This window comes from Mesorhizobium sp. WSM1293 (genome assembly GCF_000513875.1).
In the GTDB taxonomy this organism is placed as follows: domain Bacteria; phylum Pseudomonadota; class Alphaproteobacteria; order Rhizobiales; family Rhizobiaceae; genus Mesorhizobium; species Mesorhizobium ciceri.
Window position 1 is genome coordinate 278,367 of the sequence record NZ_AZUV01000004.1, and the last position, 57,671, is coordinate 336,037.

The window sequence follows — 57,671 nt, forward strand, 5'->3', positions numbered from 1 at the left end:
CATTGCCTGGCTGGCCGACAGGCTCGCCCGCTACGGCATGTCGATCGCTGCCGGCGAGGTCGTTCTCTCCGGGTCGTTCGTGCGTCCGGTCGAGGCGCGACCCGGCGACACGATCGTCGCCGATTTCGGCAGTTCGGGCACGGTCAGCATCCATTTCGCGAAGGGCTGACGGTTCCGCCAGTTCTTATCAATCGGCCCTATTCGCCATGCAGATAGGCAATCACCACATCGGCTGCGATGGCCGACATGCGCAGGCCGACCTCCCTGGTGATGTCGCCTTCGACGCGGCTCTGCACCCAGCCGAGGAAGGCGAAGGCCCGCAAGGCAGAAAACAGCGGCAGCGCGGCGATGTCGCGCGCCGTCAGTTCGCGCTCCTGCCGATAGCCCTTGAGCAAAGCGGCCTCGATCAGCGGATAGATCGCCTCATCCCGGTTCTGGTAAAGCGCGACGGCAAGGTCGTACATGTGCCAGCCATGGCCGCAATCGTCGAAGTCGATGATGCGGATCGCACCATCATGGACGAGCACATTCTCGCGCACCAGGTCGGCGTGGATGATGCCGAAATTGCGGGCACTGCGTTCATACGTCAATAGCGCGCGCACGGCCTTTTCGCGCGCCCGCAAAACCAGTTCGCGGCGAGGACCGTCGAGGAAGGGCGAGGTCTCGAAACGCCCCCAATTCGGGTTCGCGCCGAAGAAGCCGTCGAAATCCCAGGCATGGCGGGCAAAGCCGGACGGAGGCGTCCAGGCTGCTGTGACATTGTGCATGTGGGCGATGGTTCGCCCGATCTCGGTAAAGATCTGTCTTGCCTGCTCGGGCGTAAAATCCAGCGGCACGCCTCGCGCGCCGACGGCGCGGCCTTCCAGCCAGCTCAGGCAATCGACTTGCCGGGGTTGCATTGAGGCGTTCGCGCTGACAAGCACGAACAGATCGCCAGCCGGCGTGGCGACCGCAGATGGCGTGGCGATGCCGGCCGATTGCAGAAAACCCATCCATTGCAGTTCCGAGCGCAGGGCGGCGTCCGTGTGATAGCCAAGCCGGTGAATGCGCATGGCGGCCGGCTGGCCATCGGGCAGACGGATCCGGAAGACCGCGTTCTCGCGGAATTTCAGCAGCTCCGGCTCACCCTCATCAATGCCCCAATGGGCGAGCGCGCGCCTGGCCAGCGCCGTGACATCGGCTGCCGTCTCGGGTTCGGATTGCGCGGAGACTGCGCTCACGCCTTCACTCCGCGGACTTCGCCAAGCACTTCGTCGAGGACGCCGATCAGGAAGTCGACATTGTCGCGGGAGAACGGCATTGGCGGGCGGATCTTCAACACATTGCCGTGGATGCCGGTCTTGCCCATCAGCACGCCGCGCTGGCGCATCCGGTTGGCGACCTGCTCGGCAATGTCGGGCGCCGGTTCGCGCGTCTTGCGGTCGTGAACCAGTTCGGCGCCGAAGAACAGGCCAGCGCCCCTGACCTCGCCGATACATTCATGGCGATCGGCGAGCGGGCGCAGCAGGTTGAGTGCATAGGCGCCGACGTCACGCGCGTTGGCAACGAGATCTTCCTGCTCGATGACGTCGAGAACGGCATTGGCCACCGCGCAGGAAACCGGATTGCCGCCGAAGGTGTTGAAATAACGGAAGGCGTTGCGGAAGGTCGCCAATATCTCCCTTGATGTGACCACGGCGGCGATTGGATGGCCGTTGCCCATCGGCTTGCCCATGGTGACGATGTCGGGAACGAAACCGGCGCGCTGGTGGCCCCAGAAATGGCTGCCGGTGCGGCCGAAACCGGGCTGCACCTCATCGGCGATGACCAGTCCGCCGGCGTCACGCACCGCGCGCATCGCGTCGTCGAAAAAGTCGGATGGGAGCGTCGGGAAGCCTTCATTGGCGAGCAGCGGACAAAGGATGATGCCGGACAGGCCGATACCGTCCTTTGCCAGCGCGGCGATGGCTTCGCGCACCGCGTCGCCAAAGGCTTTGCCGTTGGCCATCGCATCCGGATGGCGATAGCTGTCAGGCGCCGGCACCAGCCTGACGTGGCGGGCGCGGCCGCCGACCGGCGGCATGCGGGTGCTGAGCTGCGAAACCGCCGCGGTGTTGCCATGATAGGTGGCGTCGGTGGCGATGATACCCATGCGGCCGGTGGCGGCCTGCGCCATGCGCAGCGCGATGTCGTTGGCCTCGCTGCCGGTGCAGGTCAGGATGGCGGTCGACAGGCTGGCATCGAAGGTCGCGGTCAGCCGCTCGACATAGTCGAGGATGGCGGTGTGAAGATAGCGCGTGTGGGTGTTGAGCAGGCTTGCCTGCCGGCACAGGGCCTCGACCACATAGGGGTGGCAGTGGCCGACATGGGCGACATTGTTGTACGCGTCGAGATATTTGCGGCCGTCGGCATCGTAGAGCCAGACGCCTTCGCCGCGCACCAGGTGCACGGGCTCGTCATAGAACAATTGCGATTTCGCACCGAGCAGGCGCGAGCGCCGGCTAACCAGCGCTTCTTGCGGTTGAGTCATTGCGTCTCGAAACTCCGTTCTCTCCAATAAACCGTCAGACCTTCGACAGGCCTGCATCCAATGCTTCGCCGATCCTCGCGACATCCGCGGCGCTGACGATAAGCGGCGGCGACAGGATGATGGCGTTACCGGAGACGCGCAGCATGACGCCGGCCTCGTAGGCCGCCTCCGAAACCAATGCCATGGTCTTCTTGTCGGCGGGCTTTTTCGTCGCGCGGTCCGAGACCAGCTCCAGCGCCGCCATCAGGCCCTTGTACCGGACATCGCCGACGATCGCATGCTTCGCCTTCAGCCCCTCCAGCACGGCTGCGAGTTCGACACCACGCGCGGCCGCGTTCTCGTTCAGGCGCAGCCGTTTGGTCTCGGCAAGCGCCGCCAGACCCGCGGCGCAGCCGACAGGATGGCCGGAATAGGTATAGCCATGGCCGATGGCGCCGAAGCTGGTCTTGTCGGCCTCGAAGACATCGGCGACCTTGGCGCCGATCAAAGTGGCGCCGAGCGGGAAATAACCCGAAGTGATCGCCTTGGCGATGGTCATGAAATCGGGCTTCACGCCGGACAGACGCGAACCCGACCATGCGCCGGTGCGGCCGAAGCCGGTGACAACCTCATCGGCGATCAAAAGGATCTCGTGGCGGTCGCAGATCTCGCGCACCTGCGGCATGAAGCTCTCATGCGGAACAATAACGCCGCCGGCGCCGAGAACCGGCTCCATGATGAACGCGGCGATGGTATCGCCGCCCTGGAAGGCGATTTCGTCCTCCAGCGCCCTGGCGCAGAGTTTTGCCAGCCGCACTGGGTCGGTCTCGTCGAACGGGTTGCGGAAGGTCCAGGGCGCGGGAATGTGGAAGACGCCCGGCAGCAGCGGCTCGTAGTTGCGGCGGAAATTGGCATTGCCGTTGACCGACGCGCCGCCGAAATGCGTGCCGTGATAGCCTTTCTTCAAGGCGATGAATTTGGTGCGGTCGGCCTGGCCACGGATCTTCCAGTACTGCCGCGCCAGCCGAAGTGCCGTTTCGACCGAATCCGAGCCGCCCGAAGTGAAAAACGTCCGCACCATGCCTTCTGGCTCGAACCATTCGCAGAGTTCGTAGGCGAGCTCGATCGACGGGCCGGTCGAGGTGCCGCGAAAGCCGGAATAATAGGGCAGCGCGCCAAGCTGGTCGGCGATCGCTTTCTTGATCGGGTCGCAGCTGTAGCCGAGATTGACGTTCCACAGGCCGCCGACGGCGTCGAGCACGGTGTTGCCGGCGATGTCGGTGACCATCACACCCTCGCCTTTCATGATCACCTTTGGCGGGTTGGCCCGCATCTCGGCCGGATGCGCCATCGGATGCCAGATCGGCTTGGCGTTGGTTTCGGTGAGAAAATTGATGTCGCGCATAATGGACTCCGCAAAAATCTCAGGCAACTGGGACGAGGTCGAAATGGCCGAGGGCCTCGGCATAGGAATGAGCCGGGCGGGCGACGTCGAAATGCACCGTGCGCATGCCGGCAGCACAGCCGCCATCGACATTGCGCCGCTGGTCGTCGACGAAGACGCAAGCGCCGGCCGGCAGGCCAAGCGCCTCGGTGACGAAGGCATAGGCACGCGGGTCGGGCTTGAGGATGCCGGTGTAAGTGGCGTCGATGATCACATCGAAGAGGCCGAGCAACGGCAGCCGCTGGCCGAAGTCGGCGCCGTAGAACAGGTCGAGTTCATTGGACAGGATGGCCAGTCGAAAACCGGCGGCATGCACCGTGCGAATGGTGCTGTCAGCCTCCGGCCGCACCACCTTTTCCGGCTCGGCCCCTCGCGCGCGCCGGACGAAGGTCTCCATCGCCTGCCAGTCCTCGCCCACCAGACGGCCGACCTCGCTTGTGCGTGTGCGCCAATAGTCACGCTCGCTGATCTCGTCGGCCTGCATGGCGCGCCACAGCGGATCGCTGCCCGGATCGAACGGCCCGCGCCATTGCAGCGTCCCCGGCGCGAGGCCGAGCGCCTGTTCGGTCAAGGCGTGGGTCTCGAACAGCGTGCGGGTGACGACGCCGCCGAAATCGAGGACAAGCGCCTGGGCGGGAACAGCACTCACGCCGCCACTCCCTCGGCCGGCTTGCCGCGCGGGACGATGCCTTCCTCGACCCAGCGGTCGAAGATCTCGAGCGCCTTGCCGACGAAGTCGTCGCTGTTGATGTGAGCGTCGATCTCGTGGAACTCGACGCCGGCGGGAATGACCTTGCGAATTTCGTCAGTGAAGGCGGCCAGGGCTTCCGGCTCATAGAGCGGCTCGCCCTCCACGTCCCATTCCTGGATGCCCTGGGACGGCAGGATGAAGGCGGAGCGGCCTCTGGCGGCACCGAGCTTGGCGGCGATGGTCCTGGCGACCTGGCGGCGATCGTCGGCATCGACGGTGATCGAAGCGATCAGCCTGTTGTGGGCATGAAACGGTCGCGTCGAGAATTTAGCCGGCAAATCCTGCCAGGTCGGCAGGTCGACCATGTCGACCGCGCCGGGTGCTGCGATCTGCGGAACGCCGCGGGCACCGGCATTCTCCAGCCGGTCGGTGCCGGAACTGACGACGGAGCCCGCGAGATGGTTGGTGATTTCCTGCAGGCTGAAGTCGAACACCGCGCAAAAATGGTCTTGGCCGGCAATCGATTCGAAGGCGCGGCCGCCCATTCCGGTGGTGTGGAAGACGGCAACGTCATAGCCGCGCTGTTCCAGCGCCGGCTTCAGCGTCTTCATGTAGCGCAGGCAGCTGCTGCCGAGCGAGGTCATGCCGATGGTCGGGCCTGTTGCCCGCGCCGACACGCGCGACGCCAGCACGATTTTCGCCGCGCCGACGACCGCACCACAGGCCTGTGACAGGACCAGCCTGCAGATCGAGTTGAGGCCGTACAGCCCGCCCGCCCAGAGGATCATCATCAGGTCGGGCGCGACGCGCTCGGGTGGGATGAGGTGCGAATAGGCGATGGTCGAGACGACGAATTTCGGCACGCCGAGCGGCAGGCAAAGCGCCACGTCGAGCGCCAGATCGGTTCCCATCGAACCGCCGATGGCGATGAAGGCGTCGATCTCGCCGTTTTGATGGAGCTTGCGCACCAGTTGCACGGCGCCGCCGGCCATCAGCGTCATGGCGGTGTTCTCGTCACCACTCGAAACGATCTCGGCGATCGTCACATCCACCGCCCGCGCCACGGCGTGCTTATCGTGGTCCGGGCTGTAGGGCGGGTCTCCGAGCACGCTGACATCCATCATCACGGCGCTGCCGCCCGACTGCTCGATGCACTGTTTCATGAACAACAGCTCTTCGGCCTTTGTGTCGCCCGTGCCGATGACCAGGATGCGGGGCGCTGTCTCCGAGGGCATCAGGCCTGCCTCCTCAGGGTTTGCAGGTTTTCACCGTTGAGGCGCATGGAAATCTCCCGTGCCGCCGCCCTCACGGCAAGTCCCCGCTCCGTGATCGCGGCCGCCGTCGTTCTGGCCTTTGGCGCCGCCACCGCGATGGTGCCGAGCGCAAAGCCATCCGCCCCGCGGATTGCCGCCGCGACGCTGATCACACCTTCCTCATAGCCCTGGTCGCAGATCGAATAGCCGCGCTCGCGCGCCTCGCCCATGGATCTTGAGATGGCGGCCGGCTCGATCAGCGTATGAGCCGTGAACGCATCGAGCGAACCCGTCAGGCACGCCTTGACGGTCTCGTCGCGGGCGAAGGCCAGATAGGCGATGCCCGACGCGGTCGAATGCAGGGGCAGCAACTGGCCGATGTCGATGTTGACCCGGTTTGCCCATGCTGGATGCTCGACATGGACGGTGACCAGCCTGTCGACGCCGAATTCCGACAAATGCACGGTCTCGGCCGTCGATGCGGCCAGGTCCCGCACCAGCGGAACGGCCGTCTGCAGGAAGGGAAAGCGCGCCTCGCGGATGCGCGCCAGCCGCGACAGGCCGGCGCCGAGGCGATAGTGCCGCGTACCCGCATCCTGCTCGACGAAACCACGACCGGCCAGCGCTACCAGCAGCCGCCTTGTCGTCGCCTTGTCGAAGCCCGAGCGGCGCGCCAGATCGGACAGGCCGAGCTCGGGCTCGTCGACGTTGAACAGCTCCAGAAGCGAGATCGCTTTTCCGACCGTACTCAAATTTGCCTCCCGGTTTGGGACAATCATTTAACGTGTGAATTAACTTGACAGGCATCAGCATTGTTTGCAAGTCTATATTCAAAATAACGGTTCAAATAATGAACCAACCACCAGAGTGCATGGGACAGGCCATTCGGCCGGCGAACTCAAGGGTTTCCAAACAGGAGGGATCAATGACAGCAGTCTCGGAACAGGCGCCGGCCAACAGGCTGCGCAAGAACAGTCTTGGCGTCGGCGCCATCACCTTCATGGTGATTTCTGCGGCCGCCCCACTCACGGCAGTCGCCGGCGGCACGCCGCTTGGCATGCTGATGGGCAATGGCGCCGGCTTTGCCGGCACCTATCTCATCGTGACCGTGCTGCTGCTTTTGTTCGCGGTCGGCTATGTCGCCATGTCACGCCATGTCGGCAATGCCGGCGCCTTCTATGCCTATGCCGCACGCGGCCTCGGCAGCATGGCCGGCGGCGCCACGGCGCTGATCGCCATCCTGTCCTACAACGCCATGCAGATCGGCGTCATGGGCCTGCTGGGCGCCGCAACCGCCGGCCTGTTCGCCGGCTGGGGCATCAACCTGCCCTGGTGGGTGTGGAGCTTCATCGCCATCGCGCTGGTCGCCGTGCTCGGCTATCGGCAGGTCGACCTCTCCGCCAAGATCCTGACGGTGCTGGTACTGTGCGAATATCTTGTGGTGCTGATCCTCGATATCGCCATCCTCAAGACCGGCGGCGATAGCGGCCTGTCGGCGGCGCCATTCAGCTGGAGCCAGATCGTCAGCGGCTCGCCGGCCATCGCCATCCTGTTCTGCTTCGCCGCCTTCATCGGTTTCGAGGCGACGACGATCTATGCCGAGGAAGCCCGCGACCCAAAGGTCACCATTCCGCGCGCCACCTATTTCTCGGTCGTGCTGATCGGCGTCTTCTACATGCTCACGGCATGGCTGATGGCGGTCGGCGCCGGTGTCGACAAATTGCTGCCGACGCTGCAGGGATTGCAGGATCCGACGACCTTCCTGTTCGGCCTGTCCGACCGCTACGCCGGCACGATGCTTTCGCAGGCGATGAGCATCCTGTTCGTGTCGAGCCTGTTTGCCGGCGTGCTGGCGTTCCACAATGCGGTTGCGCGCTACATCTACGTCTCGGGCCGCGAGAAGCTGTTGCCGCAGACGATCGGCGTGACGCATCCGGTGCACCAGAGCCCACATGTCGCTTCCGTCATCCAGAGCGTGCTCGCCGCGGTCGTTGTCGGCCTGTTCGCCGTGCTCGGCCTCGATCCGGTGCTGGCGCTGTTTTCGTGGCTGACCAATGTCGCGACGCTCGGTGTCATCGCGATGATGGCGGTGGCATCGCTTGCCGTGGTGATGTTCTTCCGCGCCAACCCGGCGGCCCACGAGAATGCGCTGAAGACCACCATCCTGCCCGGGCTGACCTTCATCGCCTTCGTCATCATCATCTATTTGATCGTCATCAATTTCGGCAGCCTGTCGGGAGCCGGCGGTTTCCTTGGCGTGTTCCTGCCGGGGCTGGTGCTGATCGCCGCGATCGTCGGCCTGCTGCTGGCCAGCGCGCTGAAGAGCCGCGATCCGGTCGCGTTCAAAAACCTCGGCCAGCCGCTGAAAGATTGAGAAAAGCAAAGGGGCGGCATGCCACGCCGCCCCTTACACCACAAGGGGAGTGGCGGATTTGAGCTTTGCCGAAAATATCACCGTCGAGGCATTGGAAGCCGATCCCTACCCGATCTATGCAGAGCTCAGGCGCAGTGCGCCGGTCGCTTTCGTGCCGGCGGTCAATCTTTGGTTCGTCACCCGCTGGAAGGATGTCGAGAGCGTCGCCAAGTCGCCCGAGATCTTCTCCGCCGTCGTCGGCTCGTCACCAGTTGAGCGTTCCTTCGGCAAGCCGACCATCCTGACCACCGATGGCGAGACGCACAAGCAACTGCGCCAAGGCGTCGACCCGAAATACCGGCCGCGCACCGTCGCCGCCTATGCCGGCGACCTCGTGCGGTCGATTGCCGAACCTTTTCTGGACCGGATCGTCAACCAGGGCTCCGCCGAGCTGATGGCCGATTATTTCGAGCCGGTGTCGACGCTCAGCCTGGCGCGCTCGCTCGGCCTTGCCGGCATCGATATGCCGACGCTGCGCCGCTGGTTCTACGGCCTTGCCCAGGGCGCCATCAATTTCGAGAACGATCCGAAACGGCAGGAGATCGCCGACGCAATCAGTGCCGAGGTCGGCGACGCCATCCTGCCGACGCTGGAAAGACTTGCGCGCCAGCCAGATGACTCGGCGCTGTCGCATATGCTGCATGACGGCATGCCGGAGGGCACGACGCGGCCGATCGACTTTCTGATGCCCAGCATCAAGGTCATCCTGCTTGGCGGCATGCAGGAGCCCGGACATGGCGCCGGCTCGATCCTCGCCGGCCTGCTGGCTCATCCCGAGCAATTGCGGCAGGTGCTCGCCGATCCCGAGACTTTCGTGCCGAGGGCGGTCGACGAGGGCCTGCGCTGGGTGGCGCCGATCGGCACGCAGACGCGGCAGACGACGCGGGCAGTCGAGCTTGGCGGTGTGACGATCCCGGCCGGCGCTGCCGTCGCCGCCCTCGTCTCTTCGGCAAGCCGCGACGAGAGCCGCTTTGCCGATCCCGACCGCTTCGACATCAACCGCAACGAAGGCAACCATGCCGCCTTCGGCTTCGGCCATCATTTCTGTTCGGGCCGGTTCTTCGCACGCGAGCAGATGTGCCTTGCGGTGAGGCTGTTGCTCCAACGCTTCCCCGATCTCAGCCTTGTGCCGGGCAAGGAACCGGTGTTTCGCGGCTGGGAATTCCGCGCGCCAACCACATTGCATGTTTCCCTTGGAGTCCGTCACCAATGATCAGTCAGAATGCCATCGAAACGCTGCGCAAGACGGAGATCGGCGCGCAGGGCCTGTTCATCGATGGCGTGCAGGTCGAGGCAACAAGCGGCGCAAGCCTGCCGGTGACGTCGCCGATCGACGGCCGACCTTTCGCCAGCATCGCCGACGGCAACGCCGCCGATATCAACCGCGCCGTGAAGTCGGCGCGCAAGGCGTTCGAGAAGGGCTCGTGGTCGCGCGCCACACCCGCCTTTCGCAAGAAGGTGCTGACGAAATTCGCCGAGCTGGTCGAGAAACACGCCGATGAGCTCGCCGTGCTCGGTGTGCGCGACAACGGCACCGAGATCGGTATGGCCTACAAGGCAGAACCGCTGTCGGCGGCAGGCACCATCCGCTACTATGCCGAGGCCATCGACAAGGTCTATGGCGAGATCGCGCCGACGGCCGAGAATGTGCTCGGACTGATCCACAAGGAGCCGCTCGGCGTCGTCGGCGTCATCGTGCCGTGGAATTTCCCGCTGATGATCGGTGCCTGGAAGATCGCGCCTGCACTTGCCGCCGGCAATTGCGTGGTGGTCAAGCCGCCGGAGATCGCCTCGCTGACGCTGCTGCGGCTGGCCGAACTGGCAAGCGAGGCCGGCTTGCCCGCCGGTGTGCTCAACGTCGTCACCGGGCGTGGCGCGGTCACCGGCGAGGCGCTCGGCCTGCATATGGATGTCGACGCCATCGCCTTCACCGGTTCCGGCCCGGTCGGCAGGCGGCTGCTCGAATATTCCGCTCGCTCCAATCTGAAGCGCGTCTTCCTCGAACTCGGCGGCAAGTCGCCGAACATCGTCTTTGCCGATGCCCCCGACCTGAAACAGGCGGCGGTCGTCTCGGCCAACGGCATTTTTCGCAATTCCGGCCAGGTCTGCGTCGCCGGATCGCGGCTTCTCGTCCAGTCAGCGGTCTATGACCGCTTCATGGATGAGCTTCTCCAGGCAACGATGCGGCTGAAAGTCGGCGATCCGCTCGATCTCGCCAACGATGTCGGTGCGGTGTCGAGCGCCGAACAGCTGGACAAGAACCTCGGTTTCGTCGCCAGGGCCACGGAAGAAGGTGCCCGTCTCGTCACCGGCGGCCAGCGGATGCTGACCGAGACCGGTGGCAGCTACATGGCGCCAACGATCTTCGAGAATGTCACGCAGGATATGCAGTTGGCGCGTGAGGAGGTGTTCGGGCCGGTGCTCGGCGTCATGCGCTTCGAGACCGAGGAGGAGGCGGTTCGGCTTGCCAATTCGACCGTCTACGGGCTTGCCTCCGCGGTGTGGACCGCCAATCTCTCCACCGCGCATCGCATGGTGCGCGCCATCAATGCCGGCGTCGTCCACGTCAACACCTATGGCGGCGCCGACATCACCGTGCCGCTCGGCGGCGTCAAGCAGTCCGGCTTCGGCCGCGACAAGTCGCTGCACGCGCTGGAGAAATATTTGGAACTGAAGACTGCCTGGATCGCGCTTTGACGGCACGCTGAGCTCTCTGAGAATCTGACGACCTCCAGACGCGCGCAAGATCGCGCCGCGATCCGCTGCGGCCGGTCAAGCGGCGGCTTTTGCTCACGCTCTTGAAAATTTTGAGAGAATATTCCCGGCTTTGGCGAGAATGGCGAAACGCGTTCTTTGATAAACTTGATAGAATTTCTGAGGATGCGACCAAGGCTAGGCAATCCGCCTCGCTGCCATGACTTCACAACCGCAGAGATCAATCATGACTGACTTCAAGAACACTTTGCCATCTTCCCCCGGGTCAACCGTCAACCGGCGCAGTGGCCTTGCTCTGCTGTTCGCCTCAGTCGTCGCGATCGGCAGCCTGATTGCACCGCATGCGTCGTTTGCCGAGGACAAGAAGGCGATCAAGGTCGGCATCATCAGCGGCGAGGACGAGGACGTCTGGCGCGTCGTCGTCGCGCAAGCCGCCGAAAAGGGCCTTGCCATCGAGACGGTGGTATTCAACGACTACACCCAGCCCAACGAAGCGCTGGAGCGCGGCGAGATCGACGCCAACGCCTTCCAGCACCAGCCCTATCTCGACAACCAGATCAAGACGCAAGGCTACCACATCGTCCGTGTCGGCTATACCGGCGTCTGGCCGATCGGCCTCTACTCTAAGAAGTTCAGCAAGGTTGCCGACCTGCCCGAGGGCGCGGTCATTGGCGTGCCCAACGACCCATCCAATGAAGGCCGGGCGCTGCGCGTGCTGCAGAACGAGGGCGTGATCAAGCTCAGGGATGGCACCGGCATTCTGGCCACCACCGCCGACATCGCCGAGAACGCGAAGAAGGTGGTGATCAAGGAACTTGACGCCGGTATCGTCGGCCGCTCGGTCGAGGATCTCGATGCGGCCGTAGTCAACACCGACTGGGCGCTGAAAAGCGGCCTGACGCCGGAAAACCGCATCGCGCAGGAGCCCATCGCCGACAATCCCTACCGCAACTTCATCGCGGTGAAGACCGGCAACGAGAACGAGGCCTGGGTGAAGACGCTGGTCGCCTCCTATCAGAACGAGGCGGTGAAAGCCGAGTTCGACAAGGTCTACAAGGGCACCGGCCTCAGCGCCTATTGATCCGATCGTCGACCGGAAGCCCGGTTCGAGAGCAACAGCGGTCCGCGCTCAGGCGCGGGCCGCGATTGCGTTTTCGGGAACAGGAATATTCATGAACCAGCATATCACGGCATCCGGGAAGACCGCCGATCCGACCCAGACCCGGCCCGACGCATCTCAGGATGTCGTGCGCCTTGTCGACCTGAAGCGCCATTTCGGTGTGACGGCGGCGCTCGACGGCATTTCGCTGACCGTGCGCAAGGGCGAGATCCTCGGTATCATCGGCCGCAGCGGCGCCGGCAAATCGACGCTGATCCGCTGCCTGAACGGGCTGGAACGGCCTGACTCCGGCGAGGTGTTCATCGAGGGCCGCGAGATCAGCCGGCTCGGCGAGCGCGACCTGCAGCCGCTGCGGCGGCGCATCGGCATGATCTTCCAGCATTTCAACCTGCTGTCGGCCAAGACCGTCGAGGACAATGTGGCGCTGCCGCTGAAGATCGAGGGCCGCCCCAAAGCCGAGCGACTGAAGCGCGCCGCCGAACTGCTCGATCTCGTCGGCCTGTCGGAGAAAGCCAAGGCCTATCCGGCGTCGCTGTCGGGCGGCCAGAAGCAACGGGTCGGCATCGCCAGGGCGCTTGCCGCGCGCCCGGCGCTGCTCCTGTCGGACGAAGCCACCTCGGCGCTCGATCCGGAGACGACGCGCTCCATCCTCGCACTGCTCAAGGACATCAACCGGCAGCTTGGCCTGACCATCCTTTTGATCACCCATGAGATGGAGGTGATCCGTTCCATCGCCGACCGCGTGGCGGTGATCGACGCCGGACGCATCGTCGAGCAAGGGCCGGTCTGGTCGGTGTTTGCCGACCCACAATCAGACATCACCAAAAGCCTGCTCGGCGCCATCCGGCCGCAGCTGCCAGCCGAACTGGCGGCCCGGCTGCTGCCGGCGGCCGGCGCGGAGACGATTCTGCGCGTGGATGTGGCCGGCGAAGCGGCAAGCAGGCCATTGCTGTCCGACCTTGCCACGGCTGTTCCAGGCGCCTTCCGCCTCGTCCATGGCGGCATCGACCATATCCAGCAGCAGCCGGTCGGCACGCTGTTCCTTTCGGTTCCCGGCAGCGATGCAAATCATCTTGCTGACATCATCACATTCCTGAAGGCCCGCCAGGCGCGGGTGGAGGTCCTTGGCCATGTCGCCAATCCTGTTTGAACTTCTGCTGCGTTCGATCTGGGAGACGGTGCTGATGACGGCCGCCTCCGGCCTCATCTCGCTGGTCTTCGGCCTGCCGCTCGGCCTGGCGCTGATTGCTACCGAACGCGGCGGCATTGCCGAAAGCCTTTGGGTGAACCGGGCGCTCGGCGCCATCATCAACGGCTTCCGCTCGGTGCCCTTCATCATCCTTCTGGTGGCGCTGATCCCGGTGACGCGGCTGATCGTCGGCACCTCGATCGGCACATGGGCAGCCATCGTGCCGCTGTCGATCGCCGCCACGCCCTACTATGCGCGCATCGCCGAAGTGTCGCTGCGCGAAGTCGATCGCGGGCTGATCGAGGCGGCGCGCGCCATGGGCGGCAACCGCTGGACGATCATCCGCGAGGTGCTGGTGCCAGAAGCCCTGCCCGGCATCGTCGCCGGCTTCACGGTGACGCTGGTGACGCTGATCGGTGCGTCAGCCATGGCCGGCGCGATCGGCGCCGGCGGCCTCGGCGACCTCGCCATCCGCTACGGCTACCAGCGTTTTGAGACGTCGGTGATGATCGCAGTGGTCATCGTGCTGATCATCCTGGTCTGCGGCATCCAATGGGTGGGGGATCGGTTGGTGGCGAGGCTGGATAGACGGGGGTGATTGTTAGGCCGACGAACTAGGCGATGATGTCTTCTATCAGTGCTTGCAATGACGCTTCTGAACCGCTGAAACTGTCGATCATGGCTTGAATGACGCGATCCCGTTCAAGGATGTCGTCATTGAATGTCAGGCCCGCGTGCTCGGCGAGCATCGCAAGGAAGGTGAGCTGGGTTCGGCCGTTGCCTTCGCGAAACGGATGCACGGCGTTGATCTCCGCGACGATGTGCGCCAGATGCTTCGCAAAGCTGGTGCCGTCGAGATGAGCTAAGCGGTCGGGATTGCCGAGTTCGCGAAAGACCCGCGCCATCTCGGTGGCGATGTGTTCGGGATAGCAGAACCAATTGCCGGCCTTGCCGATGCGGATGGTGCGCGGCTGACCGGCCCAGCCACACATCCTGGAACAGGTGCCGGTGCAGGCCGAGATAGTGACGGTAGTCGAGTTCGCCTGCCGGCAATGGCTCGTCAGCGCGAGTCAGGAACAGCGCGAGATCGACTTCATCAAGCTCAGCCTGGTCGCGGATGTCCAACAGGTTAATGAGCACCGTCGTGCCGGGGTAGCACAGCGGATCGAACTCAGCGGCGTAGACCAACGTCTATTTCTTCTTGCGGATTTCTTCCTTGATGAACGAACGCCGCTCATCACCGGACAGTCCGTGTCGTACGCCTAGGGCGAGTAATTTCGCCATGCGAGGCGATAACGTCATGCCTTCCACGGCGCTGATTTTCTCGCCGCGCTCGCTGGTCAGCACGAACTGGCCGGTCTTGGCTGAACGACTGGCTCGTGAGCTAGGAGACTTCATTTCGAGACAATATCATAACCATTGAGGAGAGACCAAAATGATTTCCAGGGTAAGCCCAGTTAGCCGCGCAACCTCCCCCCCTCGGGATCGAAGAACGGTATCGGCGCCACGACCGCACGGGTCGGCCTGCCATCGATGTCGATGCTGAGTTCGGTGCCAATCGCGGTGAAAGGCAGCCGCAGGTGCGCCGTGGCCAGCACCTTGCCCAGGGAATAGCCGTGATCGCTGTAGGTGACGGTGCCGGCGTCCTCGCCATCGGCCAGGACCCTGGCATCGGTGGCGGCCGGTTTGTCGCCGTCGAGGATCAGGCCGACCCATTGCTCGTCGAGGCCCTTGTCGCGGACCTTGAGCAACGCTTGCCGGCCGACGAAATCGCCCTTGTCGAACTTGATCCAGCGGTCGAGCCCGACATGGAACGGGGTGCGGCTCTCGTCCATGTCGATGCCGTGCGCCGGATAGGCCTTTTCCAGGCCCAGCGTGAACATTGCCAGCACGCCATAGGGTTTCAGGCCAAAGTCCCGGCCGGTCCGCATCAGCGCGTCCCAGACCGAAGCGGCCTCGTCGGCCGGCACGAACAGCTCGAAGCCGAGCTCGCCGGTGACCCCGGTGCGCGAGATCAGCACCCGCGTGCCGTTGATGTGGCCTGACGTGAACGACCAGCGTTTCAGCCCGTCCAGATCGGCATCCGAGATCATCGCCTTCAACAGTTCGCGCGAGCGCGGGCCCTGGATGGTCGGGAAGGCGATGGCTGCGGTTATGTCGGTGACATAGGCTTTGCGACCCTGCGCGTGATGCAACAGCCAGGGCAGCATCTTCAGGCGGTTGACCGAGCCGGTTACCAGCATGAAGTGCTCCGGACCCAACCGAAACACGGTGAGGTCGTCCATGATGCCGCCATCCTCGCGGCAGACCGTGGAATAGCGGACCTGGCCCGGTTTCATGGCAGCGGCATTATTGACGATGACATGGTTGACCAGCGCCTCGGCGTCCGGCCCCTTGATGTCCATCTTGCCCATGGTGCTGAGATCCTGCACGCCGACATTTTTGCGGGTGTTCAGGTGCTCGTCGGCAATGCCGGAATAGGTTTTGGCCGAGATGAAATCGCCCCCGACACGACCCATGGTCGCGCCCAGCCCGACGATGCTGCTGTAGAAAGGGGAACGCCGCTCAGCCAAGGAAGTCTCCATCATGAATTGCGATCCAGAGACCGTTTCGAAATTCGCTCTGGCGAGTCATATGATGGTGGTTTCGAGAACCGGAGCGCAGCGGACATTCAGGTCCGTGAGCACCGGAAGCGCAGAAAACGCCTTCAGATGGCCGCCAGAGTAGAGTTTCCAAACGGTCTCAGCTGCCGTAGACGTCGAACGAGAAGTACTTGTCGTTGATTTCCTTGTACTTGCCATTGGCGCGCAGCGCGTCGATGGCCGCATTGAGCTTGTCGGCCAGTTCCTTGTTGCCCTTTTGCAGGGCGATGCCGACGCCGGGGCCGTGTATGGCCGGATCGGCGGTCAGCGTGCCGAGCAGCTTGCAGCAGGCGCCGTCTGGCTTCTTCAACCACTCGGTCAAGATGATCGACCCGTCCATCATCGCGTCGAGGCGGCCATTGGCCATGTCGGTGCGGGCATCGTCGCCCGTCGGATAGGCTTTGACCGTCGAGCCTGCATATTTCTGGTCGGCGAATTTCTGGTGGATGGTCGCGGTCTGCACGCCGAGCGCCTTGCCTTTCAGATCATCGGGCGACGTGCCCGCGATGGTCGAATCCTTGGGCACGGCGATAGCCGGCGGCGTCTGGTAGTATTTGTGGGTGAACTCGACCTTCTCGGCCCGCTCGGGTGTGATGGTGATGTTGATGATCGCGTCGAACTTGCCGGCCTGCAGCGCCGGGATCGAGCCATCGAAATCCTGCACGCTGAACTCACACTCGGCCTTCATCTCAGCACACAGCGCCTTCCCCAGCTCGATGTCGAAGCCACCCAGCGTGCCGTCGGCACTGGCGTAGTTGAAGGGCGGATAAGCGCCTTCGGTGCCGATCCTGAGTTTTTTATCCTGGGCGGAGGCGGCACCCGTGGCAAGGGTGAGGGTGACGGAAGCGGCAAGCACGAAACGACCGAAAAGACGCATGTTCGAGATCCCCGTTGAAAGCGGGAAGTCTACGGTCTTCCAGGCGCGCGGCGGAGACGGAAACGACATGCGCTGCGGCGATCACGGCGCGGCGAGCAGACCAGGCGATCGATCGATGATGTGTTAGCCGACGCGCTGCTTGTCGGTGGCCGTCCGGTCGATGGCCAACTCCCCGGCCGAGAGGACAACGCCAAACTTCTCGGTGGCTTCCTCTGATGTGTAGTACCCCAGCGCCACGTCGCGCAGCACAAGATCGGCATCGCGCTGCAGCGGATCGCCATAGCCGCCGCCGCCCGGCGTGCCGACGCGCACGCGGTCGCCGGCCTTGAGCGCAATGTCCTGTTCCTTGGACAAATGCGGCGGCACGTGTTCCTCGCCGTTGCGGAAGACGGTCACCGTGTTGACGGCGCCGTCCTTGCCGCCAAGCGCGCCCTGCGGGCCGAACCGGCCATGGTCCATGACGAAGGAAGCGCGGGCGTCGCCGCGCAGGATTTCCACCTCATAGGCGAGGCCGAAACCGCCGCGATGCTTGCCGGCGCCGCCGGAGCCTTCACGCAAGGCGTAGTGGCGGTAGAGCACCGGGAATGCCTGTTCCATGATCTCGACCGGCGGCGACTTGGAGATGCCGATGGTCGAGCAGCCATTGGTCAGGCCGTCATGGCCTGAATTGCCGCCATAGCCGCCGCCGGAGATCTGGTACATGACGTAGTCGCGGCCGCGTGCCGGGTCGTTGCCGCCGAGCGCGAAATTGCCGCTGGAGCCGGCGGGCGCCGCCGTCACCTTCTCCGGCAATGCCTGCACCATCGCCGCGAACACCGCCTCGGCGATGCGCTGCGACACCTCGGCGGCGCAGCCCGAGACGGGCCGCGGATATTTGGCGTCGAGGAACGTGCCTTCCGGCCGCTTGACGATCAGGGGTTCGAAGGCGCCGGCGCTGATCGGTACATCCGGGAAAATGTGGCGCATGGCGAGATAGACCGAGGATAGGGTCGTCGCCAGCACGCTGTTCATCGGCCCGGCGCAGGGCTTTGACGAACCGGTGAAATCGAAGGTCAGCGTGTCGCCCTGTTTTTCGACGGCGAGCGCGATGATCAGCGGCTCGTTGACCACCCCATCGGAATCGACAAAGGCCTTCGAATGGTAGGTCCCGTCGGGAATGGCTGAGATGTTGGCGCGCATCTGCTCGGCCGCGCGGCGGCGCAGTTCGGCGATCGCCTCTACAACCGTTTCATCCCCGTAACGATCCAGGATTCCATTCAGCCGATCCTGACCGATCAGCAGTGCGGCGGCCTGGGCCCTGATATCGCCGATGCGCTGGTCGGCGACGCGGATGTTGGAGCAGATGATGGCGTAGATTTCCGGGTCGAGCACGCCCTTCTTGAACAGTTTGACCGGCGGCAGCCGCAGGCCTTCCTGCTCCACGGCAGTCGCCGAGGCTGAAAATCCGCCCGGCACCGAGCCGCCAATGTCGGGCCAATGGCCGGTGTTGGATAGCCAGCAGAAAATCTTGACGTCCCGGTAGACCGGCATCGCGAAGCGCACATCCATCAGATGGGTGCCGCCGAGATAGGGATCGTTGACGATGTAGATGTCGCCCGGTTCCGGCGCCAGGCAACGGCCGTCGGCGATCATCTCGATCACCGTCCTGGTCGAATATTGCATGACGCCGACGAACACCGGAAGGCCCTGGCTGCCTTGCGCGATCAGCGAACCGTCGACAGCCGAATAGATGCCGTCGGAACGGTCATTGGCCTCGGCGATGACAGGCGAGAAGGCGGCGCGAGAGAACGTAAGGTCCATCTCGTCGCAGACCTGCTGCAGGGCCGCCTGGAGGACCGAAAGGGTGATGGCGTCGAGCTTTGCCATATCAGGCCTCGCCAATGTCGATGATGATGTTGCCGTCAGCGTCGCTGCGTGCGCGGTCGCCGGGTTCGAGCACGGTGGTGGCGTCCATCTGTTCGAGGATCGCCGGGCCTTCGATGATTGCATCGAGCGGCAGCTTTTCGCGCGCATATACGGGCGTGTCGTGCCAACGGCCGGCATACCAGACCGGCCGGATTTCGCGCCGCGCCTCGTCCAGCGTTGCTGCGCGCCCCGCCGGATCGATCAGGCGCGACAGATCGATCGCCAGACGCACGCCGGTGACCGATGTATTGAGATTGACGAGATTGGCTCGGATTTCCGGCAGCTCGACCTTGAAGCGGGCGAAATAGGCCTTTTCGAAAAGCTGCTGCAGCGTTGCCCGGGTCACCGAGGAGGACGGCAGCGCCACGTTGAGGATGTGGGTCTGGCCGACGAACTGCATGTCGGCGGAGTGGGTGACGCGGATCGTCTCCGGCTTTACCGCTTCCTTGCCGATCAGTTCCTCGCCTTCGTTTCGGTGCCGTTCCAATACCGCGTGAAGATGCGTTTCGTCGAGCACCGATACCGGCTGGTTGATGGTGTTGACGAAGTCGTGGCGCAGGTCGGCAACGACGCAGCCGAGCGCGTTGGTGATGCCTGGACGCGCGGGCACCAGCACCTTGGGCAGGCCGAGTTCGCGCGCCAGGGCAGTCGCATGCAGCGGCCCGGCGCCGCCGAAGGCGAACAGCGCGAAATCGCGGGGGTCATGACCGCGTGACACCGACACCATGCGGATGGCGCCGGCCATCTTCATGTTGCCGAGCCGCAGCACCGCGCCCGCCGCCTCGACGCCGGACAGGCCGGTCGGCTTGCCGATTTTCTCCTCGAAGATGCCGGTGACGCGCTCTGATGTGACCGGGTTTTCGACCGCCAGCAGCTTCTTCGGCGCCAGCCGGCCGAGCACCAGATTGGCGTCGGTGATGGTCGGATCGAGGCCGCCGCGCCCGTAGCAGATCGGGCCGGGATTGGCGCCGGCGCTTTCCGGGCCGATCTGGATCAGGCCGGCCGCGTCGACGCGGGCGATCGAGCCGCCGCCGGCGCCGACCGTGTGCACCGCCACCATCGGCACATGGATCGGCATGGCATATTCGATCTCGATCTCGTTCGAGACAGCCGGCTCGGCATTGCGGATCAGCGCCACGTCGGTCGAAGTGCCGCCCATGTCGTAGGTGACGAGGTTTTCGAAGCCGGCACGTTTTCCGGTGTAGGCGGCGGCGATGACGCCCGAGGCCGGACCGGACATGACAGTCTTGGCCGATTCACGTGTGACGAAGCGGGCCGAGATCATGCCGCCATTGCCGTTCATGATCAGGAAGTCGCGGGCATAGCCTTTTGCAGCCAGTTCCTTGCGCAGCCGCTCGACATAGCGCTCGAGGATCGGCTGCACCGAGGCGTTGACCGAAGCGGTGACGCCGCGCTCGAACTCGCGCGCCTCCGACAGCAGCGCATGGCCTGCCGTGATGTAGCCGTTCGGCCAGAGCTCGGCGGCAATTTCGGTGGCGCGCCGCTCGTGCGCCGGATTGGCGTAGGAATGCAGGAAATGGATGACGAGGGATTCGCAACCGGCCGCGATCAGCGTCTGCACCGCCTCGCGCATTTCGGCCTCGTCGAGCGGTGTGCGTATCGCACCCGACGCCTCGACGCGCTCCGACACTTCGAGCCTGAGATTGCGCGGGATGATCGGCACGAAGCTGCCGGTCATGCCATAGGCCTGCGGCCGCGTGCGCCGGCCAAGCTCGATCACGTCGCGAAAACCGCGCGTGGTGATCATGCCGGTTTTCGCCAGCCGGCGTTCGAGCACCGCATTGGTGGTGGTGGTCGTGCCATGCACGATGAGGTCGATGCCGTCGATCGGAAATCCGGTGGCGCCGAGCGCCGAAACGACACCGAAGGCCTGGTTGTCGACCGTGGTCGGCGTCTTGGCCAGATACACCCTGCCGCCATCGCTTCCGTCGATCAGGAGCAGGTCGGTGAAGGTGCCGCCGACATCGATACCGGCAACGACATTTCCCCGGGAATCGTGCGCTTGCGCCGAAATATTCTCTTCCATCGTCGAAACCCGAAATGCGCGGACTACGGATATGCGTCAGTTTGGAAAGCTGTTTTAAGGGAGCATCTTGACGCAAATATCGTTTGTATACTAATAAATTCCGGACACAAGAGCTTGCCGCTTTGGAGTGTGCGAACAGCACGCCGGGACCTGAATGGTCCGGGCGCGCAAGTGAAGGTTTGGCGCCCGCGTCCGTGAGCTGGGCCAGAAGGTTGGATTTGATGAACACCACATCCGCTCTCAACACCGTCGGCGCCCGACCGCTGCAGTTCCCGATTCCGGCCAATGTCTATGCCGAAACCGTGGTCTCGGTGAAGCACTACACCGACCGGCTGTTCTCGTTCCGCATCACCCGTCCGCAGTCGCTGCGCTTCCGCTCCGGCGAGTTCGTCATGATCGGCCTGCCCAATGCGGAGAAGCCGGTGTACCGCGCCTATTCGGTGGCGAGCCCGGCCTGGGACGAAGAGCTGGAATTCTTCTCGATCAAGGTGCCGGACGGCCCGCTGACTTCGGAGCTGCAGAAGATCCAGGTCGGCGACACCGTCATCATGCGCCAGAAGTCGACCGGCACGCTGGTGGTCGACGCGCTGACGCCGGCCAAGCGGCTGTTCATGATCTCGACCGGCACCGGCATCGCGCCCTTCGCCAGCCTGCTGCGCGACCCCGACACCTACGAAAAATTCGATCAACTGATCCTGACCCATACCTGCCGCGACAATGCCGAGCTGACCTATGGCCAGGAGCTGGTCGCAGCACTTGAAAGCGACCCGCTGATCGGTGAACTGACCACTGGGCGCGTCACGCTCTACAATTCGACGACCCGCGAGGAATCGGCACGCATGGGCCGCATCACCGCGCTGATCGGCTCCGGCAAGTTCTACAGCGATCTCGGCATCGACAAGCTCAACCCGGAAACCGATCGGATCATGATCTGCGGCTCGATGCATATGCTGAAGGACGTCAAGGAACTGGCCGAAAGCCTCGGCTTCGAGGAAGGCTCGCTGAGCCATCCGGCGACTTTTGTCGTCGAGCGCGCCTTCGTCGGCTGAGCCGCACCAACATCTCGAAGTCTACGTTTTTGACCGCACGGTCAAAAACTGCTGCTTTCGCCGCCTTTTTCGGTTATGACCGCCCGCAGGACTCGTGAAGTACGGCTTCACGGGCTATCTTCGGCATACGTCGCTGAATGAAAGGGCAGGAGATGAGCAGCACAATCCGCGAAGCCGATGTCGGCCCGTCCAAGGTGACGCCGCTGCCGGCGCGTGCCGCCGCCAATACAGCCGTCCCGCACGATCATCGCATTGCGCGCAACCCCGGCATGAAGCTCGACCTTGGCTTCATGGAATCGGTGCGCAGCGTCAATCGCTCGGCGCTGGAACGGCGCGTCGCCAGCCTGACCAAGCGGCGCTCGATCAAGGCCGACAACCAGGCCGCCTGGCTGCTGCGCGCCGTCGCCTGCATGGATTTGACGACGCTGAATTCCAACGACACCGAGGAGCGCGTGCGCCGGCTCTGCGCCAAGGCGATCAACCCGTTCCGCCGCGACATTGTCGAGGGCCTCGGCATATCAGGTGAAACCATCCGCCCGGCCGCCGTCTGCGTCTACCACCCCTTCGTTGCCACCGCCGTCGATGCGGTGCGCGGCACTGGCATCCATGTCGCCGCCGTCTCCACCGCCTTTCCGCATGGCCTGGCGCCGCTGTCGACCCGTTTGCAGGAGATCGAGGCCTCGGTCCGTGACGGCGCCGACGAGATCGACGTCGTCATCCCGCGCGGCCTGGTGTTCGGCGCCAAGTGGCGGGAGCTTTACAATGAGATCGTCTCGATGCGCGTCGCCTGCGGTGATGCGCATCTGAAGGTCATCCTCGGCACCGGCGACCTCGCCACGCTGCGCAATGTCATGCTGGCCTCGATGGTGGCGATGATGGCGGGCGCCGATTTCATCAAGACCTCGACCGGCAAGGAAAGCGTCAACGCGACGCTGCCCGTCGGCCTCGCCATGGTGCGTGCCATCAGGGCCTATTTCGAGGAAACCGGCTATCTCATCGGCTTCAAGCCGGCCGGCGGCATTTCCACGGCCAAGGCCTCGCTCGACTGGCTGGTGCTGATGAAGGAAGAGCTCGGCCGGCCATGGCTGGAGCCGGACCTGTTCCGCTTCGGCGCGTCGAGCCTCTTGACCGACATCGAGCGCCAGCTCGAGCACCATCTGACCGGACATTATTCGGCCAATCATCGCCACGCGATGGCGTGAGCCTTTACCCCCACCCCGATCGGCTTTTGCCGATCGACCCTCCCAGGCGGGAGGGTGAAGGAGGCACCTGATGAACATTCTCGACCGCTACCACGCCATGGAGTACGGCCCGGCACCGGAGGCCCGCAACGAGGCCGACGCCTGGCTTGCCGCGCGCGATTTCGGCAAGGCGCTGTTCATCGGCGGCGACTGGAAAGCCGCTGCCGGCGGCAAGACCTTCGAGACCAGCGAGCCGTCTTCCGGCAAGCTGCTGGCCGAGGTCTCGGATGCCAATGCCGCCGATATCGACGCGGCGGTTGCGGCCGCCGCCAAGGCGCTGCCGAAGTGGTCGGCAGCCTCAGGCTATCAGCGTGCCAAAGTACTCTATGCCATCGGCCGCGCCATGCAGCGGCATCAGCGCCTGTTCGCGGTGCTTGAGACCATCGACAACGGCAAGCCGATCCGCGAAAGCCGCGATATCGACGTGCCGCTGGCGATCCGCCATTTCATCCACCATGCCGGCTGGGCGCAGGCGCTGGACAGGGATTTCCCCGGCCATAGAGGTGTCGGCGTCGTCGGCCAGATCATCCCGTGGAACTTTCCGTTGCTGATGCTGGCCTGGAAGATCGCGCCGGCGCTCGCCGCCGGCTGCACCGTGGTGCTGAAGCCGGCCGAGTTCACGCCGCTGACCGCCATCCTGTTCGCCGAGATTTGCGAGCGTGCCGGCGTGCCGAAGGGCGTCGTCAACATCGTCCAGGGCGGCCCTGAGGCCGGCGTCGCCATCGTCAACCATCCCGGCGTCCAGAAGATCGCCTTTACCGGCTCTTCCGAGGTCGGCAAGATCATCCGCAAGGCCACCGCCGGCTCGGGCAAGAAACTGTCGCTGGAGCTCGGCGGCAAATCGGCTTTCATCGTCTTCGAGGATGCCGATCTCGACAGCGCCGTCGAAGGCCTGGTCGACGGCATCTGGTTCAACCAGGGCCAGGTCTGCTGCGCCGGTTCGCGGCTCCTGGTGCAGGAAGGCATAGCCGACGCCCTGATCGCCAAGGTCAAGACGCGGATGAGCCGGCTGCGCGTCGGCAGCCCGCTGGACAAGAACACCGATATCGGTCCGCTCGTCGATCTGACCCAGCTCGAGCGCGTCAAGGGCCTGGTTGCCGAAGGCGCCAGACAGGGCGCCGTCTGCTGGCAGCCGGATGCCGCGCTGCCGTCCTCCGGCTACTACCATCTGCCGACGCTCGCCACAGGTGTTTCGCCGGCTAACATATTGGCGCAAGAAGAGGTGTTCGGCCCTGTTCTGGCGACCATGACCTTCCGCAACACCGAGGAAGCGATCGAGCTCGCCAACAACACGCGCTATGGCCTCGCCGCCTCGGTGTGGAGCGAGAATGTCAACCTTGCCCTGCACGTCGCGCCGCAATTGAAGGCCGGCGTGGTCTGGGTCAACGGCACCAACATGTTCGACGCCGCCTGTGGCTTCGGCGGCTACCGCGAGAGTGGTTTCGGTCGTGAGGGCGGGCGCGAGGGCATGTTCGAATATCTCACGGCAAAATTGCCGCTCGGCCCGGTCATCAAGCCGGCGACGATGTCGGCGCAACCGGTCGAGCAGGCCGATGGCGCGGCAATCGACCGTACGGCAAAGCTGTTCATCGGCGGCAAGCAGGTACGGCCGGACGGCAATTATTCGCTCGCCATCGCCACCGCCAAGGGCAAGCTTGCCGGCGAAGTTGGGCTCGGTAGCCGCAAGGATATCCGCGATGCCGTCTCCGCCGCCCGCGGTGCCAAGGCCTGGCCGGAGGCGACCGCCTATAACAGGTCCCAGGTGCTCTATTATCTGGCCGAGAACCTTTCCGGCCGCGCCGGCGAGTTCGCCGCCCGTCTCACCGAATTGACCGGCGCTACGCCCAAGGCCGCGCGGGAAGAGGTAGAACAATCCATCGAGCGGCTGTTCCTCTATGCCGGTCTGGCTGACAAATTCGAGGGCCGCGTGCACCAACCGCCCGCGCGTGCCGTGACATTGGCGCTGCACGAGCCGGTCGGCGTCGTCGGCATCGTCGCGCCGGATGCCTCGCCGCTGCTCGGCCTGATCTCGCTGATTGCACCCGCACTCGCGATGGGCAACACCGTGGTCGCAGTGCCGTCGGAGCGCTACCCGCTGCTGGCGACCGATCTCTACCAGGTCATCGAATATTCCGACATTCCCTCAGGCGCCATCAACATCGTCACCGGTCGCAGCGCCGAACTCGCCGGCGTGCTGGCCAAGCATGACGATGTCGACGGGCTTTGGGTATTCGCCGATGCCGAGACCTGCGCCAAGGCGGAGGCCGCGTCCATCGGCAACCTCAAGCGCGTCTGGAGCGGCAATGGCCGCGGCATCGATTGGGCATCCGACCAAGCCGCCGGCGACGCCTTCCTGCGCCGCGCCGTCGAGGTCAAGAATGTCTGGGTGCCTTACGGCGATTGATGGCCTGCCGGTACTGTTCAGATCGTGTTCGGGCTTGACGCCCGGACAGATGTTCTTTAACGAGAAAAAACATCTTTATCAGTGAACGGTCAACGGCGCAGGCTGCACGATCACGCGTGACTGGCACATGACGCCTTGGCCAGCCGCAGGTAGACCCGGACTATCCCAGCGGACGAGGAGAACAGCATGGCGGATCTGGCAGGCAAGGTCGTTGTCGTCACGGCAGCGGCGCAAGGGATCGGCAAGGCGAGCGCACTGGCCTTCGCAAAAGCCGGCGCCATCGTCTACGCCACCGACATCAACGAGACGCTGCTGGCGGAACTCGCCAAGACGCCAGGGATCAAGACCCGCAAGCTGGACGTGCTCAACGACGAAGCCGTCAACGCCGCCTTTGCCGAGATCGGTGTCGTCGACGTGCTGTTCAATTGCGCCGGTTTCGTCCATTCGGGCTCGATCCTGGAGATGAAGGACGGCGACCTCGATTTCGCGCTGAACCTCAATGTCCGCGCCATGATCCGCACCAGCCGGGCCGTGCTGCCCGGCATGCTGGAACGCGGCGACGGATCGATCATCAACATGGCCTCGCTGGCCAGTTCCACCAAGGGCGTGCCCAACCGCTTCGTCTATGGCCTGACCAAGGCCGCGGTCATCGGCCTGACCAAGGCGATAGCCGCCGACTATGTCGGCAAGGGCATACGCTGCAACGCCATCTGCCCCGGCACGGTCGAGAGCCCGTCGCTGCAGGACCGCATGCACGCGCAAGGCGACTATGATGCCGCCCGCGCCGCCTTCATCGCCCGCCAGCCGATGGGCCGGCTCGGCACGCCGGAGGAAATCGCCGATCTGGCCGTCTACCTGGCCGGCGCCACGTACACGTCCGGGCAGGCCTACAATATCGACGGCGGCTGGTCGATCTGACTGCGGAAATCTTGCGTGGGCCGGACGATCTGGCCCGTTGCCGGCGTTTAACAGGGGATCGAACAGTCTGAAAATCCCGCGCGCCGGCTATCTTGTATGGCGATCGCGCTTGTCCGTAGTCAGGTCGATGGGTACGGTCCGCCGGTTCCTTGAAGGAGCAATCGCCTTGGCGGAAAGTTTGCAAAAGGCCACGAGGCCGCAATCAGGAGAAGGATTTAGATGAAACTGCTGCGCTATGGCGAGGTGGGAAGCGAACGTCCCGGCCTGCTCGATGCGGATGGAACGATCCGTGATCTCTCCGCTCACGTCACCGATATCGGCGGCAAGGCACTCGATCCGGCATCGCTGGCAGCACTCGCCAAGCTAGATCCGAAGTCGCTGCCGGCGGTTTCCGGCAGCCCGCGCCTCGGCGCCTGCGTTGCCGGCACGGGCAAGTTCATCTGTATCGGCCTGAACTATTCCGACCACGCCGCCGAGACCGGCGCCACCGTGCCGCCGGAGCCGATCATCTTCATGAAGGCGAGCTCGGCCATTGTCGGGCCGGATGACGACGTGCTGATCCCTCGCGGCTCGGAGAAGACCGACTGGGAAGTCGAGCTGGCCGTGATCATCGGCAAAACCGCCAAATATGTCAGCGAGGCCGATGCGCTCGACTATGTCGCCGGTTATAGCGTTGCCCACGACGTCTCCGAACGCGCCTTCCAGGCCGAGCGCCAGGGCCAGTGGACCAAGGGCAAGAGCTGCGACACCTTCGGCCCGACCGGCCCATGGCTGGTGACCAAAGACGAAGTGGCCGACCCGCAGAACCTCAAAATGTGGCTGACCGTCAACGGCAAGACGATGCAGAACGGCTCGACCAAGACCATGGTCTATGGCGTCAAGTATCTGGTTTCCTATCTCAGCCAGTTCATGTCGCTGCACCCCGGCGACATCATCTCCACCGGCACGCCGCCCGGCGTCGGGCTGGGCATGAAGCCGCCGGTGTTCTTGAAGGCCGGCGATGTGGTTGAACTGGGCATTGAAGGCCTGGGGCAGCAGAAGCAGACGTTCAAGGCGGACGTTTAGGCAGTACATTTCGGGGTCGGCGCTGCCCCCTCATCCGGCCGCTTCGCGGCCACCTTCTCCCCGCTGGGGAGAAGAGACTGGCGTCGGCGCTGACAATCTCCTCTCCCCTCGGGGAGAGGTCAGCCGAGCGAAGCGGAGGCTGGGTGAGGGGGCTGCGCCGGCGTATCTACTTCAGCACCTTCCCATCCGCACCAAACCGATACGTCTTCGCCGGATCCGGCGTCGCATACAGCGTGGCACCCGGCTCGGCATCGTAAACACCAAAAATCCGCACGGTGATCAGCCCGGCCTTCTCGCAGTCGAGATAGAGGTTGGTGTCGGCGCCGAGATGCTCGGCGTGCACCACCGTTCCCTTCCAGGAGCCGGATTTCGGATCGACGGTCAGATGTTCCGGCCGCACGCCGATGGTCCTGGCGGTTTCGCCGAGACGGGCGCCGTCGACGAAATTCATCTTCGGTGAGCCGATGAAGCCGGCGACGAACTCATTTGCCGGCGAATTGTAGAGCTCCATCGGGCCACCGATCTGCTCGATTTTCCCTGCGTTGAGCACCACGATCTTGTCGGCCAGGGTCATCGCCTCGACTTGGTCGTGGGTGACGTAGATCATCGTCGCCTTCAGCCGGCGGTGCAATTGCGCGATCTCGAGCCGCGTGTTGACACGCAGCGCGGCATCGAGGTTCGACAGCGGCTCGTCGAACAGAAACAGCTTCGGCTCGCGCACCACGGCGCGGCCGATGGCGACGCGCTGACGCTGGCCGCCGGAGAGTTCGGCCGGCCGCCTTTCGAGATAGGGCTCCAGCGACAGCATCGACGAGGCGATGCCGATGCGGCGCTCGATCTCCGGGGTCGGCGTGCCGGCCTGCTTGAGGCCGAGGCCCATATTGTTCTTCACCGTCAGATGCGGATAGAGCGCATAGGTCTGGAACACCATGGCGATGCCGCGCTTGGCCGGCGGCGTGGCCGAAACGTCCGCGCCATCGATGACGACGCGGCCCGAGGTCGAATCCTCCAGTCCGGCGATGACCCTGAGCAGGGTCGACTTGCCGCAGCCGGACGGCCCGACGAAAACGACGAACTCGCCGTCGTTCACTTCGAGGTTGATGCCCTTCAGCACCTCGACCGGCCCAAAGGCCTTCTTCACGTTCTCGATGTTCAGCGAGCCCACGGCTTAGTCCCTGTTCTAGAGTTTGACGGCGGCGCCACTGCGCACGCTCTCGTCGGCGGCAAGGCAGACGGCGAGCGATTTGACCGCGTCGTCCATATGTTTGGTGAGATCGAGATCCTCGCGGATTGCCTTCAGCACGAAGGCCTGTTCGAGGTCGCAGAGGTCCTGATGGCCGGGTTCGCCCTCCATCGACAACATCTCGTCTGGCTTGGCGAACTTGCCGTCCGCGCCGGTCGCCGCATTGTGCAGGCGGATGGTCGAGGTCTTGGTGTGGGTGTCGATGTCATCGGACTTCACACCTTCCTTCATGACGATCGACACGCAGCCATTGGGCGAGATGACGTCCTTCACGAAGAAGGCGGTTTCCGAAATCATCGGCCCCCAGCCGGCCTCATACCAGCCGACCGAACCGTCATCGAACAGCACCTGCAAGTGGCCGTAATTGTACATCGAGGGCGCGACCTCGTCGGTCAGCCGCACGCCCATGCCGCGCACTTCCACGGGCTTCGCATCGGTAATCTGCAGCATGACGTCGAGATAGTGCACGCCGCAGTCGACGATCGGCGAGGTCGTCTGCATCAACTGCTTGTGCGTCTCCCAGGTATGGCCCGAGGATTGCTGGTTGAGGTTCATGCGGAAGACGTAGGGGCCGCCGAGCTTGCGCGCTTCGGCGATGAGCCTGATCCAGGACGGGTGATGGCGCAGGATGTAGCCGATCACCAGCTTCCTGCCGTTGGCCTTGGCCGCCGCGACGACGCGCCTGGCATCGGTCACCGTCGTTGCCAGCGGCTTTTCGACGAAGACGTGGCAACCGGCCTCGAACGCCTTCACCGCATAGTCGGCATGGCTGTCGGAATAGGTGGCGATGCAGGCGACATCGGGCTTTTCGTCACGCAATGCCTCGTCGAAGGAGCGCCTGATGCCGTAACCCGACAGCCCGTCCGGCAGCGGCACGTCGGAGCGATTGATCAGCGCCGCGATCTGGAAACCTGGATTGGTATGGTAGGCCAGCGCATGGCTGCGACCCATATTGCCGAGGCCGGCTACGACAACGCGGAGGGGTGTTTCAGAGGTCACTTGACGGCTCCGGAGGTGATGCCGCGGATCAACTGCCGCGAGAAGATGACGTAGAGGATCAGCACCGGCATGATCGCCAGCGACAGCGCCGCCAGGATAGCGTTCCAGTTGGTGACGAACTGGCCGAGGAACAGCTGGGCGCCGAGCGTCACCGTCTTGGTTTCTTCCGACGGCGCCAGGATCAGCGGGAACCACAGGTCATTCCAGATCGGGATCATGGTGAAGACGGCGACGGTTGCCATCGACGGCCTGACCAGCGGCAGCACCAGGCGGAAGAAGATGGTGTATTCCGACAGGCCGTCGATGCGGCCGGCATTCTTCAGATCGTCGGACACCTGCTTCATGAACTCCGACAGGATGAACACGGCAAGCGGCAGGCCTTGCGCGGTGTAGACCAGGATCAGCGCCGTCAGCGTGTTGACCAGCCCGCTCGCCACCATCAATTGCAGGATGGCGACGGTGCCCAGCCGGATCGGGATCATGATGCCGAGCGCCAGATAGAGCCCCATCAGCGAATTGCCGCGGAAGCGGTATTCCGACAGCGCAAACGCTGCCATGGCGCCGAACAGGAGCACGAAGAACAGCGAGGCGACAGTGACGACGAGGCTGTTCTGGAAATAGTGGAAGAAGTCGCCCTGGCCGATGACGGTGGTGTAGCCGATCAGGTCGAAGGTCTTTGGCGTCGGCGGCGTCAGTGGCGCGCCGAAGATGCCGGCGCGGGACTTGAACGAGTTCATGATCACCAGGATCACCGGAAACAGCGCGATCACCGTGTAGGTCAACAGGATCGCATGGGCGCCGATGGTGCGGGGCACGGAACGGGTGGCGGTGCTCATCTCTCGGCCCCTCAGAACTGGTAGCGACGCAGGCGCGTCTGGACGAGGAAGAGATAGACGCAGACGCCGCCGAGGATGATCAGGAACATCATCGTGGCGATCGCCGCGCCCATATTGGGGTCGCCGACCTGCAGCTGGAAGCCGAAGAAGGCGCGGTAGAGGAAAGTGCCGAGAATATCGGTCGAATAGTTCGGCCCGGCGAGCGCGCCTTGCGCGGTGTAGATCAGGTCGAAGGCGTTGAAATTGCCGACGAAGGTGAGGATCGAGATGATGCCGATCGACGGCAGGATCAGCGGCAGCTTGATCTTCCAGAACTGCGCCAGGCCGGTGATGCCATCGCATTCGGCGGCCTCGATCACCTCTTCGGGGATCGACAGCAGGGCGGCGTAAATCAGCATCATCGGGATGCCGACGAACTGCCACACCGAAATCAGGCTGAGTGCGGTGAGTGCATATTGTTCCTTCCCGAGCCATGGCGTGAACAGGCTTTTCAGGCCGACGAGATCCATCAGATGCGGCGCTACGCCCCACAACGGGGACAGGATCAGCTTCCAGGCGAAACCGACGATGACGAAGGACAGGATGGTCGGCACGAAGATCGCCGTGCGGTAGAAGGCCGCGAACCTCAGTCTCGGGCTGGACAGAAGCGCGGCCAGCATGACGCCGATCGGGTTCTGCACCAGCATGTGGATGATAAAGAACCAGGTGTTGTTCCTCAGCGCGTTCCAGAAACCCACCGACCAGTTGGGATCGCCGAACAGCATGCGGAAGTTTTCCAGCCCGACGAAGACCTGGTGCTGCTCGATGTTGCGGAACAGCGAGAGCTGCAGCGTGCCGGCGAGCGGCAGGATCATGATTGCCGTGTAGACAAGCACCGCCGGCGCCAGGAAGACGCCTATATGCCAGCGGAACGGTCTTTTCGCTCTGATATCTGCGGCCATGAGTTCGGTCCCCGCCGTCTCTCGGTTCCAAAGGGTATCGATCTAGATGATGCGTCGATGCACGGCCCGACCATTCCTGCCGATGCGGCAGGAACAAAGGCCTGCGACTGATCAGCTAGCCTTCCCCGAAGAGAGGGTAAGGCCGGGAGGCGGTGCCGACAATCGCAATCTGAATAGGCGCACTTTGAATGAGGTAGTCCGGAACCGGCCAGGCGTGCGCCGGCCGGTTCCATTACCTGAGCTCTTACTTGGCCGGATGGTACCAGCTGTCGAGGCCGGTCTGCAGCTTCTTGGCCGCCGCTTCCGGCGTATCGGTGCCGTTGATGACGTTGGCCGATTCAACCCAGGTCTCGTTCTCGAGGTTCGGCGTGCCGCGCGACAGGATCTGGTAGGTCGAGCGGATCGTCGACTTGCACTTGCCGCGCCAGGAGACGAATTCCTGCGCCAGCGGGTCTTCCATCTTCACCGGCGAGGAGTTCAGGCTGAAGAAGCCCGGCAGTGCGTTGGCGTAGATGGTGGCGAAATCCGGCGAGGCGACCCAGGACAGGAAGGTCTTGGCCGCATCGGCGTTCTTCGAAGCCGCATTCAGGCCCATGCCGATATCGGTATGGTCGGAGATGTAGCAGGTGTCGCCGGCCTTCTCGACCGGCGGCGGGAAGGCGCCCATCTTGAACTGCGCCTGGGTGTTGAACAGGCCGATCTCCCACGAGCCGGCCGGGTAGATGGCGGCGCGGCCGAGCGTGAACAGGTTCTGGCTGTCCGGATAGGTCTGCGCCTCGAAGCCATCGCCGAGATAAGGCTTCCACTTGGCCAGTTCCTCATACGGCGCGACCCAGTCCTTGTCGGTCAGCTTCTGATCGCCCTTGATCAGCGCCGCGCGGCCGTCCTCGCCCTTCCAGTAGTTGGGGCCGATGTTCTGGTAGCCCATGGTCGCGGCTTCCCAGAGATCCTTGGTGCCCATCGCCATCGGGATGTAGGTGCCGTCGGCCTTGATCTTGTCGAGCGCGGCGAAGAACTCGTCGCGGGTCTCCGGCACCTTGATGCCGAGCTTGTCGAAGGCGTCCTTGTTGTAGATGAAGCCGTGGATGACCGAGGCCATCGGCACGCAGAAGCTCGCCTTGCCGTCGTCGGTCTGCCAGGCGGACTTGGCCACCGGCGAAAAGTTCTCCATGCCAGGCAGCGCCGAGAGATCGGCAAGGTTGCCCTTCTTGAACAGCTCAAGCGACTTGTCGAACGGGCGGCAGGTGATCAGGTCGCCCGCCGAGCCGGCGGCGAGCTTGGCGCCGAGCGCGGCGTCATATTCGGTCGGAGCCGAGGGTGCGAACACGACCTTGATGCCCGGGTTCTTGGCTTCGAAAGCCGGGATCAGCTTGTCCTTCCAGATGGCAAGGTCGTCGCCGCGCCAGCTTTCGATGTTGAGCGTTACGTCGTCGGCGTGAGCCAACCCGGCCGAGCCGAGAATGCTGGTGCCCAAAAGCAGTGCCGTCAGTAGTTTCGTTGTCATGCTCAGTCTCCCTGTTGACCTTTTTCAGGTTCGGTTTTGATGAGAACAGAGGCTTTTGAGCCCTTGCTCCCCTCTATAGCGGAAAGGGCCGGCCGCAACTTCTGGCCGGCCTCTTCCAGTATCTTCTGCGCCGCGTCAGTGCTGTCGGCGCCGGCGGCGAGCAGAATGGCGGTCTTGACCGCGCCGCCGCTCTTTTCGAGCAGGCGGGCCGCTTCGTCCGTGCCGCGGCCGCTGACGGCGGCGACGATACGCGCCGCGCGGTCGCGCAGCTTGATGTTGTCGGCCATGAGATTGACCATGTAGCCGTCATGCACATGGCCGAGATGGATGGCGGTCAGCGTCGACAGCATGTTGAGCGCGATCTTCTGGGCAGTGCCGGCGCCCATGCGCGTGGAGCCGGCGATCAGTTCCGGCGGCGTTTCGAGCAGGATGGCGGTTTGTGCCTGGCGCAGCAGCGCAGAGTCCCTGTTGTTGGCGATGCCGATGGTGGCAGCGCCGCGGCGGGCAGCCTCCTCGATGGCCCGCACGGCATAGGGCGTCGTGCCGCTGGCGGAAATGGCGATCAGGCAGTCGCCCTTGCCGAGGCCGGCCTCGGCGACCGCTGCCGCGGCTTCCTCGGTATCGTCTTCCGGCCCGCCGGCCAGCGTGCGGAAAGCGTCGTCGCCGCCGGCGATCAGGATGGCGATGCGGTCGCGGTGAATGCCGAAGGTGCCCGGCAGCTCCAGCGCATCGGCCAGTGCCATCAGGCCTGAGCTGCCGGCCGCGGCGTAGGCAAGCTTGCCCCCGCTCTTCAGCCTGCCGGCGATGATCTCGGCGGCCCTCGCGATGGATGGAATGGCATGGCGCACCACCTTGGCGGCTTCGATCTGCGCATCGGCCAAATAGGAAAGGATGGCGTCCGGAGGCTGGATATCCAGCCCCTCGGCATTTTTGTGAAGCGCTTCGGTGCGCGTTTCGGCCATCCCGGTTCCTCCAATACCAGAACAATACCAAAAAAATACCACTTGTCCACACGCATTAACGAATTCGCGGGCCGGAAATCGCTGAGCCGCCGAAATACGCAGATTTTTCAATAAAATACGGCTTAAACTTTTTGAAACGGAAATTAACCCTTGGCTATTGGTATTTTATTGGTATTATCCGCCCGGAGGAGAAATCAACGTGAATTTCGTGCTCGGAATCGATGGCGGCGGCACCAGCTGCAGGGCCGCCCTGGCAACGGCGGACGGCACGGTGATCGGCCGCGCCAAAAGCGGCGCCGCCAACATCCGCACCGACCTGACCGGCGCTCGCTCGAACATCGTCGAGGCCGCCAGGCAGGCGTTCCTCGTCGCCGGGCAGGATCCGGAACTGATCCCGCGAACGCCCGCAATTCTCGGCCTTGCCGGCGCCAATGTCGGCACCTACCGGCAGCAGCTCGAGGCGATCCTGCCATTCAGCATCAGCCGCGTCGAGACCGACGCCGAAATCGCGCTGGAAGGCGCTGTCGGCTCCGGTGACGGCGCCATGGCGATCCTCGGCACTGGCACCGCCTATATGGCGCGCAGACAAGGCAAATCGCGCGCCATCGGCGGCTGGGGCTTCCAGGTTGGCGACCAGGGCAGCGGCGCCCGTATCGGCCGCGACCTGCTCGAACAGACACTGCTTGCCTATGACGGCGTCCGCGCGGGCTCGCCGCTGACGCAGAGCATGCTGGCCGTCTTCCGCAACAACCCGGAGGATGTCGTCGAATTCACCACCAATGCCAAGCCCGGCGATTTCGGCGGCTTCGCACCCAAGGTGTTCGAACACGCCGAGAAGGGCGACAGCGTCGCCAACTGGATCCTCGACAGGGTGGTTGCCGATGTCGAAGCCTCGCTCGGCGCGCTCGATCTCGCCGACGACGCGCCGCTGTGCCTCCTCGGCGGGCTGGCGCCGCTCTACGCGCCGCGCCTGTCTGCCCGCTACCGGGCGCTGCTGAAGCCGCCGCTCGACGACGCGCTGGGCGGCGCGGTGCAGATGGCGGTTCGCCTTTTCGCCGGACACGCGGGGGCAACTCGATGAGCGAGGCCGCCGACCAGATCTTCGCCACGCTGAAACATCAGGCGCAAAGCGGCGCGCCGCTTTATCTGCAGCTGCGCAAGAGCATCGAGGACGCGGTCAATCGCGGCCTGATCGGGCCGGGCGACGCGCTGCCCTCCGAACGCGACATCGCCACCAAGGCCGATATTTCGCGGGTCACCGTGCGCAAGGCGGTGCAGGACCTGGTCAAGGGCGGCATCCTGGTGCAGCGCCACGGCTCCGGCACCTTCGTGGCGCGGCGCATGGAGCGTGTCGAACAGTCGCTGTCGCGGCTGACCTCGTTTACCGAGGACATGGCGCGGCGCGGCATGGTGGTGCGTTCGGCATGGCTCGACCGCGGCCTTTACGCACCTTCGCCCGACGAAATGATGGTGCTCGGCCTGTCGTCGAACGAACTGGTGGCGCGCGTGGCGCGCCTGCGCATTGCCAACGACACGCCGCTGGCGATCGAGCGGGCCTCGCTGTCGGCCAGCGTGTTGCCCGACCCGGCCGACATAGGCTCCTCGCTCTATGCCGCGCTGGAATTGACCGGCAATCGGCCGGTGCGGGCGGTGCAGCGCATTTCCGCCGCCAATCTCGGCGACAGCGACGCGCGCCTGCTCGAGGTGCCGCCAGGCATTGCCGGCCTGCACATCGAACGTATTTCCTATCTGGCGAGCGGCAAGGTGATCGAATTCACCCGCTCTATCTACCGGGGCGACGCCTATGATTTCGTCGCCGAACTGCGGCTGACAGGGCCGAGCGAAGAGGGCCGACCATGAGCACGACAGAGCCGACCATGTCGACAGAGATGACCCATATGCGGCGCGAGATCGAGGAGGTCCCGCAGGCCGTCGCCCGCCTGCTCGACGGCTCCGGCGCCGTGCTGACCGAAGCCGGGCGCGGCATCCGTGAACGTGACCCGCAGTTCGTCGTCACCGTGGCGCGCGGCTCGTCCGACCATGCCGCCACCTTCATGAAATACGCCGTCGAGCTGACCGCGGGCCTGGCCGTCGCATCGGTCGGGCCGTCGATCGCCTCGATCTATGGCCGCAAGCTCAGGCTCGCCGGCTCGGCCTGCCTGGCGATCTCGCAGTCGGGCAAGAGCCCCGACATCGTCGCCATGGCCGAAACCGCGCGGGCGGGAGGCGCGCTGACCGTCGCCATCACCAACACCGCCGATTCGCCGCTGGCGCGTGCCTCGGACTATGCGATCGATATCCTGGCCGGCCCCGAGCGCAGCGTCGCGGCCACCAAAACCTTCATCAATTCGGCCGTCGCCGGCCTCGCTCTGATGGCGCATGCCACCGGCGACGATGCGCTGCTGGCGGCGCTTGCCCGCCTGCCGGAGCATTTCGGCAAGGCGATCGCCTGCGACTGGATGAGCGTGCTCTCTGAGACGATCGAGAAGCAGAAGTCGTTGTTCATCCTCGGCCGCGGACCGTCGGCGGCGATGGCCAATGAGGCTGCGCTTAAATTCAAGGAGACCTGCGGCATGCATGCGGAAGCCTACAGCGCCGCCGAGGTCATGCATGGCCCGCTGGCGCTGGTCGGCCCTGATTTTCCGGTGCTGGCGCTGGCCGCGCGCGACGCGTCCGAACCGTCGATTGCCGAGGCCGCCGACAGCCTGGCGGCCAAGGGCGCGCCGGTGTTCGTCACCTCGGCACTTGCCCAACGCGCCGTGCGCCTGCCGCATGTCGCCACCGGCCATCCACTGACCGATCCGCTGACGCTGATCGTCTCCTTCTACATGTTCGTCGAGGCGTTTGCCCGCCATCGCGGTCTCGACCCGGACACGCCGCGCAATCTTCGCAAGGTGACGGAGACCGTATGAGCAATCGCTTTGCCCTGACTGGCGCCCGGATTTTCGACGGCGACGATTGGCATGAAGGCCACGCGCTGGTCGTGCGCGACGGTCTCGTCGAGGCCATTTTGCCCACGGGCGCCGTCCCCTCGGACATCGCCCTCGTCGACGCCGGTGACGGCCTGCTGGTGCCGGGCTTCGTGGACCTGCAGGTCAATGGCGGCGGCGGCGTCATGCTCAACGACCATCCCGATGTCGCTTCCATCGAGACCATCTGCCGCGCGCACGCGCCCTTCGGCACGACGGCGCTGCTGCCGACGCTGATCACCGACACGCCTGCAATCACGGCCGCCGCTGTCGCCGCCGGCGAGGCGGCGGCGCGCCAGAAGGTGCCTGGCTTTCTCGGGCTGCATCTCGAAGGCCCGCATTTGTCGGTCGCCCGCAAGGGCGCGCATGATCCGGCGCTGATCCGGCCGATGACGGATGCCGACCAGGCGATGCTGATCGCGGCGCGGCAAAAGCTGCCGGTGCTGCTGACCACCATCGCGCCCGAATCCGTCGAGCCGGCTCGCGTCGCGGCGCTGACTAAGGCCGGCGTCATCGTCAGCCTTGGCCATTCCGACACCGGCTACGCCACCGCCAGCGCCTTTGCCGCGGCGGGCGCCTCGATGGTTACCCACCTGTTCAATGCGATGAGCCAGATCGGCAATCGCGAGCCTGGCCTGGCGGGCGCCGCCATCGACATCGGCACCTTGTCGGCCGGTCTCATCGCCGACGGCATCCATGTCGATCCGGCCACCATCAAGATCGCACTGCGCGCCAAGCAGGGGCCGGCCAGGATCGTTCTGGTCACCGACGCCATGGCGACAATCGGCACCGACATGACGTCGTTCACGCTCAACGGCCGTACCATCTATCGCAGGCATGGCAGCCTGCGGCTCGGCGACGGAACGCTGGCGGGCGCCGATCTCGACATGATCTCGGCCATTCGTTTCACCCACCGCGTCATCGGGGTCGAGCTTTCCGAGGCCTTGCGCATGGCTTCGCTCTATCCGGCGCAAGCAATCGGCCAGTCGCACCGGCTTGGCCGATTCGCCAACGGCACGGCTGCGGATATTGTCGCGCTGTCGGACGATCTCGACCCGAAGGGCGTCTGGATCGGCGGCGAAAAGGTTTTTGGAGCCGGCTACGGCACTGCGCATTGATATCGGCTGTCGTCGTGAAACCTTTTGATTTTGAGGTCGTTGTCGGAGCGTATGTCCGAGGCGAAACCCAAATTGAAACAGGCCGACGGCATCAAACCGCGCGGTGCCTTGAAGCCGCGACAGCAAGCGCCGCGTGACCAGAGGCCGCGCCACGAGGATCTGCGCGAAAAAAAACCGCCGACTGCCGAAGCTGCCCCCGAGGTCGACGGCCAGCCGGGACCGCCCCCGGAGGCTGTCGAGCCGGATCCGCAACTGACGCCCGAAGAAGCCGAGCAGGCGCGCCGGAAATACCTGCTGCGGCGTTTCTGGATCAGCGGGCGCGGCTACTGGGCCAGGCGGGGCGATGGGCTTGCCTGGCCGCTCACGATCGGGCTGTTGATCCTGATCTGCGTCAATGTCGGCTTTCAATACGGGATCAACGTCTGGAACCGCTCCTTCTTCGACGCCATCGAGCAACGCAACGTCCACACCGTCTATGTGCTTAGCGCCATATTCCTGCCGCTCGTCGCTGGAAGCGCGGGCCTTGTGGTCGCGCAGGTCTATCTGCGCATGACGATCCAGCGCCGCTGGCGTTCCTGGCTGACCACCGCCGTCATCGCACGCTGGCTTGCCAATGGCCGCTACTACCAGTTGAATCTCGTCGCCGGCGACCACTCGAACCCCGAAGCCCGCCTCACGGAGGATCTGCGGATCGCCACCGAGTCACCGGTCGATTTCATCTCCGGCGTCCTCAATGCGTTCCTGTCGGCCTCGACCTTCATCGTGGTGCTGTGGACGATCGGCGGCGCGCTCACCTTGCCGATCGGTGGCGAAAACCTGACCATTCCCGGCTTCCTCGTCATCACCGCAGTCATCTATGCCGCCATCACCTCCACGTCGATGGTGGTCATCGGCCGGCATTTCGTCCGCCTCTCCGAGCAGAAGAACCAGGCGGAAGCCGAATTCCGCTACACGCTGACGCGGGTACGCGAAAACGGCGAGAGCATCGCATTGCTCGGCGGCGAGGAGGAGGAGCGCAGCGGCATCGACAGGAATTTCGGTCATGTGCTCAGGCAATGGGCGCTGCTGACGGGCCAGCACATGCGCACGGCGCTGGTATCGCAGGGGTCGAGCCTGTTTGCGCCGGTCGTGCCGGTCCTGCTCTGCGCGCCGAAATTCCTCGAAGGCTCGATGTCGCTCGGACAGGTGATGCAGGCTGCCTCCGCCTTCGCCATCGTGCAGGGCGCGTTCGGATGGCTGGTCGACAACTACCCGCGTCTTGCCGACTGGAACGCCTCGGCGCGGCGCATCGCCTCGCTGATGATGTCGCTCGACGGGCTCGAGCGTGCGGAGCAGAGCGACGCGCTCGGACGCATCCAGCACGGCGAAACCGAAGACGGTGCGATGCTCAGCCTCGACGATCTCTCCGTCACGCTCGACGACGGCACCTCTGTGGTCAAGGAAACCGAGGTTGCGATCGAACCGGGCGAGCGTGTGCTGGTGGCTGGCGAATCCGGCTCGGGCAAGTCGACGCTGGTGCGGGCCGTTGCCGGCCTGTGGCCGTGGGGCGGCGGCAGCGTCAATTTTCATGCCGACAGGCGACTGTTCATGCTGCCGCAACGTCCCTACATCCCCTCGGGCACGCTTCGCCGCGCGGTCGCCTATCCCGCGGCCGCGGACAAGTGGACGATCAAACAGATCAAGGCCGCCCTGGACAAGGTCGGCTTGGCCTATCTTGCCGAAAGGATCAAGGAAGAAGCGCCATGGGACCAGACGCTGTCGGGCGGCGAAAAGCAGCGTCTCGCTTTCGCGCGCCTGCTGCTGCACCGCCCCGATATCGTCGTGCTGGATGAAGCAACCTCGGCGCTCGACGAGAAGAGCCAGGACGCCATGATGGCGACGATGATCCGCGAATTGCCCGATGTCACCATCATCAGCGTGGCGCACCGTGCCGAGCTGGAAGCCTTCCACAGCCGCAAGATCACCCTCGAACGGCGCGAGGGCGGCGCCAAGCTTGTCAGCGACATCAACCTCGTGCCGCGCAAGCGCAACCTGCTGAAGCGCGCCTTGTGGGGCTCCGGCAGTCGGGTCGAAAGGGCGCGCAAGGAGTAAGGCGCCGCTGCCCCGGGCTCCGCGCAACTATGATGCGTATATGTCCTTGTAGGTGTCGCGCAGCAGGTTCTTCTGTACCTTGCCCATGGTGTTGCGCGGCAGTTCATCGACGAAGATCACCCGCTTCGGATGCTTGTATTTCGCCACCCGTCCGGCGATGGCGCCGAGAATTTCGGCACCGGTGATCCGCGATGACGGCGCCCGCACGACGACGGCGGTGACGCCTTCGCCGAAATCCGGATGGGCAACGCCGATGACGGCGCTTTCGCTAACCCCGTCGAGCGCATCGATCTCGCTTTCGAGCTCCTTCGGGTAGATGTTGTAGCCGCCCGATATGATCAGGTCCTTGCCGCGGCCGACGATGTGGACATAACCGTCGGCGTCGATCGTACCGAGATCGCCGGTGATGAAAAAACCGCCGGCGCGGAATTCCGCCTTGGTCTTCTCCGGCATGCGCCAATAGCCGCCGAAAACATTTGGGCCCTTCACCTCGATCATGCCGACCTCGCCCTGCGCAAGCGCTGCGCCGCTGTCGGGATCGGTGATGCGAAGCGTGACGCCGGGCAAGGGGAAACCGACGGTGCCGGCGCGCCGCTCGCCCTCATAGGGGTTCGAGGTGTTCATGTTGGTCTCGGTCATGCCGTAGCGTTCGAGGATCGCGTGGCCGGTGCGCTCGCGCCAGATCTTGTGCGTCTCGGCCAGCAGCGGCGCCGACCCGGAAATGAACACACGGATGTTTTTCGCCGCCTCATGGTCCAGCCCCTCATGCTGCAGCAGGCGCACGTAGAAGGTCGGCACCCCCATCAGGGCCGTGGCACGCGGCAGCAGCGAGGCGATGCGGGCCGGATCGAACTTCTGCTCGAACAGCATCGAGGCGCCGGCCATCAGGACGACGTTGGTGGCGACGAACAGGCCGTGCGTGTGGAAGATCGGCAATGCGTGGATCAGCACGTCGTCTCCGGTGAAACGCCAGTGCTCGACCAGCACGCGCGCGTTCGAAGCAAGGTTCTCGTGGCTGAGCATGGCGCCTTTCGAACGGCCGGTGGTCCCCGACGTGTAGAGGATTGCCGCGAGGTCATCCGGCCCGCGCGCCACGTCATGAAAATCCGTCGGCAGCCGCGAGGCCTGGTCGGTCAGCGATCCCCGGCCATCGCGGCCGAGCGTGACGGTGACGGCGCCCGTCTTTTCCGCCAGCGCGCCGATGTCGGCCGCTCTTGCCGGATCGCAGACGACCAGGCGTGGTTCTGCGTCGCCGAAGAAATACTCCAGCTCAGCCAGCGTGTAGGCGGTGTTGAGCGGCAGGAAGACGGCGCCGGCGCGCAGGCAGGCGAGATAGAGCATGACCGCTTCCGGGCTCTTCTCGACCTGCACGGCAACGCGGTCACCGGGCTCGACATCCAGTTGCAGGAGCGCATGCGCAAACTGCGCCGAGCGGGCCAGCATATCGCCATAGGTGATCGAGCGGCCATCATCGGTTTCCATCAGCAAGCGCGCTGGCGCCGGCATCCGGAACCGGAACGCATCGAACAGATGATTGCTCATGAAGACTTCCCTGGGGTGCTGCGGCGCTGAGCATGCGCCTGTCGCGGCATGCCTCGGCGGCGAGAGTTCGCGGTTCTTAGCCGCGCCGTCAAGCCCGCCGACAGCGGTCGCCGACGCAGGTTGCGTGCAAGAAACGAGCACAAGAGACCCGCCAGGAAACGACTGCTATCGCCGAGCGCGTTTGCCGGCGATTTCTTTCGTTTCCTCGTCCTGCTCGAAGCGCTTCATGCACATGGCCGCAGTCAACCGGTAGTGGTTGAGCAGGGCCTCGACGGCACCGTCGGCATTGCCGTCCAGGGCATATTCGGCGATCAGACGATGCTCGCCGAAATCGTCGCGCTGGACGCCTTCGCCATCATTGGCCATTTGCCGGTAGCGATAGGCGTGATCGGAGAGCTGGTCGCAAAACCCCACCAGCCATTGCGACCGGCAGGCCGAAATCAGCACCCTGTGGAAGATGCGATGCAGCCTCTCCCAATCGGGATTGAGCGAGAAGAGATTCTGCGGTGCCAGGCGTGACGCGCGTCCCAGGCGATGCAGCGCCAGCACGAGCTGTTCTTCCCATTCGGCGGTGCGGTGGGCGATGGATTCGCGAAGCGCTCGCTCCTCGAGCCAGCAGCGGGTGCGCGTCAGCTCCTCGAGTTCCGAGGCGCTGACCGGCATGATGAAGAAGCCGCGCTGGTCGTGCCGGCCGAGAAGCCCTTCCGAGGCGAGGCGATTGAGGGCTTCGCGGACAGGCGAGGCGCCGGCCCCATATTTGGAGACCACCCACTCGACCCGCAGCTTGCTCTCGGCTTCAAGGACACCGCCGAGAAGATCGTCCCGCAATTGCTGATAGACCGTAGTGGCAAGCGTGCTCTTCGGTCCGGCAGCGTCGTCGTTCAGATTGGCAGCTCCGTATGTCAAAGCGACTCCTTGTCCCCAGGACTTGTCCCGGGCGATTCGAGTCCGAAAGCATTCGCCTTCTCGTACTTGTACCATACAGCGCGAAGATTCGCCTGCTCAAGCAGAAGATCACGTTATTGTACTTTAGCACAAAGGAATATGCGGCATTTGGGAGTTCAATGCTGTAATTCCGTGCATTTTCACAACCTGCGGGCACTTAACATGTTTTGTATGCACGCAGGAGAACCTGTTCTTTTTGTTCTTTTGTATTCGTGCGAGATCAACTGTCTGCTTTGGGCATAGACGACGGAGCTGAAAACCGAATCAGGCAATCGCTCACATCCGATGCCGTTGCCCCAAAAGCTTCACAAACCCGCCCGGCACCAGAACCTTAGCCGGCATGCAGGGCTGACGCGGGAACACTGCTGATCAACCGGCTGCCTTATCGGCTGCCGTCCTGATCGCCTGGATGTTCTGCCGATAAGCCTCGACGCTGCCGCCTTTGAAGATGGCGGCGCCCGCCACCAGCACATCGGCGCCGGCAGCGGTGACCAGCGGCGCGGTTTCGGCTGAAACACCGCCGTCGATCTCGATTCGGATCGGCCGGCCTCCGATGAGGGCCTTGACCCGCTTCACCTTGTCGACGATCGCTGGGATGAAGGCCTGGCCGCCGAAGCCCGGATTGACGGTCATGATCAGGATCAGGTCGAGCCGGTCGAGCACGTATTCGACCACGCTTTCCGGCGTCGCCGGATTGAGCGACACACCGGCCTTTTTGCCAAGGTTCCTGATGGTCTGCAGCGAGCGGTCAAGATGCGGGCCGGCCTCGGCATGGACGGTCAAACCGTCGCAGCCGGCCTCGGCGAAAGCGGCCAGATAGGGGTCGGCCGGGGCAATCATCAGATGGCAGTCGAAGAAGGCCTTGGTGCGGTTGCGGATCGCCTTGATCACTGGCGGGCCAAAGGTGATGTTGGGCACGAAATGCCCGTCCATAACATCGAGATGTATCCAGTCGGCGCCGGCTGCCGCTACCGCTTCGACCTCATCGCCGAGTTTGGAAAAATCCGATGCCAGCACCGATGGTGCAATCAGGGTCTTTCTGCTCATGGATGCGGCCTTTCCGAGTGTCCTTCTCGTTGGCCACCCTATCGACTGCCTAATGCGCCGCAGCCGACTTGTCGAGGGTGCAGGCGCGGTCGACGCGCAGGCTGGGACGCGTGCCGTTATCCGCGATCATGCTGCGGCCAATTCCCGCTTGTCCCCACAGCTGCGAAGAAAACCCCGCCGGATTGCTCCGGCGGGGTTTCTGGTCTCGTGTCGAGCAGGTGGTTATTGCTGCTGGAGCTTCAGGATTCTGTCTGGAACCTGGTCCTGCCGCTGTTCGACTTGCGGCCTGCGCCGTGGCAGCACCTGCTGCAGCAGCAGGCCGGGGTTCAGCTCCAGCGACGGTTGTCCGCGGACCGCCCGGCAGTTCGGGTAGCGCCCGATCGTGCCTTCCGGGCAGCGCCTCCTGATGATCGGCTGGCACTGGCCATCGATCATCTGCGAGCCCGGTGCGCATTCCACCTCCTGCCTGCGGCATGCGCCGTTGATCACCTCGGTGCCGCGCGGGCAGACACACTCGCGGCGCTTGTTGTGGACCTGGCCGCGTATGTCGCATTGCTCCTGCGTCGGCTGCTTGCGCCGGCAGGCATTGCCCCGCACCTCGGTACCCCTCGGGCAGACACAATTGCCGTCGGCGTCGTGGACCTGGCCACGGATGGTGCACTGGTCAGGCCTTGGCCGGATCGGGCGGCAGGCGCCGTTTCTGACCTCGTTGCCTTGCGGGCAGACGCAGTCTCCGTCCGCGTCGTGGACCTGGCCACGGATGATGCACTGCTCAGGCTTCGGCCGGATCGGACGGCAGGCGCCATTGCGCACCTCGGTCCCTCGCGGGCAGACACAGTCTCCATCGGCATCGTGGACCTGGCCACGGATCGTGCACTGCTCCGGCTTTGGCTGGATCGGGCGGCAGGCATTGCCCCTGATCTCGGTTCCCCTGGGGCAAACACAATCGCCATCCGCATTGTGGACCTGGCCACGGATAGTGCACTGCTCGGGCTTGTCGGTCCTGACGCACCTGCCGTTCTCGAGCCCGGTTCCGCGTGGGCAGACGCAGCGTCCGTCCTCGGTGCGGATCTGGCCCTCGAGCAGCACACAGCGTTTCGGCTGTTCCGGCTTCGGCACGATACCACCGCCCGGCGAGCACTGGCCGTTGCGGTAGGTGGTGCCTTCGGGGCAGACGCAGCGGCCGGCATCGTTCATGACGAAGCCTTGCGAGCATTCCTTCCTCGTCTCCTCCTGGCTAATGGTGAAGGGATGGCAGGCATAGGCCTTGCCGCGATCGCCCTGCACATTGATCTGATCGCCGCCAAGCACGTCGCCACCGCCCTGCACCCGTGTGTCGGGAGACAGCACGCCGACGCAGTTCTGGCCGCTGACATTGCCCTGCAGATTGGCCAGGCGGCCGTCGTCGGGAATGACCACGGTGACATGGTGCACCCGGCTTTCGCCGGCGCCGAGCGTCAGGTTGGCAATGCAGGACGCAGGCAAGGTTGCCGGTTCCGGCGAGCAGCCGAAGGGCGGATCGATCGAGGTGATCTCAACGCCTTCCAGCCTGCCGAGCCCCTCCACGCCGATCGCATCGCCGATGCGGACCGGCCCGGAGAAGGCGGTCGCTCCGTCATTGGTGATGGTGATCTCGAACGAGCAGGGTTGGCCGAGCCTGCATTCGCGGTCGCCGGTCTTTTCGACACGGATGGTCGAAGAACCGCCGCCCTTGGCGCAGGCCTGGCCAAAGGGATGGACGACGTCGTCGCCCGGCGCAGGCCCATAGGAGCCGCGCGCGCAGTTTTCGAACGCGCCATTCGCCGAGACCGTCACGTCGAAGTGGCGGCTGGTTCCAGGTGTCATAACGGCACCGGGAATCTGGCACGACAGCGCATTGGCCGGAACCGGTCCGCACGCCCATTCCGCGCCGTCGGGGGTGACGGTCTGGATCTGGACGGGCGCGCCGCCGGCCACCAGCGTGGCGGCATCGTTGACCCGCACCGGACCGGTGGGGGCAGCGGTGCCAAGGCTGATGACGGTGATGCGGCAAGAGACGACCGCGGCACCGGCGAGCGAGCCGTTGCACACCTTGGTGATGCGCAGGGTCGGCTTGCCGCCATTGGGATGACGGAAGCGTTCCTTGGCGCAGGCCTTGTTGTTGGTGAGGTCGTTTTCACCGGGGATGGGCTTCACCTCAGCGCAATTCTCGACAGTGTCCGACTGGTAGCCGGCCGGCATGACCGCCTTCACGAAGATCGGCGTCGAGGCGCCCGCAGGCAGCGAGATGCCGGCATTGTCGCAACGGAACTGGCCGGGGCCGTTCGGTCCGCATGTCCAGGGCGGGTTCGGGCCGAAGGTCGAGGACGACGGCGCGCCGCCCGGATAGCTGTCGATCACCGTCAGCGGTCCGTTATAGGTCGATGTGCCGTTGTTGATGATGTCGATCACGAAGGTGCAGATGCCGTCGGCCGAGCAGACCGGGACGCGGGCACGCTTCTTCAGGATCAGGTCGACCTTCTTCTCCACCGGCGGCCGGCAGTCGCGGTCACGGTCGCCGCGCCGGCAGATCGGGATCGAGGCACAGCCGCGATCGTTCGACTGGCTGCCGAACAGCGGCTTGCCGCTGGCGCCATAATTGTAGGTGGCGCAGTTGCGTAAAGCACCGCCTTGCCAGCCTCCGGCCGGCTTGAAGCCGAGCTTGAGGTCGACGGAGGCCCCCGGATTGAGCGTGGTCACCGGATGTGTGCAGGTCATCGGGGTGGTTCCGGGTACGCAGACCCAGGGTGGATTTGGCCCTGAATCGAGCGTCGAGCCGGCCGGCAGCGTCACCTCGTCGAGCACGATCTTGCCGTGGTAGGCACCGGTGCCGACATTGGTGACCCTGATGGTGAAGTCGCAGCCGCCGCCCATCGTGCAACGCGTCACGTCGGCGCGTTTCTCGACCTTGAGGTCCGGCTCCTTGTCCCTAGGCGGGCACCTCTGGTCACGCGGGATGACGATGTCGATCGTCTGCGTGCAGCACAGGCCCCAGCCTTCCTTCGGACCGGCATAGGTTTCGATGCCGGTGACGATGAGGTGGATGACGTCGCCGGGCGAGGCACCGACGATCTTCCAGTTGAGCACACCGCCGCCCGCCGGCACCAATTGGGTATCGGGGATGATATTGATGCCGGGCGTGCTCGTCGACACCTGCACCCACTTGCCGCCCATCTCCGGGCCGACCGGCATGTGGTAGATGAAGGCGCCGCCGCCGGGCACGCAGTCGACCGTGCCGCGTTCCACCTTGAAGCATTCCTTGCCCGGAGGTGGCGGTGGCGGATTGCACTTGGTGACGTCGATCTTGATCGAGGTCTTCACGCCGGTCTTGAAGTCACCGTCGTCGGGCTTGCCCGGATCCTGCGACGGGATGATGGTCCCGGTGCCCGGTCCGGCCGTCACCTTGATCATGCCCTGGTTGTCGACGATCGTCGGCGCGGGAAATGCCGCACGATCGATCTTGGCCGTGATCGCGAAGTTGATCACACGCTCGTTGGCAGCGCCGACGCCGTCGAGATCGGACGTGGAGATGCGGAAGTCGGAAACCGTGGCAGTATCGTTCGGATTTGCCGAAGTGCTGATCGTTGCACCCGGCAGTGGTCCGCCGGACGAATCCGTGCCGTCGCCGGACACGTTGACGTTGATGATCGCAAGGCCGTGCGGAAGCTGGTCCTTGAAGTCGATCCTGACCTTCTTCAGCCTGGCCTCGAGGCTCGGGTCGGCAAGGCCCTGCGGATCGCCGCGCAAGCCGAAGCTCAGCGAGTAGACGACGTAATCGCAGCCTCTTTGAGTGCCTGTCTTGGTGAAGAAAGGCACCACCTGGTCAGGCCTCGGAGTGACGACGCGCGAACTGTCGAGATCGAGCTTCAGCTCCGGGGTGATCGAGGCAGCGTCTTCTGCAAAGCCTTGCACCGGGGTGAACATGGCGACCGCGATACCGGCCGCCATCAGCCAGCGCGCGCCGCGCCTGGCGTATGACAGGGGTTTCATGATCGTCTCCATGACGGTTGTTTGGGCGTTCGTTGCGAGCGGGGAGAGTGCGAGATTTTTCATCTTCCCCTCCTCAACGTTCGCAGCTGGCGGCTGGGGTTCTGAGCGGCAAAGTCATCTTGCAGCAAGGGTAATAGCCACCCTTGTCCTTGTCGGACTTCCTGTAGAAGCAGAGCCCGACATCGACTGTGTCGCCCGGATAGTGGCCGGTGATGTCGATCGTGTAGGGCTTGCCGGGCGCATGCGACTGGGATGATGTCACCCCGACGCCTGGCGTCCTGGACTGGACCTTGATCGAATCGCCGCCGAAGCCGGCATGGTCATGGAGATAGAGATCGGCCTCGAGGCCGGAAGGCGTGCAGTAATACTGGACGTCGTCGACGTCGAGACATGGAGGCAGGTTGCCGGGTGGTGGGAAATCCGGCGGGTAGAAGGGGGGCAGGTAGCCGCCCGGGATTTCCTCGTAATAGCCGGCGCGGCCCTCGCAAGGGTGCCAGACGGCAACATCGCCGACATGGCCCTCGACCTCCGGGTCTTCGAAATAACCGTCGAAGTCGACGAACCATGAGCCGAAGGGCGGCACATTGGCCGGCTTGACCAGCTCTTTCGGCGTGATCTGCACACCGTGTACGGCCAGCGGCCCGCCGGCTGCGAGCTGTTCGGCGAGTGAAGGATTGTCGCGCAGCTTGTCGCCCGTGTTGACCAGCGTCTGCGTGCAGACGGAGCTGTCGAGATTGCCGTCGGCATCATAGCCATATTGCAGATCAAGACCGCCGGCCGACTGCCGGTTGCCTTGGGGGAAGCCGACCGCATATTCCTGCGGCACTTCGACCCAGACCGATTCCGTTTCCGGATCGTCCGGGTTCTCCCGGAAGTAGCGGATGACCTCGCCTTTACCGGAATCGGCGAACTGGCTGTAATCGTAACGGTTCTCGACCGGACCGCGCTGGGCGAGGTACATGAAGCCGCTATTGTCGAAGGCGATGTCGGTGACGGCGTAGTCCTTGTCGGCCCTGACCGTCAGTTCCCAGCGCGGGTCACCGGCAAAACTGCCGTCGCGAGCGATGCCCACCGACCAGATTTCCGACTTTTCGCCGACCGAATAGTAGAGCCGGCCGCCATGGTAGGAGACACCCCAGACGCGGCGCTCGTCCTGCGTGTAGCCCCAGCTGTCGGGGTCTTCGCTATCGAAGGCGGCACCTTGTATGTCCATCACCGAACCATCGTCGGCGACGGGAGCGAGCCCATGCGTGGGCCGGCCGGCAACGCCGTGATCGAAGCTGTCGATCAGTCTGCCTTCGGCGTCGATGCGATGGATCAGGCCGGTGTCGAGATCGGACGCAAAGAACTCGCGGTGAGTGGCGTCGAAAGTGAGATTGCCGATGCCGGGACCGCTGTTGGTGTCGATGTCGGCGAATTTGGAGACCTGGCCGGTGATGCCGTCGATCTTCCAGACGGTGCCCGGCCCACCACCGTTTTCGGTGCCGAACTGGCCATCCATGAAGGTGGCACCGGCAGCGCCGCGGCGCTGCCTCTCGGGGCGGCCGTCATCGTCGGCATCCGGGGTGACGATACGGATGCCGTGCAGCGAGGTGGCGCCGGCATAGAGATTGGGAATGCCCGATGGAACGCCGTCGCGCACGCCGTCATCATAGGTGACGCCGAACACCTGGCCGATCTGCTCCGCCGTCACCTCGAAGGGCGGCGGCGTGTTGACCAGCTGGCCGGAGGCTGGGCCGCCCAGATGCGAAACGTCGAACACGCGCAAGGTGGCGCGCGTGGGGTCGATGAAGGTTTCGTCGACCGGATCGACGCCGGGCGGCAGGCCCTCTTTTTCGGAATCAGGGGGGTCGAAATTGGGAATGATGGTGCCGGAGAATCCGGTCACCGCCATCGAGCCGGGATAGATGATCCGGGTTTCCTGCGCCTGCGCGGCGCCCAGCCACAGGCCGAGTGCCAGCGCCAGCAACCCGCCTGGATGCACAGCACGGCGCAAGCCGCCATCAAGAGACGACACGAACGAGCCGCGGATGCGAGACATGACACTACCCCCCGTAGTCGACGGGAGAACGTCGGGGCTGGCCGCGCAAATCAGGGCAAGGCGCGGCGGTCCGGCTCGTTCTTCCCTGATCGAATTGTCTGCTTTCCTCAAGACGACGATACGCCTGGTCTTACGCAGGGTCAACGGAATCAGCGGAAAGCCCAGCGCATCGACCCCGTCCCGAAGGCGGTGGTCGCGCCGAGCTCCTGTTGTTCCCGGAGACCTCAGAGCCTCTGGGTTATTGGTCATGGGGGCTTCCTTTCCGGGCCGCACCATGCGGCACCTGGAGATCAGTCGCGGGCGGAGATGGAAAGGTTCATGGAAGGCCTGCGCAGAATGCTTGCGCGCGATGCCGCCTGTTCTTATATACGCGCCAAGCCGTTCGGCGCCGGAATGCCGGTTGCCGGAACGGGATTTCTTGTGAACAGGGGCTTTCGTCGGAACGCCTGTACGGGTCCTGAGAGCCTGCTTAGCGGAGAGACTAGAGAAATGGCAAAAGTAATCGGTATCGATCTCGGCACCACCAACTCCTGCATCGCCATCATGGATGGCAAGGAGCCCAAGGTAATCGAGAATGCGGAAGGCGCGCGCACGACGCCTTCCATCGTCGCCATCTCGGGCGACGACGAACGTCTGGTCGGCCAGCCGGCCAAGCGCCAGGCGGTCACCAATCCTGAAAACACCATCTTCGCGGTCAAGCGCCTGATCGGCCGCCGCTATGACGATCCGGTGACGGAGAAGGACAAGAAGCTTGTCCCCTACAAAATCGTCAAGGGCGACAATGGCGATGCCTGGGTCGAAGCCGGCGGCAGGAAGCAGTCGCCCTCGCAGATTTCGGCCATGATCCTGCAGAAGATGAAGGAGACGGCGGAAGCCTATCTCGGCGAAAAGGTCGAGAAGGCGGTCATCACCGTTCCGGCCTATTTCAACGACGCCCAGCGCCAGGCGACCAAGGATGCCGGCAAGATCGCCGGCCTTGAAGTGCTGCGCATCATCAACGAGCCGACCGCGGCAGCGCTTGCCTATGGCCTCGACAAGAAGGAAGGCAAGACCATTGCCGTCTATGACCTTGGCGGCGGCACGTTCGACATTTCGGTGCTCGAAATCGGCGATGGCGTGTTCGAGGTCAAGTCGACCAATGGCGACACCTTCCTCGGCGGCGAGGATTTCGACATGCGCCTGGTCGAATACCTGGCGGCCGAGTTCAAGAAGGAACAGGGTATCGACCTGAAGAACGACAAGCTTGCCCTGCAGCGCCTCAAGGAGGCGGCTGAAAAGGCCAAGATCGAGCTGTCGTCGACCACCCAGACCGAAATCAACCTGCCCTTCATCACCGCCGACGCGACCGGGCCGAAGCACCTGACGCTGAAGCTGACGCGCGCCAAGTTCGAGCAGCTGGTCGACGACCTCGTCCAGCGCACGATTGCCCCTTGCAAGGCGGCGTTGAAGGATGCCGGCCTGAAGGCGGGCGAGATCGACGAAGTCGTCCTGGTCGGCGGCATGACCCGCATGCCCAAGATCCAGGAAATCGTGAAGCAGTTCTTCGGCAAGGAGCCGCACAAGGGCGTCAATCCGGATGAGGTCGTCGCTCTCGGCGCCGCCATCCAGGCCGGCGTGCTGCAGGGCGACGTCAAGGACGTGCTGTTGCTCGACGTGACGCCGCTGTCGCTCGGCATCGAGACGCTGGGTGGCGTGTTCACCCGCCTGATCGAACGCAACACGACGATCCCGACCAAGAAGAGCCAGGTGTTCTCGACGGCCGAGGACTCACAGTCGGCAGTGACCATCCGGGTCTTCCAGGGTGAGCGCGAAATGGCCGCCGACAACAAGGCGCTCGGCCAGTTCGACCTGGTCGGCATTCCGCCGGCGCCGCGCGGCGTACCGCAGATCGAGGTCACCTTCGACATCGACGCCAACGGCATCGTCAACGTTTCGGCCAAGGACAAGGGCACCGGCAAGGAGCACCAGATCCGCATCCAGGCATCGGGTGGTCTTTCGGACGCCGACATCGAGAAGATGGTCAAGGACGCCGAGGCCAATGCCGAGACCGACAAGAAGCGGCGTGCGCTGGTCGAGGCCCGCAACCAGGCCGAAGCGCTGCTGCATTCCTCGGAGAAGTCGCTGAAGGAATATGGCGACAAGGTTTCGGAAGGCGAGCGCACGGCGATCTCCGACGCGATCGCGGCGCTGAAGACCGCGACCGAAGGCGACGACGCGGCCGACATCGAAGCCAAGAGCCAGGCGCTGGCCGAGGCTTCTATGAAGCTTGGCCAAGCCATGTACGAGGCTTCGCAGAAGGAAGCGGCGGAAGCCGACGCCAAGGCGGACGCCGCCAAGGACAGTGACGTTGTCGACGCCGATTTCGAGGAAATCGACGAGGACGACGACAAGAAGAAGTCGGCCTGAACCGTTTGACGGCAAGATAAAGCGAAAAGCCCGGCGAAGGCCGGGCTTTTTTGCAACCCCTTGCAGAAAAACAGCGGGCCTTGCTGAAAAAATGCAGGCAAAGCCGCGTCGACACTGGCATCCCCCTTCCATCGCACCTAAATCGAAGCGTCAGTGCCGGCAAGAGACGCAACAATGCTTCAAGACGTTGAGCATCCGGACAGCGGGAAAAAATGAAAGCTGATTTCTACGAGACGCTGGGCGTGCAAAAAGGCGCCGATGAGAAGGAGCTCAAGAGCGCTTTCCGCAAGCTCGCCATGCAATTCCATCCCGATCGCAACCCCGGCGACCATTCCTGCGAGCACAAGTTCAAGGAAATCAACGAAGCCTACGAGACGCTGAAAGACCCGCAGAAGCGCGCGGCCTATGACCGCTTCGGTCACGCCGCCTTCGAACAGGGCGGCATGAATGGCGGGGCCCAAGGCTTTGGCGCCGGCGGCTTCGCCGACATTTTCGAGGACATTTTCGGCGACATGATGGGCGGGCGCCAGCGCCGCTCGTCGGGCGGCCGCGAGCGCGGCGCCGACCTGCGCTACAACATGGAAATCACCCTGGAAGAGGCTTTTGCCGGCAAGACCGCACAGATCCGGGTGCCGGCGTCGATCTCGTGCTCTGAATGTTCGGGCAGCGGCGCCAAGCCCGGCACCCAGCCCGTCACCTGCTCGATGTGCAACGGCCACGGCAAGGTGCGCGCCACGCAAGGCTTCTTCTCGATCGAGCGGACCTGCCCGCAATGCCAGGGGCGCGGCCAGACGATCAAGGATCCGTGCCCGAAATGCGCCGGCCAGGGCCGCGTCACCGAGGAGCGTTCGCTGTCGGTCAACATCCCGGCCGGCATCGAGGACGGCACCCGCATCCGCCTTGCCAATGAGGGCGAAGCCGGCCTGCGCGGCGGGCCCTCGGGCGACCTCTATATTTTCCTGGCGGTCAAACCGCACGAGTTCTTCCAACGCGACGGCGCCGATCTCTATTGCAAGGTGCCGATCTCGATGACGACGGCAGCCCTTGGCGGCTCCTTCGAGGTGACGACGCTGGACGGCACGCAGACCAAGGTCAAGGTGACCGAAGGCACACAGAACGGGCGCCAGTTCCGCCTCAAGGGCAAGGGCATGCCTGTGCTGCGCCAGCCTAATGTCGGCGACCTCTACATCCAGACCGCGGTCGAGACGCCGCAGAACCTGACCCGGCGCCAGCGCGAACTTCTGGAGGAGTTCGAACAGCTCTCCTCGCAGGACAATTCGCCTCAATCGAGCGGCTTTTTCGCCCGTATGAAGGATTTCTTCGAGTCTTTCGGCGAGCGTTGATGCGCTTTGGCCCGCGTAAGCCGATTTGCCACGCGTAAATCCTTGAATCGCGTCGCCCCTTGAGACGCGACGAAAATTATCTTATCCACGACATGCGTCCGGCCGCGCCTTGCCTAGCACCGCTCAGGTGCTAAGTAACTTTGCGGGGAGCGCTGAGGAGAGCTTGCATGACACGTGGCCCTGGACTGCGGAAGGCGCTTGTCGAAAAGTTCGACGACGAACTCAAATTCTTCAAGGGCTGGATCGACAAGCCGAAGACGGTTGGCTCGATCGTGCCGACCAGTTCGATCACCGCGCGCAAGATGGCCTCGATCGTCAATCCTAAATCCGGCCTGCCAGTGCTCGAGGTCGGTCCCGGTACCGGCGTCATCACCCGCGCCATTCTCGCCCAGGGCGTACGCCCCGAAAACCTCTACGCTGTCGAATATTCCACGGATTTCGTTCGTCACCTGCGGCGGCTCTATCCCGGCGTCAACGTCATCGAGGGCGACGCCTTCAACCTCAACGCCACGCTTGGCGACAAGAGCGGGATGATCTTCGATTCCGTCGTTTCGGGCGTGCCGCTGCTCAACTTTCCGGTCGCCCAGCGCATCGCCTATATCGAGAGCCTGCTCGACCGCATCCCGGCCGGACGGCCGATCGTGCAGCTGACCTACGGACCGATGTCGCCGATCCCGGCCGGCCGCGGTGACTACACGGTCAAGCATTTCGATTTCATCCTCCGCAACATTCCTCCGACGCAGCTGTGGATCTATCGCCGCGAAGCGCACTAGTGAGAAGGGAATAAGGCAATAGGGGAGTAAGGGAGTAGGGATGAAGGGTTCCATTTCCAGGCTATTTTCTACTCCCATATTCCCTACTGCCCTATTCCCCTATCCAGCCGTTGATTTGAGCCGTCCTTGGCTGTACCTGTCCGGGAACAAGGGTGGCCAATGGCAGTGATCCCGAAAATCCTCGTCTTCGCCGGCTCGGTGCGCAGCGGCGCCTATAGCGGCAGGGCCGCCGACGTGGCGCAAAAGGAACTCGCCATGCAAGGTGCCGAGGTGACCCGCATCTCGCTCGCCGAATACCCCCTGCCGATCATGGACGAAGACCTGGAAAAGGAAAAAGGCGTTCCCGAAAACGCCCAGAAACTCGGCCGTCTGATTGTCGCCCATGACGGGCTGCTGATCGCCACACCCGAATATAACGGCTCCATTCCGCCGCTGCTCAAGAACACGATCGACTGGGTGAGCCGGGTGCGCAGGGATGGTGGCCGGCCAGTCAGGCCGCTGGCCGGCAAGGTCGTTGGCCTCTGCTCGTCCTCCAACGGGCACTTTGCCGGTATCCGCTGCATCAACCATCTGCGCGCGGTGCTGGTGCGTTGCCAGATGGAGGTGGTGACGCCGGAATGCTCGGTGCCCGACGGCGGTGACGCCTTCGACGAGGATGGAAATTTCCGTGACGAAAGACTGCACAAATCGATGGAGCACCTATGCCGCACGCTGATCGAGACCTCGCGCCTGCTGTCCACCCGGATCGAGGCATGATCGCCAATAGCATGCGCGACCGGCTCATCGTCGGCCTCGACGTGCCGACAGTGAAGCAAGCCGAGCAGGCAGTGCGCGAACTCGACGGCATCGTCTCCTTCTACAAGATCGGCTACCAGCTTGCCTTCGCCGGCGGGCTCGACTTCGCCAGGGAGCTGGCCAGCGGCGGCACCAACGTCTTCCTGGACATGAAGCTGCTCGACATCGACCACACGGTGGCCAAGGGTGTCGAGAACATCGTCAAGATGGGCGTGACCATGCTGACCATTCACGCCTATCCCAAGGCTATGCAGGCCGCCGTAGAGGCGGCCAGAGGCAGCGACCTTTGCCTGCTTGCCGTCAGCGTTCTGACCTCGATGGACGAGCAGGACATGATCGACGTCGGCTATGAGTACGATCCGCATACGCTGGTGCTTAGGCGCTCGGAACAGGCGCTGCATGCCGGCATGGGCGGCATCGTCTGCTCGGCCGCGGAGGCCGAGGCGGTGCGCCGGATCGTGGGACCCGACATGGCGGTGGTGACGCCCGGCATCCGGCCGGCGGGCAGCGACCATGGCGACCAGAAGCGCGTGGTGACGCCGGGCCAGGCGATTCGCAACGGCGCCAGCCACCTCGTCGTCGGCCGTCCGATCATTGCTGCGGCCAACAAACGGGAAGCGGCCGAAGCCATCCTCGACGAGATGCGCTCGGCCTGAGATTTCCAGGAACAAGTTCGGAGACCAAGAAAATGCCCAAGGGATATTGGATCGCTCGTGTCGATGTGCGCGACGCGGAAGGCTACAAGGACTATGTCGCCGCCGCCAAACCTGCCTTCGAGCGCTTCGGGGCGAAGTTCCTGGCGCGCGGCGGCGAGCATGAAAAGGCCGAAGGCCCCGGCCGCGCACGCAATGTCATCATCGAGTTCGAATCGCTGGCTGCCGCACACGATTGCTACCATTCGCCGGAATACCAGCGCGCCGCCGCCATCCGCCAGAAGGTCGCCGATGGCGAGATCGTCCTGGTCGAGGGCGCCTGAGGTCCCCTGCAAGCATAGTTCCGGTTTTAGCCGGAGACGTGCTCAAAATCGGATAGAGCCTGGCGGCGTTTGAAGCCTCGCAGGCTCATTTTACATATCTTTGCTCCGCGATTTCACGGTGATCTGCCTGGAGCAGTTGCCAGGTGCGGAGCCGTGCCGACGAGCGCAACGCCGGTCGGATTGCCGGTTGACATGCAGGTATTTACCTGCATATTATGCCTTACAACAGAGTGAGGCAGATGGACGCCGACAAGGTTTTCAAAGCGCTGGGCGACCCGACGCGCAGAAGGCTGCTCGACCTTCTGTGCGAGCAGAACGGGCAGACGCTCGGTCAGCTTTGCGATCATCTGGACATGGCCAGGCAATCCGCCACCCAGCACCTCGACCTGCTGGAGGCGGCCAATCTGGTGAGCACGGTCAAGCGCGGCCGCGAAAAGCTGCATTTCATCAATCCCGTGCCGCTGCACGAAGTCTACGAGCGCTGGGTACGGAAATTCGAACGGCAGCGGCTCAGCCTGCTGCACGACCTGAAGCAGGAACTCGAAGGAGAAGACCAATGACCACCAGAGAGACCACGAGCTTTGTCTACGTGACCTATATCCGCTCGACGCCGCAGAAGGTGTTCGAGGCGATAATCAAGCCCGAGATCGCAAAACGCTACTGGGGCCACGAGAATGTCTCCGACTGGAAGCCGGGTTCGAAATGGGAACACATCCGCGCCAATGACGAACGGACCGTCGAACTCGTCGGCAAGGTCGTCGAGATTTCGCCGCCGACCCGCCTCGTCATCACCTGGGCGAACGCTTCGCAGGCGGACGATCCGTCAAAAACCAGCCGCGTGACGTTCGCCATCGAGGAATACGACACCATGGTGCGGCTGACCGTCAGCCATGACGAGCTCGAAGCCGGCAGCGGCATGGCGAAGGGCGTCAGCCAGGGCTGGCCGGCGGTGCTGTCCAGCTTGAAATCCTTCCTTGAAACCGGCAGCGGCATCGACATTTTCGCCAAGCCGAAATCGGCCTGATGTTGCGACCTCGAGCAGAATCAGACCCGTGGAGAACGACAATGACCAACCACTATACCGGCGGCTGCGCATGCGGCGCGATCCGTTACGAGACCAATGACGAGCCTATCTTCCAGAACCACTGCCAATGCAGCGATTGCCAGAAGCGCTCAGGCACCGGCCACGGATCCTACCTGACCTTCGGCCAGCGCGCCGATATGGCCATTACCGGGGAGGTGAGCACCTGGCGCGTGGCGGGCGCCAGCGGCAATGAAAAAATCCACACCTTCTGTCCAACCTGCGGAACGCCGGTCTTTCTGATATCCGTCGCCATGCCGGAATTCATAGCGGTCCATGCGGCCAGCCTCGACGATCCGGAACAGTTCAGCCCACAGATGGTGACTTACACGAGCCACGGCCATGCCTGGGACAAGATGGATCCCGCCTTGCAGGCGGTCGAGCGAATGCCGTAGTGAAACGCGTCCGCCGGTCGGCCCGCGATCTGCCGTAGCGCCTTCAGGCGCGATGCTCTTGGCCGATCAGCCGGCTCGCCGCTGTCTCGGCTATGGCATCGGCAAGCTCGAGGCTCCATTGCTGGCGGCAATAGGCGCGGAAATCGAAGCAGGGCAGGCCGGGGCAGACCTCGAACTCGATGAGGTGGACGGTGT

Annotated in this window: 50 protein-coding genes (2 of these 50 cut by a window edge); 27 read left to right on the forward strand and 23 right to left on the reverse strand. The window is 64.1% G+C overall.

All coding sequences use genetic code 11. The features are described 5' to 3' along the window. On the forward strand, positions 1–169 hold the 3' portion of the coding sequence (gene hpaH / locus M729_RS0106885; RefSeq protein ID WP_027161141.1) for a 2-oxo-hept-4-ene-1,7-dioate hydratase. It extends 638 nt beyond the left edge of the window; only the last 169 of its 807 coding nucleotides appear in the window; the start codon falls outside the window, past its left edge; its stop codon occupies positions 167–169. A gap of 28 nt (positions 170–197) precedes the next feature. On the opposite strand, the gene M729_RS0106890 is transcribed toward hpaH, so the two are convergent. The 6 genes from M729_RS0106890 to M729_RS0106915 are packed head-to-tail and all read right to left on the reverse strand — an operon-like array spanning position 198 to position 6,628. After that, a complete protein-coding gene (locus M729_RS0106890) occupies positions 198–1,220 on the reverse strand; it encodes a phosphotransferase (protein ID WP_027161142.1) in 1,023 nt (340 codons plus the stop codon). Next, on the reverse strand, positions 1,217–2,509 hold the full coding sequence (locus M729_RS0106895; RefSeq protein ID WP_027161143.1) for an aminotransferase class III-fold pyridoxal phosphate-dependent enzyme: 1,293 nt from the start codon (positions 2,507–2,509) through the stop codon (positions 1,217–1,219). Before M729_RS0106895 ends, M729_RS0106890 begins: the two co-directional genes overlap by 4 nt. A gap of 34 nt (positions 2,510–2,543) precedes the next feature. Beyond that, on the reverse strand, positions 2,544–3,893 hold the full coding sequence (locus tag M729_RS0106900) for an aminotransferase class III-fold pyridoxal phosphate-dependent enzyme (RefSeq protein ID WP_024502131.1): 1,350 nt from the start codon (positions 3,891–3,893) through the stop codon (positions 2,544–2,546). 19 nt (positions 3,894–3,912) lie between these two features. After that, positions 3,913–4,581 carry an HAD-IA family hydrolase gene (locus M729_RS0106905; RefSeq protein WP_027161144.1) on the reverse strand — a complete coding sequence of 223 codons (669 nt, stop codon included), beginning with the start codon at positions 4,579–4,581 and terminating at the stop codon, positions 3,913–3,915. Further along, complete coding sequence (locus tag M729_RS0106910; RefSeq protein ID WP_027161145.1) at positions 4,578–5,858, reverse strand: Tm-1-like ATP-binding domain-containing protein; 1,281 nt, start codon at positions 5,856–5,858, stop codon at positions 4,578–4,580. Before M729_RS0106910 ends, M729_RS0106905 begins: the two co-directional genes overlap by 4 nt. After that, complete coding sequence (locus M729_RS0106915) at positions 5,858–6,628, reverse strand: IclR family transcriptional regulator (protein ID WP_027161146.1); 771 nt, start codon at positions 6,626–6,628, stop codon at positions 5,858–5,860. Before M729_RS0106915 ends, M729_RS0106910 begins: the two co-directional genes overlap by 1 nt. Positions 6,629–6,801: 173 nt before the next feature. On the opposite strand from M729_RS0106915, the gene M729_RS0106920 reads away from it, so the two are divergent. From M729_RS0106920 to M729_RS0106945, 6 genes are all read left to right on the forward strand, one after another. Further along, on the forward strand, positions 6,802–8,250 hold the full coding sequence (locus tag M729_RS0106920; protein WP_027161147.1) for an APC family permease: 1,449 nt from the start codon (positions 6,802–6,804) through the stop codon (positions 8,248–8,250). A 49-nt stretch (positions 8,251–8,299) separates the two neighbouring features. Beyond that, positions 8,300–9,502, forward strand: a complete 1,203-nt coding sequence (locus M729_RS0106925; protein ID WP_032808069.1) for a cytochrome P450 — start codon at positions 8,300–8,302, stop codon at positions 9,500–9,502. Then, complete coding sequence (locus tag M729_RS0106930; RefSeq protein ID WP_050596198.1) at positions 9,499–10,986, forward strand: aldehyde dehydrogenase; 1,488 nt, start codon at positions 9,499–9,501, stop codon at positions 10,984–10,986. Before M729_RS0106925 ends, M729_RS0106930 begins: the two co-directional genes overlap by 4 nt. Positions 10,987–11,230: 244 nt before the next feature. After that, positions 11,231–12,085 (forward strand): MetQ/NlpA family lipoprotein, encoded by an 855-nt coding sequence (locus tag M729_RS0106935; RefSeq protein WP_027161150.1) that lies wholly within the window; start codon positions 11,231–11,233, stop codon positions 12,083–12,085. Between the two features lie 91 nt (positions 12,086–12,176). Next, a complete protein-coding gene (locus M729_RS0106940) occupies positions 12,177–13,274 on the forward strand; it encodes a methionine ABC transporter ATP-binding protein (protein WP_027161151.1) in 1,098 nt (365 codons plus the stop codon). Next, positions 13,255–13,911, forward strand: a complete 657-nt coding sequence (locus M729_RS0106945) for a methionine ABC transporter permease (protein ID WP_027161152.1) — start codon at positions 13,255–13,257, stop codon at positions 13,909–13,911. The genes M729_RS0106940 and M729_RS0106945 overlap by 20 nt, the downstream gene beginning before the upstream one ends. Before the next feature lie 16 nt (positions 13,912–13,927). Here M729_RS0106945 and M729_RS01000000134720 read toward each other — a convergent pair whose 3' ends face one another. Further along, complete coding sequence (locus M729_RS01000000134720; RefSeq protein WP_348626661.1) at positions 13,928–14,305, reverse strand: Fic family protein; 378 nt, start codon at positions 14,303–14,305, stop codon at positions 13,928–13,930. Positions 14,306–14,321: 16 nt separating this feature from the next. On the opposite strand from M729_RS01000000134720, the gene M729_RS1000000139165 reads away from it, so the two are divergent. Next, entirely contained in the window at positions 14,322–14,579 is a 258-nt protein-coding gene (locus tag M729_RS1000000139165; protein WP_245267550.1) for a hypothetical protein, read from the forward strand. Positions 14,580–14,770: 191 nt separating this feature from the next. Here M729_RS1000000139165 and M729_RS0106955 read toward each other — a convergent pair whose 3' ends face one another. The 4 genes from M729_RS0106955 to M729_RS0106975 form a co-directional block, all read right to left on the reverse strand. Continuing rightward, positions 14,771–15,901: an aminomethyltransferase family protein gene (locus tag M729_RS0106955; RefSeq protein WP_032808070.1), complete on the reverse strand. Its 1,131-nt coding sequence runs from the start codon at positions 15,899–15,901 to the stop codon at positions 14,771–14,773. Between the two features lie 154 nt (positions 15,902–16,055). Next, positions 16,056–16,832: an ABC transporter substrate-binding protein gene (locus M729_RS0106960; protein WP_027161154.1), complete on the reverse strand. Its 777-nt coding sequence runs from the start codon at positions 16,830–16,832 to the stop codon at positions 16,056–16,058. A 123-nt stretch (positions 16,833–16,955) separates the two neighbouring features. Then, on the reverse strand, positions 16,956–18,698 hold the full coding sequence (locus M729_RS0106970; RefSeq protein ID WP_027161155.1) for a hydantoinase B/oxoprolinase family protein: 1,743 nt from the start codon (positions 18,696–18,698) through the stop codon (positions 16,956–16,958). Between the two features lies 1 nt (position 18,699). Continuing rightward, positions 18,700–20,784, reverse strand: a complete 2,085-nt coding sequence (locus M729_RS0106975) for a hydantoinase/oxoprolinase family protein (protein ID WP_027161156.1) — start codon at positions 20,782–20,784, stop codon at positions 18,700–18,702. Positions 20,785–21,005: 221 nt separating this feature from the next. On the opposite strand from M729_RS0106975, the gene M729_RS0106980 reads away from it, so the two are divergent. From M729_RS0106980 to M729_RS0107000, 5 genes are all read left to right on the forward strand, one after another. Beyond that, positions 21,006–21,833, forward strand: a complete 828-nt coding sequence (locus tag M729_RS0106980) for a ferredoxin--NADP reductase (protein WP_027040179.1) — start codon at positions 21,006–21,008, stop codon at positions 21,831–21,833. A 152-nt stretch (positions 21,834–21,985) separates the two neighbouring features. Further along, positions 21,986–23,035 carry a deoxyribose-phosphate aldolase gene (gene deoC / locus M729_RS0106985; protein ID WP_027161157.1) on the forward strand — a complete coding sequence of 350 codons (1,050 nt, stop codon included), beginning with the start codon at positions 21,986–21,988 and terminating at the stop codon, positions 23,033–23,035. 70 nt (positions 23,036–23,105) lie between these two features. After that, the gene (locus M729_RS0106990; RefSeq protein ID WP_027161158.1) at positions 23,106–25,478 is read left to right on the forward strand and encodes an aldehyde dehydrogenase family protein; all 2,373 of its coding nucleotides are present in this window, start codon (positions 23,106–23,108) and stop codon (positions 25,476–25,478) included. 186 nt (positions 25,479–25,664) lie between these two features. After that, the gene (locus tag M729_RS0106995; protein WP_013528567.1) at positions 25,665–26,396 is read left to right on the forward strand and encodes an SDR family oxidoreductase; all 732 of its coding nucleotides are present in this window, start codon (positions 25,665–25,667) and stop codon (positions 26,394–26,396) included. Between the two features lie 219 nt (positions 26,397–26,615). Next, the gene (locus M729_RS0107000; RefSeq protein WP_013528568.1) at positions 26,616–27,461 is read left to right on the forward strand and encodes a fumarylacetoacetate hydrolase family protein; all 846 of its coding nucleotides are present in this window, start codon (positions 26,616–26,618) and stop codon (positions 27,459–27,461) included. Positions 27,462–27,627: 166 nt separating this feature from the next. Here M729_RS0107000 and M729_RS0107005 read toward each other — a convergent pair whose 3' ends face one another. The 6 genes from M729_RS0107005 to M729_RS0107030 all read right to left on the reverse strand — a co-directional run bounded on the left by M729_RS0107005 (position 27,628) and on the right by M729_RS0107030 (position 33,946). Next, entirely contained in the window at positions 27,628–28,626 is a 999-nt protein-coding gene (locus tag M729_RS0107005; protein ID WP_024502143.1) for an ABC transporter ATP-binding protein, read from the reverse strand. 15 nt (positions 28,627–28,641) lie between these two features. Next, entirely contained in the window at positions 28,642–29,703 is a 1,062-nt protein-coding gene (locus M729_RS0107010) for a Gfo/Idh/MocA family oxidoreductase (protein WP_027161159.1), read from the reverse strand. After that, entirely contained in the window at positions 29,700–30,539 is an 840-nt protein-coding gene (locus M729_RS0107015) for a carbohydrate ABC transporter permease (protein WP_027161160.1), read from the reverse strand. Before M729_RS0107015 ends, M729_RS0107010 begins: the two co-directional genes overlap by 4 nt. Before the next feature lie 11 nt (positions 30,540–30,550). Continuing rightward, entirely contained in the window at positions 30,551–31,480 is a 930-nt protein-coding gene (locus M729_RS0107020) for a sugar ABC transporter permease (protein WP_027161161.1), read from the reverse strand. A gap of 244 nt (positions 31,481–31,724) precedes the next feature. Further along, positions 31,725–32,984, reverse strand: a complete 1,260-nt coding sequence (locus tag M729_RS0107025) for an ABC transporter substrate-binding protein (protein ID WP_013528574.1) — start codon at positions 32,982–32,984, stop codon at positions 31,725–31,727. 2 nt (positions 32,985–32,986) lie between these two features. Then, positions 32,987–33,946 (reverse strand): N-acetylmuramic acid 6-phosphate etherase, encoded by a 960-nt coding sequence (locus M729_RS0107030; RefSeq protein WP_027161162.1) that lies wholly within the window; start codon positions 33,944–33,946, stop codon positions 32,987–32,989. Between the two features lie 199 nt (positions 33,947–34,145). On the opposite strand from M729_RS0107030, the gene M729_RS0107035 reads away from it, so the two are divergent. The 5 genes from M729_RS0107035 to M729_RS0107055 are packed head-to-tail and all read left to right on the forward strand — an operon-like array spanning position 34,146 to position 40,124. Next, a complete protein-coding gene (locus M729_RS0107035; protein WP_027161163.1) occupies positions 34,146–35,027 on the forward strand; it encodes an N-acetylglucosamine kinase in 882 nt (293 codons plus the stop codon). Next, entirely contained in the window at positions 35,024–35,806 is a 783-nt protein-coding gene (locus M729_RS0107040) for a GntR family transcriptional regulator (RefSeq protein WP_027161164.1), read from the forward strand. The genes M729_RS0107035 and M729_RS0107040 overlap by 4 nt, the downstream gene beginning before the upstream one ends. 17 nt (positions 35,807–35,823) lie before the next feature. Beyond that, entirely contained in the window at positions 35,824–36,858 is a 1,035-nt protein-coding gene (locus tag M729_RS0107045) for an SIS domain-containing protein (RefSeq protein ID WP_024502148.1), read from the forward strand. Continuing rightward, positions 36,855–38,033, forward strand: a complete 1,179-nt coding sequence (gene nagA / locus M729_RS0107050; protein WP_013528579.1) for an N-acetylglucosamine-6-phosphate deacetylase — start codon at positions 36,855–36,857, stop codon at positions 38,031–38,033. The genes M729_RS0107045 and nagA overlap by 4 nt, the downstream gene beginning before the upstream one ends. A 51-nt stretch (positions 38,034–38,084) precedes the next feature. Then, positions 38,085–40,124 carry an ABC transporter ATP-binding protein/permease gene (locus M729_RS0107055; protein ID WP_027161165.1) on the forward strand — a complete coding sequence of 680 codons (2,040 nt, stop codon included), beginning with the start codon at positions 38,085–38,087 and terminating at the stop codon, positions 40,122–40,124. Positions 40,125–40,151: 27 nt separating this feature from the next. Here M729_RS0107055 and M729_RS0107060 read toward each other — a convergent pair whose 3' ends face one another. The 5 genes from M729_RS0107060 to M729_RS0107085 all read right to left on the reverse strand — a co-directional run bounded on the left by M729_RS0107060 (position 40,152) and on the right by M729_RS0107085 (position 49,983). Next, a complete protein-coding gene (locus M729_RS0107060) occupies positions 40,152–41,666 on the reverse strand; it encodes a malonyl-CoA synthase (protein ID WP_027161166.1) in 1,515 nt (504 codons plus the stop codon). 165 nt (positions 41,667–41,831) lie between these two features. Further along, on the reverse strand, positions 41,832–42,572 hold the full coding sequence (locus M729_RS0107065) for a GntR family transcriptional regulator (protein ID WP_027161167.1): 741 nt from the start codon (positions 42,570–42,572) through the stop codon (positions 41,832–41,834). Positions 42,573–42,980: 408 nt separating this feature from the next. After that, positions 42,981–43,658: a ribulose-phosphate 3-epimerase gene (gene rpe / locus M729_RS0107070; protein ID WP_027161168.1), complete on the reverse strand. Its 678-nt coding sequence runs from the start codon at positions 43,656–43,658 to the stop codon at positions 42,981–42,983. Positions 43,659–43,880: 222 nt separating this feature from the next. Next, the gene (locus tag M729_RS0107080) at positions 43,881–47,729 is read right to left on the reverse strand and encodes a DUF11 domain-containing protein (RefSeq protein WP_027161169.1); all 3,849 of its coding nucleotides are present in this window, start codon (positions 47,727–47,729) and stop codon (positions 43,881–43,883) included. A 10-nt stretch (positions 47,730–47,739) separates the two neighbouring features. After that, on the reverse strand, positions 47,740–49,983 hold the full coding sequence (locus M729_RS0107085) for a hypothetical protein (RefSeq protein WP_032808071.1): 2,244 nt from the start codon (positions 49,981–49,983) through the stop codon (positions 47,740–47,742). 213 nt (positions 49,984–50,196) lie between these two features. Here M729_RS0107085 and dnaK point away from each other — a divergent pair, with 213 nt between their 5' ends. The 9 genes from dnaK (at position 50,197) to M729_RS0107130 (ending at position 57,476) form a co-directional block, all read left to right on the forward strand. Further along, entirely contained in the window at positions 50,197–52,113 is a 1,917-nt protein-coding gene (gene dnaK, locus M729_RS0107090) for a molecular chaperone DnaK (RefSeq protein WP_024502156.1), read from the forward strand. 212 nt (positions 52,114–52,325) lie between these two features. Next, on the forward strand, positions 52,326–53,456 hold the full coding sequence (dnaJ, locus tag M729_RS0107095) for a molecular chaperone DnaJ (RefSeq protein ID WP_013528587.1): 1,131 nt from the start codon (positions 52,326–52,328) through the stop codon (positions 53,454–53,456). Positions 53,457–53,623: 167 nt separating this feature from the next. Then, positions 53,624–54,229, forward strand: coding sequence for a phospholipid N-methyltransferase PmtA (gene pmtA, locus M729_RS0107100; protein WP_027161171.1), 606 nt, complete (start codon positions 53,624–53,626; stop codon positions 54,227–54,229). Between the two features lie 159 nt (positions 54,230–54,388). Continuing rightward, entirely contained in the window at positions 54,389–54,985 is a 597-nt protein-coding gene (locus M729_RS0107105; protein WP_024502157.1) for an NADPH-dependent FMN reductase, read from the forward strand. Then, a complete protein-coding gene (gene pyrF / locus M729_RS0107110; RefSeq protein WP_013528590.1) occupies positions 54,982–55,680 on the forward strand; it encodes an orotidine-5'-phosphate decarboxylase in 699 nt (232 codons plus the stop codon). Before M729_RS0107105 ends, pyrF begins: the two co-directional genes overlap by 4 nt. Before the next feature lie 32 nt (positions 55,681–55,712). Then, positions 55,713–56,000, forward strand: a complete 288-nt coding sequence (locus tag M729_RS0107115) for a DUF1330 domain-containing protein (RefSeq protein WP_013528591.1) — start codon at positions 55,713–55,715, stop codon at positions 55,998–56,000. Between the two features lie 239 nt (positions 56,001–56,239). Continuing rightward, complete coding sequence (locus tag M729_RS0107120; protein ID WP_013528592.1) at positions 56,240–56,560, forward strand: metalloregulator ArsR/SmtB family transcription factor; 321 nt, start codon at positions 56,240–56,242, stop codon at positions 56,558–56,560. Next, complete coding sequence (locus tag M729_RS0107125) at positions 56,557–57,024, forward strand: SRPBCC family protein (protein WP_027161172.1); 468 nt, start codon at positions 56,557–56,559, stop codon at positions 57,022–57,024. Before M729_RS0107120 ends, M729_RS0107125 begins: the two co-directional genes overlap by 4 nt. A 41-nt stretch (positions 57,025–57,065) precedes the next feature. Beyond that, positions 57,066–57,476: a GFA family protein gene (locus M729_RS0107130; protein ID WP_027161173.1), complete on the forward strand. Its 411-nt coding sequence runs from the start codon at positions 57,066–57,068 to the stop codon at positions 57,474–57,476. 43 nt (positions 57,477–57,519) lie between these two features. Here M729_RS0107130 and M729_RS0107135 read toward each other — a convergent pair whose 3' ends face one another. Next, on the reverse strand, positions 57,520–57,671 hold the final stretch of the coding sequence (locus M729_RS0107135) for a hypothetical protein (RefSeq protein ID WP_027161174.1). Its footprint extends 922 nt past the window's final position; 152 of the gene's 1,074 nt are visible here — the last part of the coding sequence; its start codon lies beyond the right edge, outside the window — the gene reads right to left on this strand; it ends in the stop codon at positions 57,520–57,522.

Bases quoted from the DNA above. Each gene is read 5' to 3' on its own strand.
- M729_RS0106930 (WP_050596198.1), top strand. From the start codon at position 9,499: ATGATCAGTCAGAATGCCATCGAAACGCTGCGCAAGACGGAGATCGGC.
- dnaK (WP_024502156.1), top strand. From the start codon at position 50,197: ATGGCAAAAGTAATCGGTATCGATCTCGGCACCACCAACTCCTGCATC.
- M729_RS0107115 (WP_013528591.1), top strand. From the start codon at position 55,713: ATGCCCAAGGGATATTGGATCGCTCGTGTCGATGTGCGCGACGCGGAA.
- M729_RS0106970 (WP_027161155.1), bottom strand. From the start codon at position 18,698: ATGGCAAAGCTCGACGCCATCACCCTTTCGGTCCTCCAGGCGGCCCTG.
- M729_RS0107130 (WP_027161173.1), top strand. From the start codon at position 57,066: ATGACCAACCACTATACCGGCGGCTGCGCATGCGGCGCGATCCGTTAC.
- M729_RS0107045 (WP_024502148.1), top strand. From the start codon at position 35,824: ATGTCGACAGAGATGACCCATATGCGGCGCGAGATCGAGGAGGTCCCG.
- M729_RS0107085 (WP_032808071.1), bottom strand. From the start codon at position 49,983: ATGGTGCGGCCCGGAAAGGAAGCCCCCATGACCAATAACCCAGAGGCT.
- M729_RS0107125 (WP_027161172.1), top strand. From the start codon at position 56,557: ATGACCACCAGAGAGACCACGAGCTTTGTCTACGTGACCTATATCCGC.
- M729_RS0106980 (WP_027040179.1), top strand. From the start codon at position 21,006: ATGAACACCACATCCGCTCTCAACACCGTCGGCGCCCGACCGCTGCAG.
- pmtA (WP_027161171.1), top strand. From the start codon at position 53,624: ATGACACGTGGCCCTGGACTGCGGAAGGCGCTTGTCGAAAAGTTCGAC.
- deoC (WP_027161157.1), top strand. From the start codon at position 21,986: ATGAGCAGCACAATCCGCGAAGCCGATGTCGGCCCGTCCAAGGTGACG.
- M729_RS01000000134720 (WP_348626661.1), bottom strand. From the start codon at position 14,305: ATGTGTGGCTGGGCCGGTCAGCCGCGCACCATCCGCATCGGCAAGGCC.
- M729_RS0107055 (WP_027161165.1), top strand. From the start codon at position 38,085: ATGTCCGAGGCGAAACCCAAATTGAAACAGGCCGACGGCATCAAACCG.
- M729_RS0107025 (WP_013528574.1), bottom strand. From the start codon at position 32,984: ATGACAACGAAACTACTGACGGCACTGCTTTTGGGCACCAGCATTCTC.
- M729_RS0106940 (WP_027161151.1), top strand. From the start codon at position 12,177: ATGAACCAGCATATCACGGCATCCGGGAAGACCGCCGATCCGACCCAG.
- M729_RS0106955 (WP_032808070.1), bottom strand. From the start codon at position 15,901: ATGATGGAGACTTCCTTGGCTGAGCGGCGTTCCCCTTTCTACAGCAGC.
- M729_RS0106990 (WP_027161158.1), top strand. From the start codon at position 23,106: ATGAACATTCTCGACCGCTACCACGCCATGGAGTACGGCCCGGCACCG.
- rpe (WP_027161168.1), bottom strand. From the start codon at position 43,658: ATGAGCAGAAAGACCCTGATTGCACCATCGGTGCTGGCATCGGATTTT.
- M729_RS0106900 (WP_024502131.1), bottom strand. From the start codon at position 3,893: ATGCGCGACATCAATTTTCTCACCGAAACCAACGCCAAGCCGATCTGG.
- M729_RS0107000 (WP_013528568.1), top strand. From the start codon at position 26,616: ATGAAACTGCTGCGCTATGGCGAGGTGGGAAGCGAACGTCCCGGCCTG.
- M729_RS0107020 (WP_027161161.1), bottom strand. From the start codon at position 31,480: ATGGCCGCAGATATCAGAGCGAAAAGACCGTTCCGCTGGCATATAGGC.
- M729_RS0106935 (WP_027161150.1), top strand. From the start codon at position 11,231: ATGACTGACTTCAAGAACACTTTGCCATCTTCCCCCGGGTCAACCGTC.
- M729_RS0107040 (WP_027161164.1), top strand. From the start codon at position 35,024: ATGAGCGAGGCCGCCGACCAGATCTTCGCCACGCTGAAACATCAGGCG.
- nagA (WP_013528579.1), top strand. From the start codon at position 36,855: ATGAGCAATCGCTTTGCCCTGACTGGCGCCCGGATTTTCGACGGCGAC.
- M729_RS0107015 (WP_027161160.1), bottom strand. From the start codon at position 30,539: ATGAGCACCGCCACCCGTTCCGTGCCCCGCACCATCGGCGCCCATGCG.
- M729_RS0106945 (WP_027161152.1), top strand. From the start codon at position 13,255: ATGTCGCCAATCCTGTTTGAACTTCTGCTGCGTTCGATCTGGGAGACG.
- M729_RS0106960 (WP_027161154.1), bottom strand. From the start codon at position 16,832: ATGCGTCTTTTCGGTCGTTTCGTGCTTGCCGCTTCCGTCACCCTCACC.
- M729_RS0106975 (WP_027161156.1), bottom strand. From the start codon at position 20,784: ATGGAAGAGAATATTTCGGCGCAAGCGCACGATTCCCGGGGAAATGTC.
- dnaJ (WP_013528587.1), top strand. From the start codon at position 52,326: ATGAAAGCTGATTTCTACGAGACGCTGGGCGTGCAAAAAGGCGCCGAT.
- M729_RS0107105 (WP_024502157.1), top strand. From the start codon at position 54,389: ATGGCAGTGATCCCGAAAATCCTCGTCTTCGCCGGCTCGGTGCGCAGC.
- M729_RS0106895 (WP_027161143.1), bottom strand. From the start codon at position 2,509: ATGACTCAACCGCAAGAAGCGCTGGTTAGCCGGCGCTCGCGCCTGCTC.
- pyrF (WP_013528590.1), top strand. From the start codon at position 54,982: ATGATCGCCAATAGCATGCGCGACCGGCTCATCGTCGGCCTCGACGTG.
- M729_RS0107030 (WP_027161162.1), bottom strand. From the start codon at position 33,946: ATGGCCGAAACGCGCACCGAAGCGCTTCACAAAAATGCCGAGGGGCTG.
- M729_RS0107080 (WP_027161169.1), bottom strand. From the start codon at position 47,729: ATGAAAAATCTCGCACTCTCCCCGCTCGCAACGAACGCCCAAACAACC.
- M729_RS0106910 (WP_027161145.1), bottom strand. From the start codon at position 5,858: ATGCCCTCGGAGACAGCGCCCCGCATCCTGGTCATCGGCACGGGCGAC.
- M729_RS0106995 (WP_013528567.1), top strand. From the start codon at position 25,665: ATGGCGGATCTGGCAGGCAAGGTCGTTGTCGTCACGGCAGCGGCGCAA.
- M729_RS0107120 (WP_013528592.1), top strand. From the start codon at position 56,240: ATGGACGCCGACAAGGTTTTCAAAGCGCTGGGCGACCCGACGCGCAGA.
- M729_RS0107060 (WP_027161166.1), bottom strand. From the start codon at position 41,666: ATGAGCAATCATCTGTTCGATGCGTTCCGGTTCCGGATGCCGGCGCCA.
- M729_RS0106920 (WP_027161147.1), top strand. From the start codon at position 6,802: ATGACAGCAGTCTCGGAACAGGCGCCGGCCAACAGGCTGCGCAAGAAC.